The organism is Pseudomonas sp. 21LCFQ010, from assembly GCF_024129905.1.
Taxonomy (GTDB): domain Bacteria; phylum Pseudomonadota; class Gammaproteobacteria; order Pseudomonadales; family Pseudomonadaceae; genus Aquipseudomonas.
In genome coordinates, this window is record NZ_JAMYDZ010000031.1 from 1 (window position 1) to 55,165 (window position 55,165).

Consider the following 55,165-nt stretch of genomic DNA (forward strand, 5'->3'; position numbering starts at 1 on the left):
GCGGCGGTGCGCCGATTGAAATCCTGCGCCAATACATCGAAGAACAGCAGACTCCCAACCAGGACGCCTGCGGCGTCCGCGCTCTCGACCTCGGGCTAAACCCCGAGGCTTCTCGCGCATATGGTGAAGCCGCCGCCGTGCTGCGGCTGCCGCGCGCCCTGCTGATCCGCCGGCTGATCCTGCCTGCGGCCCTGCCCTCGTTCATGGCCGGCGTGCGTCTGGCGCTGTCGGCAGGCTGGTCGTCGCTGCTGGCCGTGGAGCTGCTGGCCTCCAGCGAAGGCATCGGCTACCTGATGGTCTGGGCCCGGCAGTTGTTCATGCTTGATATCGTCTTCGTCTGCATCGCGGTGATCGGTGTGGTCGGGGTGAGCATGGACCTGTTCATCGGCCGGGCCGACCGCAAGCTGGTGCACTGGCCGCACCCGCCCACCGCGCAACTGAATCGTGGCCGGGCCCAATCGGGCTGGGCCGCCTGGTACCTGCCCATCGCGTTGCTGCTGCTCTGGCAGGCCGCGTATCAGTTGCAATGGGTCGACCGGCAGATTCTGGTCTCGCCGCTGCTGGTGCTGCAAACCACCTGGGCCGGGCTGCTCGACGGCAGCCTGCCCGGCGCCATGCTGATGAGCCTGAGCCGCACCCTCGGCGGCCTGTTGCTCGGTGGCCTGGCCGGGTTCAGCATCGGCCTGCTGCTGGGCCTGTCGAAACCCGCCGAGCGGCTGTTCGGCCCGAGCCTGGGCGCGCTGCGGCAGATCGCGATCTTCGCCTGGGTGCCGCTGCTGACGGCATGGTTCGGCCTGGGTGAACCGGCCAAGTGGGTGTTCGTCTCGTTCGCAGCGTTTTTCCCGCTGTACATCGCCACCCAGCGCAGTGTCGCCAACCAGTCACCGCAACTGGCTGAAGCGGCGCGGGTGCTGCGCCTGAGCCCGTTGCAGCGTCTGGGCCGGTTGGTGTTGCCCGGTGCGGCGCCCGGTATCTTCGGCGGCCTGCGCCTGAGCCTGATCTACGCCTGGCTGGGCACCATCGGTTCGGAATACTTCATGCCCTCGAATGGCGGCATCGGCAGCCTGATGATCGGTGCCCAGCAACTGCTGCGCATGGACGTGATCATGGCCGGCATGTTGCTGGTCGGACTGACCGGCGCCTTGCTCAACTTCCTCGGACAACGCATCGAAGCGCGGGCCACGCGCTGGAGACACGCATGACTCAAGCTATCGTCAGTTTCAACCATGTCGGCAAGGTCTTCGAGGTCGATGGCGGCCAGATCGAGGCCATCAAAGAATTCAACCTGGAGATTGCCGAAGGAGAATTCGTCGCCATCGTCGGCTCCAGCGGCTGCGGCAAATCAACCCTGCTGCGCCTGCTGATCGGCCTGGACACCGAGTACCGTGGCGAGATTCGGGTCGACGGCAAGGTGGTCGAAGGCATCGGCAGCGAACGCGGCATCGTGTTCCAGGAGCACCGGCTGTTTCCCTGGCTGACCGTGCAGGACAACATCGGTCTGGGGCTGGTCAACGAGCCACTGAGCAACGAACAGAAACAACAGCGGGTCGCCGACTTCATCGACCTGGTGGGCCTCAAGGACTTTGCCCGTGCTTACCCGCACCAGTTGTCCGGCGGCATGGCACAACGGGTGGCCATCGCCCGTGGCCTGGTGGCCAGCCCGCGTATCCTGCTGCTCGACGAACCGTTTGGCGCCCTCGACGCGCTGACCCGCCAGCAGATGCAGAACGAACTGCTGGCAATCCGCGAAAGGGCAAAAATCACCACGGTGCTGGTGACCCATGACGTCGAAGAAGCGATCTTCCTCGCCGACCGGGTGGTGGTCATGGAGCCGCGGCCGGGGAGGATCAAGCGCGTGGTCGACATCAACCTGCCGCACCCGCGCCAGCGCAGCGGCTATGACTTTCACCTGCTGCGCGAAGAGCTGCTGCATGAACTGACCAGCGACGAGCAGTACATCGCGCCAAGACCTACGCATATTCATGACCTGCACCCGGCGTTGATTGCGCTGTAGGAGCGGCTTTAGCCGCAATACTGTTCTGTTAGACCGGTGGTAGCCAGCTTGCTGGCGAAGACGGCGGCACATTCGCAGTAGATGCTGTGACTTTACCGGCCCTTTCGCGACCAAGGTCGCTCCCACAAAGGCATGCGGCGCTTATTTGAACAGTATTGGCTTTAGCCGCAATACTGTTCAATTAGACCGGTGGGAGCAGCCGGCCGGCGCTCCGGTTGCTGTGGTCCGGCATCCCGGCGAAGACGGCGGCACATTCGCAGCAGATGTAGTGTTTTTACTGGCCTCTTCGTCGGAATTCCGCCCAGACCAAGGTCGCTCCCACAAAGGCACGCAGTGCTTATCTGAACAGTATTGGCTTTGGCCGCGAAGGCCCCAACTCACGAGCATCACCGCCCGCCCCTCGCCGTAGTTTGATTGCATCGCGCACCTCTCCCCCGGCAACTGTTGCCCAGCCAACAGTTGTTGGGCAGCAATCACCGCTGAGCAACAGCAACGCACTCATCCTTGGTGAAAAACCCCGTGAAAAGCCCCGGCCCGCCTGAGTCTGGGCTTGTGGCACAGGACTTGCGAACCCGCCTTGTCCAGCCTGTTAACGGGCTCACATTAAGGAAGCGATCATGAGCGCATTTGTGCATGGCGCTGCGGCCTGCCGCGGCGTCTGCTGTTCATTCACCGTCATTGATCAAGGTCACTCAGGGAGCCGCGCATGAATGTGTTCTGGTTTCTGCCGACCCACGGTGACGGTCATTACCTGGGCACCGCCAAGGGGGCCCGGCCGGTCACCCTCGGTTATCTCAAACAAGTGGCCCAGGCGGCTGATGGGCTGGGTTACCACGGCGTGTTGATTCCCACCGGACGCTCCTGCGAGGACTCCTGGATCGTGGCCTCGGCCCTGGCGCCGCTGACTGAAAAGCTGCGTTTTCTGGTGGCGATTCGGCCGGGCATCATTTCACCGACCGTCTCGGCGCGCATGGCCGCCACCCTGGATCGTTTGTCTGGCGGGCGGGTGCTGATCAACGTGGTGACCGGCGGCGATCCCGATGAAAACCGTGGCGACGGGATTCACCTGAGCCACAGCGAACGCTACGAAGTCACCGACGAGTTCCTGCATATCTGGCGCCGCGTGCTGCAAGGCGAGGCCGTGGATTACCAGGGCAAGCACTTGCATGTAAAAAATGCCAAGGCCCTCTACCCGCCGATTCAGCAGCCTTATCCACCGCTGTATTTCGGCGGTTCTTCCGACGCCGCCCACGACCTGGCAGGCGAGCAGATTGACGTGTACCTGACCTGGGGCGAGCCGCCAGCGGCAGTAGCTGCGAAGATTAGCGACGTGCGGGAGCGCGCGGCCAAACATGGCCGTACGGTGAAGTTCGGGATTCGCCTGCATGTGATCGTGCGCCAGAACGAAGAAGATGCCTGGCGCGCCGCTGATGAGCTGATCGCGCACATCGACGACGCCACCATCGCCGCCGCCCAGCAGTCGTTTGCCCGCTTTGACTCCGAAGGCCAGCGGCGCATGGCGCAGTTGCACGGTGGGCGCCGCGATAACCTGGTGGTTGCTCCCAACCTGTGGGCCGGGGTCGGCCTGGTGCGCGGCGGTGCGGGCACGGCGCTGGTGGGCAATCCTGAGCAGGTTGCCGAGCGCATCAAGGAGTATGCCGACCTGGGCATCGAGAGCTTTATTTTCTCTGGCTACCCGCACCTTGAAGAAGCCTACCGGTTTGCCGAACTGGTATTTGCGCTGCTGCCCGAACCCTACGCCAGCCTGGCCGGCCGTGGCCTGACCAACCTGACCGGCCCGTTTGGCGAAATGATCGCCAATGACGTGTTGCCCAGCGCCCGAAAGCAGCCGGCGTAAACCAGAAACGGCTTAATTTGAGGATTTTTTCGTGACGACGCCTGTGATTGCTCCTGTGAAGGCCCCTTTACCTGCCTCTTTCACCAGCCCCTTACACCTGGCCCGTAACCTGGCCTGCGAATTTGCCTCCAACGCCGCCGAGCGCGACGCCCAGGGCGGCACCCCCCAGGCCGAGCGCGATGCGTTGCGCCACAGCGGCCTGCTGGGCTTGAGCATTCCGACCCGTTTCGGTGGCCTGGGCGCCAGCTGGCGCGAGACTTTTGATGTGGTGCGCGAATTCGCCAAGGTCGACAGCTCGATCGCCCACGTGTTCGGCTTTCACCACCTGATGCTGGCCACCGTGCGGCTGTTTTCCCGCCCGGACCAATGGCAACCCTGGTTTGAACAGACCGCCCGGCAAAACTGGTTCTGGGGCAACGCCCTGAACCCGCTGGACACCCGCACGGTGCTGAAGACCTTCGACGGCTGGCGGGAATTTTCCGGGCGCAAGAGCTTTTGCTCCGGCGCCAGCGATTCGGAAATGCTCATCGCCTCGGCGGTGGATGAAAGCGCCGGCGGCAAACTGATCATTGCCGCCATCCCCAGCGGGCGCACCGGCATTACCCTGCACGACGACTGGGAAAACATGGGCCAGCGCCAGACCGACAGCGGCAGCGTGACCTTTGAGCGGGTACGGGTCGAAGAGTCGGAATTGCTGCTCGACCCAGGCCCGTTGAGCACCCCGTTTGCTTCACTGCGGCCGCTGATCGCCCAACTGCACTTCACCAATCTGTTTCTCGGCATCAGTGAAGGCGCGTTCGAAGAAGCGCGGCATTACACCCTCAAGGAAAGCCGCCCGTGGTTCACCTCCAAGGCTCAGGACATCAGCGAGGACCCTTACATTCTGCGCCACTACGGCGAGTTCTGGGCATCGCTGGAAGCGGTACGGGTGCTGGTCGAGCGCGCCTGTGTGCTGCTCGATGCCGCCTGGAACAAAGGTCCGGAGCTGGGCAGCGAAGAACGCGCACAACTGGCGCTGGCGATTGCCAGCGCCAAGGTCAACGCCAGCCGCACCGGCCTGGACCTGTCCAGCCGCCTGTTTGAAGTCACCGGTGCCCGCGCCACCCATGCCGCCCTGCGCCTGGACCGCTTCTGGCGCAACCTGCGCACCCAGACCCTGCACGACCCGCTGGATTACAAACTGCACGAGCTGGGTGACTGGGCCCTGAACGGTGCCCGCCCGACCCCGACTTTTTATTCTTGAGCGAGAGCCCTCATGCAACTGCTGACCCTGCCCCCTTCGCCGGCCCTGGCCACGTCCATTCGGGCCACAGCCCAAGTGTTCGAAGACCCTAAATCGCGCGCGTTGTTGGCCCACCTGCAACAGATCGCCCCCAGTGAGGCCAGTGTGCTGATCATCGGTGAAACCGGTACGGGCAAGGAGTTGGTGGCCAGGCACTTGCACAACCTCAGTGGCCGACGCAACGGGCCGTTCGTGGCGGTCAACTGCGGCGCGTTTTCCGAATCGCTGGTTGAGGCCGAGCTGTTCGGTCATGAAAAAGGCGCCTTCACCGGCGCGTTGAGTGCCAAGGCCGGCTGGTTCGAGGAGGCCAACGGCGGCACGTTGTTTCTCGATGAAATCGGCGATTTGCCGATGGCCATCCAGGTCAAGCTGCTGCGGGTACTGCAAGAGCGCGAAGTGGTCCGCCTGGGCTCGCGCAAAAGCCTGCCGATCAATGTCCGGGTGCTGGCAGCGACCAATGTGCATCTGGAAAAAGCCATCAACGCCGGGCACTTTCGCGAAGACCTGTATTACCGGCTGAACGTGGTGACCCTGTCGTTGCACGGCCTGCGCGAGCGGCCGGGCGATATCCTGCCGTTGAGCCGGCATTTCATCCGCACCTACAGCGAGCGCCTGGGTTACGGGCAGATGACCCTCAGCCCCGGCGCCGAAGCCAAGCTGGTGGGTTACAGCTGGCCGGGCAATATTCGTGAGCTGGAAAACGTCATTCACCACAGCCTGCTGACTTGCCGCGACGGTGAAGTACAAGCCGATGACCTGCGCTTGTCCAACCTGCGCCTGGAGCGCCAGGACGACGCCGGCTACTCGCGCACCGGCGCCGACGGCGACTCGCTGGAGCAACTGCTGCAACACACGTTCCGCCGGCTGTGCGAGGAGCAGCCCGGTGCATTGCACGAGCGGGTCGAAACCGCGCTGCTACGGGCGGCCTACCATTTCTGCCATCACAATCAGGTGCACACCGCCGAACTGCTGGGCCTGTCGCGCAACGTCACCCGTACGCGGCTGATCGCCATTGGCGAACTGGTGGTCAACAAACGCCGCAACCAGGATCACGAACTGGATAACCGCCTGTTGCGCCTGTCGATCTGAGCCGTTTCAGCCATCATCCTGCTTCAAGCGCAAGCGACCGACGACGGACTTGCCGCTTGTGGCCTGCAACAGGCCCAGCATCAACTGTTGCCTGAGCAACAGTGCCTCGACATTCTGCCGCACCACATACAGCAGCCCGCCGCCGGCAAACCGTCCCAAACGCCCGTACTACGTGGCCAGCAGCCTGATGGCATGCCCCGTGCAAACAGTCATGGTTACCCAACAGCTGATTCACAGCCCGTCCTCCATGCCTTGCGGAACCTACCCATGCGTCTGACTCTCCTGGCCTCATCGCTGACCCGTCTGCCCCGCTCCCTGAAAGTTCTGGCCGCTGCCTGCATCGCCGGCCTGGCCCTGAACAGCACCGCTTATGCCGAGACCGCGCCCAAGGAAGTGCGCCTGGATTACGCCTATTACTCGCCGGTGAGTCTGGTGCTCAAGCACTTCGGCTGGCTGGAAAAAGCCCTGCCGGACTCGAAAGTCAGTTGGGTGTTCAGCCAGGGCAGTAACCGCTCGCTGGAATACCTCAACAGTGGCGGCGCCGACTTCGGTTCGTCGGCCAGCCTGTCCGCCGTGTTGGCCCGCGCCAACGGCAGCCCGATCAAATCGGTGTACGTCTACAGCCGCGCCGAATGGACCGCGCTGGTGGTCAGCAAGGATTCACCGCTGAAAAGCATCAACGACCTCAAGGGCAAGAAAATCGCGGCCACCAAAGGCACCGACCCGTACCTGTTCACCCTGCGCGCCCTGGCCAGTGCCGGGCTGAACAAGAACGACGTGGAACTGCTGCACCTGCAACACCCCGATGGCCGCACCGCCCTGGAAAAAGGCGATGTCGATGCCTGGGCAGGCCTGGACCCGCACATGGCCGCCAGTGAACTGCAAGCCGGCTCGCGCCTGCTGTATCGCAACAAGGACTTCAACAGCTACGGGGTGATCAGCGTGACCGAGACCTTCGCCAAAGAGCATCCACAAACCATCAATACGGTGATCAAGGCCTATGAGCAGGCGCGGCGCTGGACACTCGAACACCCTGAAGAGTTCGCCAAACTGCTGGCCGATGAATCCAAATTGCCGCTCGACGTGGCCAAGCTGCAGCTGACCCGTACCGACCTGTCGGCGCCGCAACTGAGCGACAAAGACATCGCCGCCTCGCAGGCCGCAGCACCGATTCTGGTCTCTGAAGAACTGGTCAAACGTGGCGTGGACGTCAAGCAAGTGATCGACCAGTTGATCGAGCCGTCGTTCGGCAAAGCCAGTATCCAGCCATGAGCCAGACCAGCAAGGCGCTGAGCGCAGCGGCACCTGCCGAGCGCCCGACCAGCAACACCGGCCAGTGGCGGCGGCGGGCCAAGGGCCTGGCACTGCCGGTGCTGATCATTGTGGTTCTGGAAGCGGTGGTGCGCCTGGGCTGGATCGCCTCCTATCAGATGCCCGCGCCCAGCGAAGTGGCGCAAACCCTGGTGCAACTGGCCGACGGCGCGCTGTGGAAACATATCGGCGCCAGCCTGTCGCGAGTGCTGGCCGGTTTCGCAGTGGGCGCCAGTCTGGGGCTGCTGTTCGCCGCCTGGGTCGGCCTGAGCCGCGAAGCCGAAGCCTGGCTGGAGCCAACCTTCGCCAGCCTGCGCGCCATTCCCAGCCTGGCCTGGGTGCCGTTGCTATTGCTGTGGCTGGGCATCGGCGAAACCTCCAAGGTGGTGCTGATTGCCATCGGTGCGTTTTTTCCGGTGTACCTCAATGGCGTGGCGGCGATTCGCAATATCGACCGCAAACTGGTTGAAGTCGGGCGCATGTACGGCTTCAGCCGTGCGCGCCTGGCCCGGCGCATTCTTTTGCCTGCGGCGTTTCCCGGGGTGTTCACCGGCCTGCGCAGCGCCTTGAGCCTGAGCTGGATGTTTCTGGTGGCCGCCGAACTGATCGCCGCCACCCGCGGCCTGGGTTACCTGCTCAGCGATGGCCGCGAAACCTCACGGCCCGACCTGGTGCTGGCGGCCATTATCGTATTAGCCCTGCTGGGCAAAATCAGCGACGGCCTGCTGGCCAGCCTTGAGCGCCGCTGGCTGACCTGGCGCGACACCTTTGACGGCGCAGGCCCCGGAGCCCAACCATGAGTCTTGCCCAGGCGACCCCATCCAGCGCTGATCTTCTGCACTTGCGGGTCGAGCGCAAAGCCTTTGCCGACACGCCCGTACTGGGCCAGATCGACCTGCGGTTGCAACCCGGCGAAATCGTCAGCCTGCTCGGCCCCAGCGGTTGTGGCAAAAGCACCCTGCTGCGCCTGGTGGCGCAACTGGACAGCGACTTTGTCGGTGAGCTGCGCCAGCGGCCCGAACAGGTCGGGTTCGTGTTCCAGGAACCGCGGCTGATGCCCTGGCTGAGTGTGGCCGACAATATCGGCTTCAGCGACGACCGCCAGTACGACCGTGAGCGGGTTGCGGCGTTGATCGACGAAGTGGGCCTGAGCGGCTTTGCCGACGCCCTGCCCAAACAGCTGTCTGGCGGCATGGCGCAACGGGTGGCCATCGCCCGTGGCCTGTATGGCCAGCCCGAGTTGCTACTGCTCGACGAACCGTTCAGCGCGGTGGATGCCTTTACCCGCTACAAGCTGCAAGACCTGCTGCTGGAGCTGGCCCGCCGACACCATATCGGATTATTGGTGGTGACCCACGACATCGACGAAGCGCTGTACCTGAGCAATCGGGTACTGGTGATCGGCAACCGGCCCGGCACCGTGCGCCAGGAACTGCACGTGCCGCTGAGCTACCCCCGCGAACGCAGCGACGACACCCTGGCAAGGCTGCGCAGCCAGGCGTTGAGCGCATTGCATGATGCGCGGGTACTGTGAAGATGCGGATGTTGGTGTCCAGCATGAACTTGAGCATTAAAACGATTCCCGCTCTTGATCGGCGGGCTGTTCACGATCAGTCATGAAATCGGCAGTAACACCTTCACCATCAAACCAGCTGTCCCAGGACTCACCTGCGGGGGTCAGAATCCGGGTTCTACCCATGACGATCACATCGACACGTTTAACATCATCAGGGAATGCAGCGGCCTTGGGTAAGCGCACGGCCTGACTGCGATTACTGAGAAATACTGATCCTTGTTCCATGCTCACCTCTACGGATTTTTCATCTGTAATTCTGCGTGTTTCACAGATTTCTGGCAGCGCTACGCACTGCATTCGCCTGCAGAGCAGCCTCCCACTGGCTGCGGTGACTTTAGCTGATTGGCACTACCCCTTAATCAGCCAAGGTCAACACCGTCTTGTGGGAGGCAGCAACTGTCTTTGAGGATTTATTCAACTCTAATCCCATTCAGGCTCAGTAATACCCCGGCCATGCCTGACAGGCAGCTGGCGGCGGCCCACGTAACCGCAGTGACCCCGCAATACAACGTGGCAGGCAACGACACCGCAGCGCTGTGGCCCGGAGACGGCATCGGCGCTTATGTGGCAGTAGAGCTGAGGTATTGAAAAAAGCCCTGGGCTGGGCTATTCAGGCAGTTCAATGCGTCCTGAGCCTGGAGTGATGGCCAATGAAATGGCTGCGTTTGCTGTGTGTTGTAGCGCTGGGCGCGGGCCTGTCCGGTTGCCTGAATGGCGCCGCTATCGAGCTGCCCTGGCAGCCGCTGGAGCCATACCGGGCGGGCTATCGCGACGGCTGCGCAGACAAGCTCAAGCAAGACTATGACCGCAACCGGCAAGTACCCGCCACCGACGAGGCCGAGTACCTGCGCGGGTTGTCTGACGGTTTTGCGCTGTGTGATGCAGAGCGGGTGCGCCGCATCCCCAGCGGCAGCTACGGGCCGCCGCCCGCTTTCCCGGGCGAGGACAAGGACGCAGCACTCAAGACCAAGGACTGCCGGGAAAAGCGCCGGTTGTGCTACCCCGAAGTACGCAACAACTGACGCCGACCGTGCGGCTTACTCCTGGCCAAATACCGGATCGCCCAGGTTGAGCATCAACCGGTTGGCCCAGGCAAAGATCGCCACCGCCTGAATCAAGTCCAGAATCTCGCCATCCTCAAGCCCGGCTTCACGCAGCGGCAGGACCTGCTCCGGGCCGGTGGCGCCGGGGTGGCGACCAGACGCAGGCTGCGGTTTTCGTCGCGGGTCAGGTTCAGCGCGCGTTGATGCACATGCCGCACCCCTTGCAGGGCGCTCTCGACCTCGGCGGTCATCATGAAAGCTTTTTGGGTCGGGGTGACCTTGGGGCCGCTGCGTTCGAACAGAGCAAAGCCCAGTTCCTGCTCAAGTTCCTGGATCTGCCGGGTAATGGTCGGTTGCGAACGCCCGAGCATCTGCCCGGCACCGGTCACGCTACCGGCCGACATCACGGCGGCAAAGGCTTCGAGTTGACGCAGATCCACAAAAGCTCCTGATCGATGGGGAATCGAGAGACGAGGAGCCTACAGGTTTGTCGCGGATCTGGCACGTATCGATGTTTCGCGGCTGAAGCCGCTCCTACGGTTGTCGCAAACCCCGTAGGAGCGGCTTTAGCCGCGAAGACCGAATTACACCGCCAGGCTGCGCTCGCGCAGTTCGGTGTTGAGGATGCGGTCGTTCTCGCTGTAATCGACCGGGCAGTCGATCACGTGCACGCCTGGGGTGCTGATGCATTTCTCCAGCAGCGGCAGGAACTCGGCAGCGCTTTCGACGCGGTGGCCAAAGGCACCGTAGGCTTCGGCGTATTTGACGAAGTCAGGGTTGCCGTAGTCCAGGCCGAAATCGGTGAAGCCCATGTTGGCCTGCTTCCAGCGGATCATGCCGTAGCCGTCGTCACGCAGAATGACCACGGTCAGGTTCATGTTCAGGCGCACGGCTGTTTCCAGCTCCTGGCTGTTCATCATGAAACCGCCGTCACCGCACACCGAGATCACCGGACGCTGCGGATACACCAGGTGCGAGGCCATTGCCGATGGCAGGCCGGCACCCATGGTCGCCAGGGCGTTGTCGAGCAGCACGGTGTTGGGCTTGTGCGCCTTGTAGTTGCGGGCGAACCAGATTTTGTAGATGCCGTTGTCCAGCGCCACGATGCCTTCGGAAGGCAGCGCGCGACGGATGTCGGCCACCAGACGCTGTGGATACACCGGGAAGCGGTCGTCATCGGCGCCTTCGGCAATTTGCGCTTCGTTGGCTTCACGGATCGCCATCAGGCGGGTGAAGTCCCACTGCGCGCTGCCGTCGAATGCCGCAGCATCCAGCGCTTCGCCGATCTGCCAGATGGCGTTGGCGATGTCGCCGATCACTTCGATCTGCGGGAAGTACACCGCATCGACTTCGGCACTGCGGAAGCTGATGTGGATCACTTCAGTGCCGCCACGGACCATGAAGAACGGCGGCTTTTCGATCACGTCGTGGCCGATGTTGATGATCAGGTCGGCAGCTTCGACGGCGCGGTGTACGAAGTCACCGGACGACAGCGCGGCGTTGCCGAGGAAGCGCGGGTGGCGCTCGTCGACCACACCTTTACCCATTTGCGTGGTGACAAACGGGATGCCGGTCTTGTCGATCAGTTGCTTGAGGACCTTGGCGGTCATCTTGCGGTTGGCACCGGCACCGATCACCAGGATCGGGCTGCGCGCGGCCTTGAGTTTGGCCACGGCGGCTTCGATGGACTTGTGCTCGGCCAGCGGACGACGGTGCACGCTGCGCGGAATCGGCATCACGTCGGTCTGTTCAGCGGCGATGTCTTCAGGCAGTTCCAGGTGCACGGCGCCGGGCTTTTCTTCTTCGGCCAGGCGGAAAGCTTCACGCACCCGCGACGGGATGTTGTCCGCGCTCGCCAGCTGGTGGGTGTACTTGGTCAGCGGCTGCATCATGCCGACCACATCCAGAATCTGGAAACGACCTTGCTTGGATTTCTTGATCGGCTTTTGGCCGGTAATCATCAGCATTGGCATACCGCCCAGGTATGCATAGGCGCCCGCGGTGACCAGGTTGGTGGCACCGGGGCCCAGGGTCGACAGGCTCACGCCGGTCTTGCCGGTCAGGCGACCATAGGTAGCGGCCATGAAGCCGGCGGACTGCTCGTGGCGAGTCAGCACCAGCTTGATCTGCGACTTGCGCAGGGACTCGAGCAGGTCGAGGTTCTCTTCACCCGGAATACCGAATACGTACTCGACGCCTTCGTTTTCCAGACATTGCACTACCACATCGGCGGCCTTGGCCATGATGCTCCTCGTCATTTAATAGGTTAAGAACAGCAGACGGTTTGAAAACGTCGCGAGCGAAGGTCAGGCAAGGCGAAAGCAGGCGAGGAACGGTCGGAGTCGCGGGCGACTTGACTGGTTGTCAATGAGCATTCCGAGCCTGCTTTCAACGCAGCATCACCGAGCGCAGCAGTTTTCATGCGGTCTGAGCGTAGACGCGCTTGCATGTCAAAAGGTAACAGTGCTCAGGCCAACTGATAAGTGGTTTTGACCCGGGTAAAGAAATGCCGGGCATGGGTGCCCTGCTCCCGCGAGCCAAGGCTGGAGGCGCCGTTGCCGCCAAACGGCACGTGGTAATCGACGCCGGCGGTGGGCAGGTTGACCATCACCATGCCGGCCGAACTGTGGCGTTTGAAGTGCTCGGCGTACTTGAGCGAGGTGGTGACGATGCCGGCCGACAGCCCGAACGGCGTGTCTTCGGCGGCAGCGAAGGCCTGTTCATAGTTGTGCACCTTGAGCACGCTGAGCACCGGGCCGAAGATTTCTTCGCGGTAGATGCGCATCTCTGGATGCACCTCGGTGAACAGCGCCGGGGTGAAGTAGAACGCACCGGCCTGGTTGTCGATGCGCTCGCCGCCACACACCAGCCTGGCGCCTTCTTGCTGACCAATGGTCACGTACGACAGGTTCTGCTCCAGTTGCTTGCCATCCACCACCGGGCCGATGTCGGTGTCGGCGGCCAGCGCTTCGCCGACTTTCAGGGCACGGGTGCGCTCGGCCAGACGCGCGACAAACGCATCATGAATACCGGCGGTGACAATCACCCTGGAGCTGGCTGTGCAGCGCTGGCCGGTACTGAAGAACGAGCCGTTGAGCGCCACATCGACCGCCTGCTCCAGATCGGCGTCGTCGAGGACGATCAGCGGGTTCTTGCCGCCCATTTCCAGTTGCACGCGGGTCATGTTCTCGGCGGCCAGCCTGGCGATCTGTTTGCCAGTGCCTTCGGAACCGGTAAAGCTGATGGCGTCGATATCGGGTGAGCGAATAATGGTGTCACCCACGCTGCGACCGGGGCCGATCAGCATGTTGAACACACCCGCTGGCAGGCCGGCACGCGAGATAATCTCGGCCAGCGCCCAGGCCGAGGACGGCACCAGCTCGGCCGGCTTGAACACCACGCAGTTGCCGAAGCACAGCGCCGGGGCGATCTTCCACGCCGGGATGGCAATCGGGAAGTTCCATGGCGCGATGATACCGACCACGCCCACCGGCTGGGTGAACACATCAATACCCACCTCAGCACGCACCGACTGGTATTTCTCGCCTTCGGCGCGCAGCACTTCCTGGGCGTAGAACTTGAACGAGCGACCGGCGCGGTCCACCTCGCCCAGCGCTTCGCGGACGATCTTGCCTTCTTCGCGCGACAACAAACGCGCCAGCTCTTCGCGACGGGCGAGAATCTCGGTGCCGATAAAGTCCAGCGCATCGGCGCGCACTTGCGGGTTGCTGCGTGCCCAGCCGGGTGCTGCACGGCGGGCGGCGGCGATGGCCTGTTCGGTGAGGTCCCTGTCGGCGCGCACAAAGCGCTCGATCACTTCACCAGGGTTGGACGGGTTGCGGTTTTCCAGCAGTTCGTTGCTGCTTTGAAGGGCAACGAAAGCGCCGTCTACATAGCTGCTCTTGGTCACGATGGTCATGCGCTCTGGGTCCTTTTGACTGGCAGTTCAGCCTGGCCGTTGATGAAGTGGGTGATGTTGTCCACGGCGCTATCCATCAGCTGCTGCATGGCATCTTCACTGCTCCAGGCAATGTGCGGGTTGAGGATGAAGTCATCGCGGTCGAGCAACTGGAACAGCGGGTTGCTCGGGTGCAGCGGCTCGTGCTCGACCACGTCCAGGGCCACGCCACCAAGGCGGTTGCCCTTTAGCGCGTCGATCAGTGCGGCTTCGTTGACCACCCCGCCACGCCCGGTGTTGATCACCAGCGCATCAGGCTTCATCAGCGCCAACTGGTCGGCGTCGATCAGGTTGTAGGTTTGCGGGGTCAGCGGGCAGTTGATCGACAGCACGTCGCAGCTTTTCAGCAGCTCATTGAGCGGCCGCACATCAGCGCCCTGGCGCTTGCCGCCACGGTCTTCGAACAGCACCTGCATGCCCAGATGCCGGGCCAGTTCAGCCAGGCGGATGGCAATCGGGCCGCTGCCGATGATCGCCAGTTGTCGACCACGCACGTCACGAATGCGGTGGTCGAAATAGATGTTCTTGAACGGCGCCTGGCCGTCGCGCACCTGGCGCATCAGCCGGGTGAAGGCGGCCGGGCGGCGGAACAGTTCGAGGATCATCGCCAGGCTGTGCTCGGCCACGGTGTTGGCGGCATAACCGGGGACGCTCGACACCTGAATGCCATGCGCCTCGCAATAATCGACATCGACGATATCGCGGCCAGTCAGCGCCAGCGAGATCATCTTCAGCTTCGGCAACTGGCGCAGGTGCTCTTCACGCAATGGCACGCTGCAGGTCAGCGCCACCGTGGCGTCCTTGAGGTGCTCCAGCACCTGGTCAGGCTGGGTATAGGCGTACTGTTGCCACTGATGCTCAAAACCTGGGCGTTTGAGCTGCGTCGAGGCGGCCAGGCCGTCGTCGTCGAGGAATACGACTTTCTCGGTCATCGTCATCGTCCTTATTTTTTCTGCGCCGGCACGTAACCGGCCGGGGCCATGGCCACCAGCTGTTTGGTGATGAACCCGGCGTCCTGATCGACGTCTTCCAGGCTCTCTTTGCGCACCAGCGCGTCACGCACCATGTGTGCCCCGAAGAAGCGGAACGGCTCTGGCGGCAGCAGTTTCATTTTCTGGTTGACCAGGCCGCAGTTGGACCACTCGTCATTGGCATGGGTGGCCAGCGACTTGATGATGCGGCTGGCAAATACGGTGGTCGCCACGCCGTTACCGGAGAAGCCGATGCCATAGCTGATGGTGCCGTGGTGGTCGAGGTAACCGAAATTCGGCAGGCCTTTCATGGCCCGGTCAATCGGCCCGGTCCAACTGCTGACCACCGGCACGTCGGCCAGTTGCGGGTACAGCCGGCGCAGTTCGGCGGCGACGCGATCGGCGGCCGGCGAGGGTTTTTCGTACAGGTTGCCGATGCGCCCGGCATAGGCGAACTGGCCCAGCGGCTTGCCGAACACCACACGGCCATCCGGGGTGTTGCGCCAGTAGTTGAGCACGGTGCGCGAGTCGGTCATGCACTCGCCGCCGCTAAAACCGATGGCATCGAGTTTGGCTTTGACCGGCGCGGTGGCGACCATGTCGCTGGACATGATCGCGATCATGCGGCGCAGCTCAGGAAATTGTGCGCCCCAGGCGTTGAGTGCCAGCACCACATGATCGGCCTTCACATGGCCTTTGGCGGTATGCACCACCGGGTTCTTGCCGCGCTCAAGGTGAGTGAACGGCGATTTTTCGAAAATCTGCACACCGAGCTTGAGCGCGACACGGCGCAGGCCACGGGCGAGCATCGCTGGCTGTACCGTAGCGGCGTTGGGGTCAAAGATACCGCCGAGCACCAGTGGCGAGCCCATGCGGCCGGCAATGGTCTGGCGATCCAGTTCCCGGAACGGGTTGACACCCAGGTTCTGCAGGCCGTCGGTCAGGACCTTCCAGGAGTTCATCTGCCGCTGGTTGGTTGCGCTCCACAGCCAGCCATCCTTGCGGTACTGGGCGTCGATGCCATGTTCCTGGCAGAAGCTGCCGATCTCGTCGATGGCCGACTCGGCGGCCTCGCAGATACGCCGCGCTTCCACGTCGCCGCAGATGGTGCGTACCGACAGGTACTTGCCCCACCAGTTGGTCGCCACGCCGCCGTTACGGCCGCTGGCACCAGAGCCGCAACGGTCGCGCTCGACGATGACGATGTTCTTTTCCGGGTGTGTCTGCTTGAGACGGATGGCCGACCAGAGGCCGAGAAAGCCGCCGCCGACAATGCAGACGTCAGCCTGGATGGATTGTTCGAGGGCGGGAGCGAGATCGCTGTCCAGATCGAGGGCCTGCGCATACCAGAATCCACGGTACATAGGAGTGCTGCCTTGGTGAGTGGTTTTTTCAGCATGATGCGCAGCCACCCGGCAGAGCGGCTATTACAGCAATGACAATTGATCGTAGGTTGCGACCGATCGTCCTTCACGTCCTGTTTATGGGGCTAAATATGATATTCAGGACAACCCGGCAGGCCTAGAATCGACACCACGGCATCGATGCCGGACGCTTGGAGATTGCCGATCATGGCCCTTGTCGATGCCCCGGATGCCGTTGCGGATGCGCCCATGCCGACTCCGGTCAAACCGGACCTGCGGGTCGGTTTCATCCTGCTCAATCACTTCACTCTGGTGCCGGTGGCAGGCCTGGTGGACTCCTTGCGCTTTGCGGCCGACAAGTCGTTTCGCAGCCAGCAGGTGCATTGCCAGTGGGACTGGATGACCTGCCATGACCTGCCGGTGACCGCCAGTTGCGGCATGCCGATTTCGCCGACCAAGCCGCTCAATGTCTGGGCGCACTACGATTACATCGTGGTCGCCGGCGGGCTGATGGGCGAGACCCGCAACCCGCCGCAGTGGCTGCTCGATGCACTGTGCGACCTGCATGCCGCCAAGGTGCCGATCATCGCCCTGTGCTCGGCGTCGTTTGTGCTCGGTAAAGCCGGGTTGCTCAACGGCAAGCGCTGCGCGGTGCACTTCACCATTCTCGATGAGTTCAAGCAGCTGTACCCCGAAGCCGTTGCGGTACTGGACAAGAGTTATGTCGACGACGGCGGCATCATCACCTGCCCCGGCGGCACCGCCATCGACCTGGCGGCCAGCCTGATCAGCCGCCATTGCGGGGCGATCCGGGCGCAGAAGGGCCTGGAATATCTGCTGGTGGAAAAACAGGCCGACACCCATACCCAGGCCGAGCCGGCTGCCCAGTCAGCCATTTACGAGAACGACCGGGTCAGCCGCGCGATCAAGTTCATGCGCGAGAACCTCGACACGCCGCTGTCGCTCAAGGAGGTGGCGCTGGCGGTCGGCACCCAGCCGCGCCAGTTACACCGTGAATTTGTCGCCAACACCCAAGAGCCGCCGGCCAACTACTGGCGTAAACTGCGCCTGGACCATGCCCGGCGGCTGTTGGTCAACACCAGCCAGAACATCACCACCATCGCCCTGGCCTGCGGCTTCTCCGACGCTTCGCACTTCATTCTGTGGTTTCGCAAACAGTATGGTGAAACGCCGTATTCGTACCGCAAGCGCCGCCATGAGGTGGAGCGGTTCAAGACCGACTGGCAGGATGGACCGGTGGGGCTGGATCCGGAGTTGTAGGCGATCAGGCTCGGCGTCGCGCTGCAAACACGGAACATTGTAGGAGCCGCTTCAGCGGCGAAGCTTTAGCTGCAAAAGCTTCGCCGCTGAAGCGGCTCCTACGAGATCGGGTAGCATTTCGGCCCGTCTGCGGCCTGCAATTGCAAGATGCCTCTCTTTCTCTTGAAGGAAATTTCCGAGAAAATCCCGACCGCTTGCGCCCGTGAGTTTCGCTATCTACCCTCTGGCCGTCGCTGTAAATCCAGCGATCAGGTTTGGTAGACCTGATGCTTACAGGCGCAAGGCGCCACCTTTTGCGAGGCGCTTTTATTCGGCCTGCTGTTATGGTGGCCGTGCGCATGGCGTCTTCGGACGCACCGGGTGCCTGTAGCCGGTTCTACCAACTTGTGCACGGTCGCCACCCGGCGTTTGGTAGCAATGGGTGACGACTCCATCAGTTCTACAGGAGTTGTACTCATGAAAAAGATCGTTCCCGACCCACCCTCGCTCGAATCGTCCCTTACCCTTGTTGAAGGCCGCCTGGCCCATGCCGTGGAGTTGCTGCGCTGCGCCACTGCCACGGTTTATGAAAGCGCCGATGCGCTGCAAGGCCCGCCGCGTCACTTGGCGATGGCCGGTATGCACCTGATTACCCAGGCGCATCTGGTGCTGGACCAGGTGCTCGATCAGTGGCCGGTCATACACCGTGAAAGCCAGGAGCAAGCGCAACTGCCGGCCTGACAGCTTCCGGGGCGAAGCATGATTACAGCAGCCCGCGCTGTACCAGCAGATTGCGAATGGTACTGGCCGCGATGGCCTGGTTAGAGCCGTCGAGCGGCCCCCCGAGGAAATGCAGGCCGACAACCTCGCCGCTGTTGAGGTCGAGCAGCGGCGAGCCGGAGTTGCCGCGCAGGGTGCTGCAATCATGCAATACCGTGCCGGTGAAGCCGCTTACCATGCCAGGTGACAAGCACTTGTAGGTGTAGAGCTCCTGAAAAATCTGCTCCATCAGTTGCTGATCTTCAACTTCGGCGTCACGCACCGGGTAGCCAGCCGCTACGACGTGGGTGTTGGTCTGGGGAGGCTCTTTGGCAAGCAGCAGCGGTTCAATCCCGCTGTCCTGCGCCAGACGCAGAAACGCGATATCCGGTTTCCAGTCGCGGGCGATCCAGAGCACTTCGCTGATCGCTACCTTGCGGGTGAGCGCATTGCCGGCCTCTGCGAGAAAGTTGATGGCCGCGCTCTGCCGCCCGCTGCCCGATGTCGCTGAGCGAAAGCGGAAGCCATTGCCGTAGGGCATGGCGAACTTGTCGGCGACATGGGCGTTGGTCACCACGATGTCCTTGCTCACCAGCCAGCCCGTGCCGGCCAGCTCGTCGTCAGCATTACCCTGCAGCTCGATCCGGCCAATGGCAGGCAGGCATTGCTCAAGACGTGTACGCGCCTGCTCAAGCCGGTGCACGAGTGCACTGGCCGAACCGTCGTTGAGTGCATGGATATCGAAACTGCCTTGGCGTACCGCGAGGGCCGGCCGACCTTGGCGCAGGATGATAGACATAAATGTGAAATCCGTACTTGCGCGGTTTAATACCGGATCACGGCGCGCAGCCGGATCGACACGTGCCCCCCCTGGGCATGCGTGCGCCACGTTCAATTATGAAACCGTGGCGCAGCATGTCAGCCTCCTTTAGCCTCTATCGACGCAAGCCTCAGTGGGAATGGGCTGAGCCTGCGGCCTTCTCGTTGCGCTTTTCGATGCCGTCCAGCCCGCCCGGAATGCCGGGATCGAAAATCTCGACCAGGCGCATCATGCCGGCGTCTTCATGGGGCAGGATGTGGCAATGCAAGACGAAGCGTCCGACGTAGCGCTCGTAATGCGAGCGCACGACGACTTCGACATCCGACTCCACCATGATGGTGTCCTTGTAGACGTCCTTCATGCCGAAATACTGCGAGGTGGGGTCCTGGGTCAGATCCTTGCCATCCTTGCCTGTTACGCGCACCACCTGGAACGGGTTGATATGAATATGGAAGGGGTGAGCGAAATCGGCGGTCCGCAGGCGCCACTCATCAGTGTCGCCAAGCTGCAGGGCGATCAGTTCGTCCGGTCTGGTGCTGAAGCGCACATCCTCGACCTTGCCCCAAGGGGCTTGCGGATCGGGATCAGACGCCACTTCGAAATCGCTACGGGAAAAACGTGTATGTCCGATTCCCGGTCCAGGGGAAGGCGGGGACATACCTTCCTGCACCGAATTATTGAAATCGAATCGCAGCAAGCGGACATTGTCCACATGCAACCAGGCATCCTCCTGCTCACGCGTGGTCTGGCCTGTCAGCCTCTCGTGCGGCGAGAAATTCTCAAGCTTCAGGCCTGCGTCGAGATCGGCCAGGATCGCTGGCAGTTTCGAGACGTCGAGCCCCTGCCTTTGACGGTCTGCGGCCAGTCGCTTGGCGGCGCTGGAGAGGGTTTCATGAATCACGACTTTGGCCTCGGGAATCTGCGGCCGGGCATCGTTGCGCTCGACCCTGACAGAGAAGAGCAGGCGCCGGCTGTCCACCGAGCCTTCCACGCTGGCCTCGCCCTTGAGGGGTGAATCAATGACGCAGTAATCCTGATGGCGCAGGTTGCCGGCAGGCTGAGGGAAAGACACCAGCACGTCACTGCGGTAGCCCGGCTGCAGGACCCGCGCATCAGTTTCCAGTGCCTGGTATCGGGTCAGCCCATCGGCAGCGATCTCGAACACCTTCAGTGGCGGGCCATCGACGTCGCAGACGCGTGCGATTGTACGGTCGTTGTCAGTGGCGGAGGTTTTGCTGAACAGCGCCTTGAGCGAGCTTGCCTCGCCTTTTTCCGGGTTTGGTTTGGCAGGATAGATCTGCACCTTGATGCTGTCATTGAAGCCGGCATGGATAAACCGCCAGCGCTCAGGCTGGCCGGCGATGACTTTCTCCTGGCCAGGCTCACTGCCAATGCCCAGCATGTCAGCGACACGACCGTTGACGGTGGTGAAGCGCCCCGAATTTGTCCAGTTTTTCGGTCCGCCCAGATTGTTGTAGTTCACGATGGCGCCGATATCGCCCTCGGCGCAATTCCATTTGTCATCTTTGGGCGTGCCGTCGGGCTTGAAGCATTCGTACTGGATCTGCTGGAGCATGAAGACCCGGTCGGGAATCGGTTTGCCGTCGGGTTTGCTCAACAACACATCAATGTCGCCGCTGCGAAAACCTTGACCGTTCGCTCCCGGAACCGGCCACCGATCGCCGTTGACGATCAATGCGCCAGACAGGCCACTGGCGACCTGCAGAGCGGTGGAGCCGTGAATGTGCGGGTGATACCAGAAGGTGCCGGCAGGATGATCAGCCGGAATGTTGTATTCGTATTCGTGTGCAACACCTGCGCCGGGATACAGGCTGCGCAGTACGTTGTCACTGTTGCCGGCCGGATTCACCCAACTGCCATGAAAGTGGTTGTTGGTGACATTGAAGCAACCGGGGCGGCTGTTAGGCGTGTTCATTGAGCCGGCATCATGCGCCGGATCGCACTCCTGCGGCGGGATCAGCTTTTCGTAAACGTCCTTGCCAAGCCCGGCCCGGGTGTAGTCCTGGCGCAGGTTGTCTGGCAGATCGTCCCAAGGCAGCAAATGATTGTAGATATCGAAGCGTACCGTCTGGCCGGGAAGTGCCTTGATCAGCGGGGCCGCGACCAGATTGCCAGGGGCATTGCTGTTATTGGGATCCGCATAACCGCGTAGCCAGACCGTGTCCTTGGTGCCCTTCTGCGGGTCCTGGATCTGGGCCTGCTTCAGACGCAGTTCCAGTTGTGCACCAGGGTCGTTCTGGCGAACGGCGGTGCGTGAGGTAACACCGGGAGCCTCACGCACACCGGTTACCGCTGCCGGCGCGTTGCGGTCAATCCCCATCCTCAGTGTCGGTGGGTTGCTGATGCCCTCCTCCTGAGCAGACAGGGCGGTAGCGACCCAGAAAAGCGATGCCAGCGACACGCCGCATCGAACCAATCCTTTGGACTGCATAGTAAGGTTCCTTCCCGAGAGATCGCCGCAAGCTGGCAATATGATATTCAGGCAGGAAATTAGCCTTTCCTTGGAAAAACGCAAGCGAATTTGAAATGTCCATCACAAGACGCCCCCGCCCAGCACCCGATCGAGTCAGGCGCTGGGCGGCTGCAGGCAATGTGAGAAAGCTGAGAAGTGCACCTGCAACGCACAAAGGCATTGAATAGACGCCTGATTCAGAGCCTTTTCAAACGGAGAACAGCTGAAACTTACTTTCCGGGGAAGTATTTGGCGACCAGCGCATAAACAATGGCTGCAGTTTCAAGATCAACTACACCGTTATAGTTCTCAGGTCTGAAGTGCAACTGAAAGGCTCTGACCAATCCATGGTAGCCACTGTCACCGGCGGCAGTAGAGGTGTCGTAGCCGTAGGTTTTTAGTTTGGCTGTTATATCAGCACGCGATGGCAGACCAGCGCTGAACTGTTGCTTGAAAGCTTGTACCGTGGCTGCGTCGTACCAGGCGCCCACGCCTGCGTCGTAAAGCGCTTTCCATGGAAAAGCCGCACCGGGGTCGCTCTTGCGGCCGGGTGAAATATCCGAATGCCCGACCACATTGACCGGGCTGATGTCCGGGTAACGTTGCAGGATATCGCGGGCCAGTTGTTTGATGGCTTCGATCTGCTCAGGATGGTACGGCGGGAACTTGAATACGCCACCTTCGTCGGTGGCCACATTGACGATTTCGATGCCAATCGAGGTGTCGTTGAGGCTATTGCGGTTGCCCCATGTGCTGACCCCCGCATGCCAGGCCCGCTCGCTTTCATCGACCAGGTTGAAGATGCGCAAGGTATTGAAACCTGCCTCCTGATAGTCATTTTCCGACGGGTCGGGGATCAAGTAGTGGGCACTGACGGCAGGGCCGGTCAGGGCATTGACCGAGCCTCGAAAACCGATGGCCGTATAGTGCATGACAAGAAAACGAACACGACGATTGAAACCTTTTATAGAGCGATAAGTAGTGCGATCAACTTCGTACACATAGACCTCCGATGGATGGGCACAACATTAAAAGCCCGGCCAAACTAGCACCGAACAACGTTTGCCACCCCATCGACTAAGTTACTACTCACAACTAACCTACTCACAATATTTCATAGGCATCCTACCGATAATATTGCCCTGCTATTTCTGCCAGTTGGCCGTTACTGATATAGCCATCAAACTGGGTGACCAGAGAGCCAATTTGGACACCCCAATGCCCGCATCCGCCCAAACACCAGCCACTCGATGGCCCAGCCGCCCTGACCTTGAACCACTGCATCAGCTCGATGACTGGCGGTATTTGCCAGGTTTCAATGGCGAACTGCCTGATCTGCTGACCGGACATTATCTGCTGGGTAATGGATACCGGGCGTACAATCCGGTGCTTATGAGATTCAATAGCCCGGACAGTCTGAGCCCATTCGGTGAGGGCGGGATCAATGCTTATGGTTACTGCAGAGGGAACCCGGTAGGTCAGATGGATCCGACTGGACACTTGCCAGTATTCCAACGATTGGGCAAATGGCTGTCATTGATCGGAAAAAAACCCAAGGCAGCGACCAATATCAAGCAAGTTACCCGCGGTATCTTCAGTTTTGAAAAAACACCGGCCAAGACAAAAACGCTTACGCTACTCGGTCATGGCACAACCAAACCGCCCGAAGGTCTGGAACCCATGCATCTGGCCATGTCCGGTGGCAACGCCCTGACGCCAAAGGCATTGCACAACAGACTTATCGCTGCGGGTATCAACACTGAGCAATACGACAAAATAAAACTGATGATTTGCTGGTCCGGTTCAGGCGACGCCGGCTCGTTTGCGGCCGCCTTCTCCAGACTCACGAATACTCCAGTCAAAGGCTACAAGGGACTGACGTTTACCAATCTGAGCCCACAGGACATTGAGGATCTGATCGCGCTTCAGTCACATGAAATACGCAAATTATCGTCAGGTAACTATGAGCGTGCGAAAGGCATATACATTTACAAGAAAAATATCAGTGCAAAGACCAGGAAAATATTCAACTACCAGCCTGTCAACTTTACACCGCTATAAAAGTCAGGCCATGTTTCCAGATGGCATACCTGATAGGCAAGGGATATACGACGCCCTTGCCCACTGCTCGACTTACTGAAACCCCGGCACTACAGATACCCGCTGGCCTGAATCTCGATCAGGTACTGCGGCGTCACCAGTTGCGCCCCCACACATGCGCGAGTCGGCGGTGCTTCGGCGGCCCAGGCGTCGTAGATCAGGTTCATGGCGTCGAAATCGGCCATGTCACTGAGCCAGATCTGCACCCGAGTCACACGTTCCTTGCCGACGCCGATCCGCGCCAGCATCGCCTCCAGCTGCCTCAGTACACACTGGGTTTGGGCGGTGATATCGGTATCGGACTCAGGCTTGAGCGCCACCATGCCGGAGGTTTCGAAGCGGTCACCGGCAATGATGATCTGGCTGGCACGGGGGCCTGCGTTGATGCGTTCGATAGGTGTCATCGCCCGCTCCTAGAACAGTACGTAAGTTTTGCGGAAGTTCTCGCGGATGTCCCACACGCCTTCGCAGTTCTCCGGGAACAGCACCGCATCACCAGCGCTGAGTTTCACCGGCTCGCCACCGTCGGGAGTGAAGATGCACCAGCCGCTGATGATGTGGCTGAATTCACGGCTCTTCAGGTGCCGACGGAACACACCGGGGCTGCTTTCCCAAACGCCGATACTGGCGCCGACGGCTTCGTTGGTCTGGTCCTGGGCGGTGCGCGCCTGGGCGATAATGTCGCCGATCGGCAGCTTGGCCGGGGCCGGCTCGCCCAGTTCGGCGTGGTCAGCGTTGCGTACGACAGTCAGTACATTGCTCATGGGTATCGGGGCCTCGTTGGCAGGGTTGAATCAGGCCCGCTCCTGCTGGCCTGCCAGCAAGAAGTCGAAGCCCGGTGCAGGTAAAAACGGGTGGCTCAGTGGCCGGCAGAACGGCTCAGCAGGGCATCGAGCACCACTTCACAAGCGGCTTTCCATTGCGCGCCGGCCTGGGAGTGGTTGAGCAGCGCCAGCCCGTCGGCGGTGTAGGTGCCCGGTGTGGCGATGCGCTCGCCGAGGGCCTTGAGGCTCTCGTGCTGTTGTTCTTCAGAACAGGCCAGGCAGTCCTTGAGGCTGCTGAGCACCAGTTGCCGGGCCTGCTGCTGCGGCAAGCCTTTATCGGCCAGCCACTCTTGCAAGTCGTGCAGCAGGAAATAGAACCAGCCGTTCATGCAGGCGGCCACGGTGCCCAGCTCGAACTGCGTGTCATCGGCCAGCACCACCAGACGCCCCAGCAACCCCAACAGCGGTTCCAGCTCAGGGGTCGGTGGGGTCAGGGCAACCGTCGACTGGCCGAACTCGGCAGCGTACGACAGCATGACGCGCACGCAACGAGCGCCCGGAAACAACTCGGCAAGCCGGCTCAGACTTTCGCCGGCCACCACCGACACCAGCCATTGACCGGGCCTGACCTGAACCTCAGCGGCCAGGCTGGCCAGGTCGGCCGGGCGCACGCCAACGACTAACAGCTGCGCCTGTTCGGCCACTGCCGCGTTGCTTTGCAGCGTGCTACAGCCGTAGTCGGCGACCAGTGCCGCAGCCCGTTCGCGATTGCGCGGCGAGAGCAGGATCGGCCCGTCAAAACCGCCGTTACGCAGCCCGCGAACGAGTTTTTCGGTCAGTTCGCCAACGCCCAGAATGCCGATGCTGTGCATATGTTGCTCTCCTTGGCGGCTCAGCTTTCCTGACCCGCACGGTGTTGGCCCAGGCGCAGGTTGAAGTTCACTCCCAGGCTCAGGAACGGCTCCGGCGGGTTGGCATTCGGCCCTTTGGAAGAGAGCAGAAAATCAATCAGTTCATCGCGCTCACCGGCCAGCCAGTCGGCCAGCAGAGTGCCGGTGATGGTGCCGCGCGTGATGCCCAGGCCGTTGCAGCACAATGCACCGTGAATGCGCGGCGCCAGTGTGCCGAAGAACGATTCATGGTTGCGCGACAGGCACATCGAGCCACCCCAGGTGTAATCGAATGGCGTGCCGGCGAGCATCGGAAAACGTCGTTCGAACGACTCGCGCTGCTGGCGTTCGGCACGCTCCAGGTATTTCTTGTGGCTGCGCCCGTCGGGGTTGAAACTGAAGCTGTTGCGCACCAGCAGGCGCTGGTCCGGGGTACGGCGCAAGGTGCTGCCGAACGGGTCCGCCGGGATAATGCCCCAAGTGCTCTTGCCACCCAGACGCGCCTGTTCTTGTTCGGTCAGGGGCCGGGTCATGCTGGCGTAGGTGAACACCGGCAGCAGGCGGCCCTTGAGGAAGCCGAAGTGCGAGGCGAAAGCGTTGTTGGTCAGCAGCAACTGGTCGGCGATCAACCGGCCGTTGTCGTGGATCAGGGTGACCTTGTCGGCGCCCTGCTCGATGCTGTGAATGCGGGTGTTCTCGAACAGCGTGACGTTGGCCGGCAGGCTCTCGGCCAGCCCTTTGACCAGTGCCGCAGGCTGCAGCAGGTAAGTGCCGGGGGTGTACAACCCGCGCTTGTAGAAGTGCGTGCCGACATGCTCGGGCATGTCTTGGCCATCGATCATCTGATAGGCCTGGCCGAGTTTTTCAAGACCGCTGCGATAGGCTTCCAGCACCGCAATGCCCTTGGGCTCGATGGCCGCCTGGTACTTGCCGGCGGCCTGCAACTGGCAATCAATGCCGTGCTCGGCAATCAATTTTTTCAGCAACGCTTGCGCGCGCAGGTTGAGCTTGAGGCTCATGCGCGCGGTGGCCAGGTCGCCGATGTAGTCAGGGGCGCCGATGTCGTGGGGCAAATCGATGGCGAAGCCGGAGTTGCGGCCCGACGCACCGAAGCCAACCTGTTGGGCTTCGACCAGCACAATCTGGTCATGGGGGTAATGCAGGGCCAGTTGCCGGGCAGCGGCCACACCGGTAAAGCCTGCGCCCAGCACCACCCAGCGTGCCGAGGTGCTACCCGAATGCGCCGGACGCACTTTGCGCCCCAGGCTGAGGTGGAACCAGCCACAACCGTTGTCGTCTGCCGGGGTTACAGTGCGCTCGAACATGCTCGAATCCTTTTATTTTGGCCACTATCGCATCGGCTGCGGGGTGAGCCATATAACAAACGGGACGAGTCATAGGAGATGTGGGTGGCGGTCAGCCTCACAGTTCTGCCAGTCGCCGGATTGCCTGTTCGCAGTGAAACTTCAGCCTGAGCATGATTGGCTGAGGCTTTCACATATGCCTGCACACAACTGGCTTTGCCGCTATCAATACGACGCCCTGGATCGCCTGGCAGGTCGGCTGCCCGGTGAAACAAGCAACGAGCAGTGTTTCTATCAGACCGAGCGTCTGAGCACAGTCGTTGAGGGACAGTGCAGCACTTCATGGCTACACACAACGCACCTGAGCCTGGCGAAACAGCAACGAGAACGTAATAAAAACAGGTACATGCTGATCGCAACTGATAAGCCGGGTTCGGCGATTCATGGCATTGCTGAGTCAGGGCCGTACACCTGTGTCTACACACCTTACGGTTATCGAAAAGCCGTACCGGGTCACTTGCAGCTGCCGGGGTTCAACCGCGAGCGGCCTGATATGCTCACCGGTCATTACTTGCTGGGCAACGGTTACCGGGCGTTCAATCCGGTGTTGATGAGATTCAATAGTCCAGACAACCTGAGTCCGTTTGGTAAAGGCGGGCCGAATGCCTATATGTATTGTGCAGGCGATCCGGTCAACCGGAGCGACCCTGATGGTCATCTGTTTCAAAAGGTACGCAAACTATGGGGATGGCTGGTAGACCCGCCCCCTGCCACAACGCTGACCAAGCTGGGCGAAGACATTTTCAGCTTTGAAAAGCTCAGCAAGAACGGCAAGACGCTCAAGATTCTGGGTCACGGAACGCCCCAGCCAGTGGCCGGTTATCACCCGATGAACAGCATCGACGGGACATTACATACGCCCCATCAACTCTATTGGAAGGCGCGCGATTCAGGCATTGATTTTTCCAGCTATGACAAGATCCACCTGATCATGTGCAATTCGGCAGTGGCGGGCGATAATTCTTTTGCCGCGCGCTTTTCAGCACTGACTCATAAACCCGTGAAGGGTTATGTCGGAACCGTCCAGACCAATCGCTGGCCAGAAGAACTCAGCACGTTCATCAGGGACAAATCCCATCTTATTAGTCAGGTGGGTGACAATCGTTATATCTATACGGGCGATATCCGTATTAATAAGCAAAACCCGTATTTTTCCTTCCACCCCGAATACACCAGCTTTACTTACCAACCCCGTCGATTTCAACGTTATCGGTATGAGCTCGATCAGGTCTGACCTGTCGACTCCGATGCCTGCTTTCATAGGCGGGGCGTGCTGCGCACGTCAATGCGGGCACGCTCGCTCGTCTCATGGTTAGCCGGTCACAGAACCCGCCGGTTTCTTGCCAGCAAAGGTATCCACCAGGCTGGCAATCACCATCTCGCCCATACGGGTACGGGTCTGCACTGTGGCGCTGGCGCGGTGGGGTTGCAGCACCACGTGCTCGTTGTCGAACAGCGCATCAGGCACGCGGGGCTCATCGACGAACACATCCAGTGCCGCACCGGCGATGCTGCCGGCCTTGAGTGCGGCGACCAGCGCGTCTTCGTCGACCAGCTTGCCGCGTGCGACGTTGACCAGGTAGCCGTACGGGCCCAGCGCTTCGAGCACGTTGGCATCGATGATCGCTTTGCCGCCGTCGGCGGCGGCGGCGAGGATCAGGGCGTCGCTGTTGCGGGCCAGTTCGCTCAGGTCGGCGACGTAGCTGTAGTTGACGTCGCTGATCGGTTGCAGGTCGGTGTAGCTGATCGGGCAGCCGAAGGCGGCGGCGCGGGTGGCCACGGCGCGCCCTACCCGGCCCAGGCCGACGATACCAACGCGCATGCCGCTGAACTGACGGGCCAGCGGTAGCGGCGCCAGCGGGGTCGGGCTGTGCTGCCACTGACCGCTGCGCACATAGCGGTCGCTGGTGCACAGGCCACGGCAGGCCGCGATCAACAGACCGATGGCCAGATCGGCAACATCGTCGGTCAGCGCGCCGATGGTGGCGGTGACATGGATGCCCAAGTCGCGGCAGTAAGCCAGGTCTACCGCATCGGTGCCGACCCCGTTGACCGCGACCACTTCGACGCGGGGCAGTTTCGACAGGACTTCACGGGTGATACCGGTGTGGCCGCCGGTGATCACGCCCCGGATGTTCGGGCCGTGTTCGGCCAGGTAGGCAGCTTTGTCGGTTTGCTGGAAGTACGGGCGAATGGTGAAGAGCTCGGCGAGGCGTTCGCGGATTTCAGGGATGAGGATCGGGCTCAGTTGCAGGACTTCGGGTTTCATGGGGTACCTCGTTTGATTCGGATAATGGGGGCGAGCGCTACGCGCTCGGTCGCGAGCAGAGCGCCCTCCCACAAATGTGGTGCGTCAAGCGTCAGCCACGGCCTACGAACGGCATTTTGGTGGCCATGACGGTCATGTTCAGAACGTTGGCCGACAGCGGCAGTGCAGCGATGTAGCGCACCGCGTCGGCAACGTGCTGGACGTCGACCATCGGTTCTACGGCGATTTCGCCGTTGGCCTGGCGCACGCCACGGGTCATGCGTTCGGAGAGTTCGGTCAGGGCGTTGCCAATGTCGATCTGGCTGCAGGCGATGTCAAATTCACGGCCGTCCAGGGCCAGGGCTTTGGTCAGGCCGAGTACCGCGTGTTTGCTGGCGGTGTAGGGCGCGGTAAAGGGGCGCGGGGTATGCGCGGAAATCGAACCGTTGTTGATGATCCGCCCGCCTTGCGGTTGCTGGCGGCGCATCAGGCCGAAGGCTTCGCGACAGCACAGGAACACGCCGTTGACGTTGGTGGCGATGACGTTGTCCCAGGTGTCGAGCGGCAGTTCGTCCATGGGCACGGCCGGGGCGTTGACGCCGGCGTTGTTGAAGATCACATCCAGGCGGCCGTAGCGTTCTTCGACGGTGGCAAACAGTGCTTTGACACTGGCCGGGTCACGTACGTCGGTCACCACCGGCGTGGCTTCCCAACCTTGCGCTGCGGCCTGTTCGGCCACATTCAGTAGCGGCTCCAGACGCCGCCCGGCGAGGACCACGCGGTAGCCGTCTTGCAGCAGGCCCAGCGCCACGGCTTTGCCGATGCCGCTGCCAGCCCCGGTGACCAGGGCGATTTTCGAGGAGGATTTATTGGACATTGTGACGCTCCTGTTGATGTTCGCTGAATTCAGGCGGCGCGCTGGCCGACCCGGACGTCGATCTGCCCGACCCCTTCTACGCCGGCGCTGATCCGGTCGCCGGGTTCTAGCGCTGCGACGCCTTCCGGGGTGCCGGTCATGATCAGGTCGCCGGGCAACAAGGTGATGCTGCGCGACAGGTGGCTGATGATCTCCGCCACCGACCAGAGCTGGCTCTCCAGGCGCGAACGCTGACGTTCGGTGTCGTTGACCATCAACCAGACTGCACCCTGTTGGGCATGGCCCTGACGGCTCACCGGCTGGATCGCGGTGACCGGTGCCGAACCATCAAAGGCCTTGGCGCCCTCCCATGGCATGCCGGCCTGTTTGGCGCTGCGCTGCTGGTCACGGCGGGTCAGGTCCAGACCTGCCGCATAGCCCCAGACATGCTCCAACGCCTGGCTTTCCGGGATGTCTGCCCCGCCGCTGCCGATGGCCACGACCAGTTCGATTTCATGGCAGAACTCTTCGGTCTGCGGCGGGTAGGCGATCTCGCTGCGGGCTTCGATCACCGCCGAGGCGGGCTTCATGAAAAACAGCGGCACACTACGACCCTGGCCGTCGCTCCAGGGGTAGTTGCGGCCGACGCAGAACACCCGGCTGACCGGAAAGCGCTGGTCGCTGCCTACCACTGGCAGGCTGGGTTGCGGAACGGGGCTGAAGACAAAATCGCTCATGGTGGTTTGACTCGGTAGGTACGGTCGACAGGTCCAGCCTAAAGCGGCTTTGCCCGGCAAAGTTGGACGAAAGCCGCTTCGTTTTGGAGTTAACAGCCTTATTGAGTCTTCAACTCGATGCGGTACAGGCGACCCAGCAGCAGCGAGTACGACAACGTGCCCATCAGCGCTACGCCGCCGATGAACCAGAACGCCAGGGCGAACGAGCCGGTGGCCTGGACGATGGCGCCGATCACAATCGGGCAGACAATCCCGCCGATATTGGCCGCCAGGCTGGTGACCCCGCCGGTCAGGCCAATCAGCTCTTTGGGCGCGACCTCCGAGACCGCCGCCCACGACGACGAAGCAATGCCCTGAGCGAAAAAGGCGATGGTCAGGATCGCAATGCAGACCAGGTTCGAGTCAGTGAAATTGACCAGCACGATGGACATGCCGAGCATCGAACCGACCACCAGCGGCAGCTTGCGGGCAAACGACATGCTGTAGCCGCGGCGGATCAACAGGTCCGAGACGATCCCGGCGAGCAGAATGCCGATGGTGGCGCCGATGAACGGCAGTACGGCGAAGATGCCCACCTTGATGGTGGTCAACTGGCGTTCTTCGATCAGGTAGGTCGGGAACCAGGTGAGGAAGAAGTACAGCGCCGAGGTGCTGGCGAACTTGCCGATGCAGATCGCCCAGATCTGCCGGTAGCGAAACAGCTCGGCAATCTGCCGCCAATTGAATTTGGTACGTTCCTGGCTGCTTTTGACCAGGCCACCACCGTCTTCGATGTACTTGAGTTCTTCCTTGCTGACCTTCTTGCAGCTCAGCGGGTCGCGATACAGAAACAGCCACACCACGCCGAACAGGATGCCGACCAGGCCGGTGCTGTAGAACACGTGGCGCCAGTCATAGGTGGTGGCCAGCCAGAGCAACGCGCCGGTGAACAGCGCGGTGCCCAGGTACTGGCCGCACACATACACGCTGCTGGCCATGCCGCGCTCGCGGGCCGGGAACCAGACCGTCACCGCCCGGCTATTGGCCGGGAATGCCGGCGCTTCCATGGCCCCGACCGCCAGACGCAGGCCGAACAGTGCCGCAAAGCCGCTGGCCAGGCCCTGGCATACGGTCACCGCCGACCAACTGATCAGCGACACGCCGTAGGTCACCCGTGAGCCGAATCGGTCAGCGATGAACCCGGCTGGCACCAGAGCGAGGGCGTAGGTCCAGGCGAAGGCGGAAAAGATCAGGCCCATCTGGATCTTGTCCAGCCCCAGGTCCTTGGCCATGAAGGGCGCGGCGATGGAGATATTCACCCGGTCGACGTAGTTGATGATGGTCGCGATCAGCAGCAGGCTGAGCATGAACCAGCGTCGGCGAGTGGGCAGCCGGGTGGTGCCGGCGGCTTCAAGGGGGGCGGCGCTGGTGGCGACAGACGCAGCCTGGGAATTGGGAAGGCTCGACATGGGTTGACCTCATTGTTGTTGGGATATCGAGGTTTTCAGGCAAGACAGCGCCGTCCCTGCGTGGCGCGCAAGGCATGGACTGTGTGTGTGGGCGATATGGGTCAGGCGCGGCGCAGCGGCCTGTCATTCAGAGGCGGCGGCGGTGGCCACCAGCGAAGCGTGGTTTTCATTGGGCGAGCACCTTGTGATTATTGTTGATAGATGTCTGCGGCAACGCTTATCAAGGTGGTCGTACGACCAAAAAAAATCAACGCAAGGGTTAGATCGTTTTTTCACCAGAGGCCGGTGTAATTCCCGAACGTCCAAAAACTCCCGCCACTGCCGGGATCCTGAACGAAAACTTAATTCTTGCTGAAAACACCGTAATAGAGCCTTTCAACAGCGAGCCGTAGCGACTATGGTGATTCACCAGTGCCTCGCGATTGTCCAAACGGAGCCGGCGAGATGAGCACCACAGTCATCGTACAATCGCTTGTCAGCTTGACCTGCGACTGTACAAAATCAGCTCTGCAACCCTGGCTGCGACATCGGGCAGCCGTCGAACAAGAAGGGAGATGAACATGCAGTCAGTCAGCCGGGTACCGACCTACGGCATGCAGCAACGCAGTGAGCGGGCGGACTTTTATATCCGCGATGAGCAGGCGCGGATCGCCGAAACCGCCCTGCACCGCCATGAATACTTCCAGATTCAGGTCAATCTCGGTGGCGATACGGTGCAGCATATCGGCTCTGTGCAGCGGCCATTTCCGCGTAACGCCCTGGCGTTTATCCTGCCGCATCGCATGCACATGATCCCGCACCCGGCCGACAGCCATTTCGTGGTGATCAATTTTTCCCAGACCTTTCTGCTGCCGCACCTGGAGTGCGACCCGATGGATCTTGAAGAGGTGTCGATCCTGCTGGCACCGGAGTTGTCGCCGTTTCGCTTTCAGGAGCATCTGGACTTTATCCTCGACCCGGATGACTTCGAGGTGATCTGCACGCTGGTACAGCAGATGCGCGACCTCGACCCGCAGCGCCAGTTCGGCAGCCGGGAAATCATCAAGGGCCTGTTACTGCAACTGATCGGCAAGGTGTGCCTGAGGTTTGCCGAGCCGCTCAAGCAACTGGCCCAGGACAACGCCGCACAGACCAGCCGCCGCGATGCGCTGACGCGCATGTCGGAGTATGTGCGCAAGAACCTCGCCGACCCGGACCTGAGCCTGACCAAGGCCGCCGCCGCGACCTACCTGTCGCCCACCTACCTGACCCACTGGTTGCGCAAGGAGATCGGCAAGACCTTCAGTGAACTGGTCCTGGAGCGGCGCATGCATGCTGCACGCAGTTATCTGCTGGGTGGCTCCAAGCCGGTGGGCGAAGTGGCGCGGCTATGTGGCTTTGCCGATGAAGCCTATTTCTCGCGGCGCTTCCGGCAGATTCATGGGTTACCGCCGGGCCAGTTCCGCCGCCAGCAGCTGGATATGGCGGTGATGCCGTAGCAGCGTAGGACCTGCTTTAGCAGGGAACTCCCCCATTCGCGACTCAAGCCGCTCCTACCGGGTTAATGCCGATCAAAGGGGAGCGGCGGTTTGCTGTTCGCTGAAATGCCCACGGGCCATGTTGATGAAGCGTGGCAGCGCCGGGTTGTCGTTGTCGTCACGGTAGACCATGTACATGTCGGCCGACAGTTGCGCATCGGCCAAGGGGCGAAACTGCAGGTGGCCGATGTACAGCTCCCGCGCCGAGGCCGGGACGATACCGATGCCCAGCCCGGCGCGCACCAGACCCAGAATCGAGTGGGTCTGTTTGAGGTAGTACAGGTAGCGCGGCAGCACCCCGGCGCTGGCGAACAGGCCGACGATGCAGTCGTAGAAATAGCGGCCCTCTTTGGGCGAATACATCACGAACGGCTGGTGCGCCAGGTCTGTGATGGCAAGCGTTTGCCGCCCGGCCAGCGGATGACCGTCAGGCATCACCACCACCAGCGGCTCGCGGCTGGCCAGTTGGTAGCTCCAGCCCGGACGCGGCTCGGCGTGGCGCACAAAACCGATGTCGATCATGTTGGCGGCCAGCGCTTCGGTCTGGTCGCTGGAGACCATTTCATGCAGCTCAAAGCCGATATCCGGCAGTGACTGGCCCGCCGCCCGAAGCAGTTCGGGAACCATGTTGTAACCACTGACCGCCGTGAAACCGATCACCAATTGCCCCGCCTCGCCGCTGGCCAACCGCCGGGCACTGTCGCTGGCCTGTTCGGTGTAGGCCAGCAGATGCTGGGCATCACGCAAGAACTGCCGACCGGCCACCGTCAGGCGTACCTGACGGTTACTGCGGTCAAGCAATTGCACACCCAGCGAGCGCTCCAGCAACTGGATCTGGCGGCTCAGCGGTGGCTGGGTCATGAACAAACGCTGGGCCGCGCGACCGAAGTGCAGCTCTTCGGCGACCATCACAAAACAACGAAGTTGGTGGAGTTCCACGATTCAATTCTTGTATCGAAACATTCAGGATGAATGTTAGACGTGAATCGATGCTTTTCCTAGGCTGTCGTCCAGTCCTCTACAACGACAACTCACAGGAAGACGATGATGACCCACGACATCCTGCTTACCCAGCCGGTCCCGGCACCGATCGATGCGCAGTTGCTACAGAGCTACAACGTGCATCGCCTGTATCAGGCCGATGATCAGGACGCGCTGCTCAATGCCGTCGGCGCGCGCATTCGCGGCGTGGTGACCGGCGGCGCCAAGGGCCTGTCCAACGCGCTGATGGACCGCTTGCTTAACCTGCAGATCATCGCCATCAGCGGTATCGGCACTGATGCGGTGGATCTCGATCACGCCGCCCAACGCGGGGTAAGGGTCACCACGACCCCCGGCGTACTCACCGATGATGTAGCCGACATGGCCATGGGGCTATTGATCATGAGCCTGCGTGAGCTGGGCGTGGGTGAACGTATCGTGCGCAGCGGCCAGTGGGGCACGATCAACCAGCCGCTGGCGCGCAAGGTCAGCGGCACCCGGCTGGGTATTGTCGGCCTGGGCCAGGTCGGCCATGCCATCGCCCGCCGTGCCCAGGCGTTCGGCATGAGCATTCAGTACAACGACCTGCGCGAACAGCCGCAGACCGGTTATCGGTTCTTTGCCGACCTGCTGGACCTGGCCCGTAACAGCGATGTGCTGGTGCTGGCGGCTTCCGCTGATCTGGGCAGGGCGATCATCACCGCAGCGGTGCTCGAGGCGCTCGGGCCGCAGGGTTATTTCATCAACGTGGCGCGCGGCAAGCTGGTCGACGAACAGGCGCTGATCACCGCCCTGCAGACCCGCACTATCGCCGGGGCCGGGCTGGATGTGTTTGTCGATGAGCCCAACGTACCGCAAGCCCTGCGCGAGCTGGACAACGTCGTGCTGCAACCGCACCGCGCCAGTGCCACCGAACAGACCCGCCTGGCCATGGGTGAAATCGTGCTGTCGCACTTGCAGGCCTGCTTCGCCGAACCGCAACTGCGGGCAGCCGTTCCGGCCTGATGCCCGCTTCTCCAGCCAATAACAACACAGCCCCTTGAGGGCATCGGAGAACACCATGAATAGCAAGACTGCGCCCATTGAGGCTGCGGTGGCAGAGACTCGCGTCGGCCGCCAGCGCTTTGTGATTCTCGCGCTGATTTTTGTCGTCACCGTACTCAACTACGCCGACCGCGCGACCATGTCGATTGCCGGCACTGAAGTGGTCAAGGAACTGGGGCTGGACCCGATCATGCTCGGCATGATCTTTTCGGCCTTCGCCTGGGCCTACGCGCTGGGGCAGATCCCCGGTGGCTGGCTGCTGGACCGCTTCGGCGCACGCCGGGTGTACGGCTGGAGCCTGTTTCTGTGGTCGCTGTTTACCATGCTGCAAGGCACGGTGGGCTGGATCGGCCTGGTCGGTTCGACAGCGGCTATTACCTTGTTCGGCATGCGTTTCATGCTGGGTCTGGTCGAGTCGCCGGCCTTCCCGGCCAATAACCGCATCGTCGCCAGCTGGTTCCCGACCCGCGAACGTGGCACGGCTTCGGCGCTGTTCAACTCGGCGCAGTACATGGCCGTGGTGGTGTTTGCGCCGTTGATGGCCTGGCTGACCCACAGCATGGGCTGGGAGCATGTGTTCCTGTGGATGGGCGGCCTGGGTATTGTCGCGACCTTCTTCTGGTTCGCCCTGTACCACGACCCGGCCAGCCACCCGCGCCTGCAAAAGGCCGAACTGGATTACATGCGTGAAGGCGGCGCACTGGTCAGCCTGGAAACCACGCGCAAAACCGAAAAACCCAAACTGAAATGGGCCGAGGTCAAACAGCTGTTCACCAGCCGTACCCTGTGGGGCATCTATCTGGGCCAGTACTGCATTACTGCCCTGACCTACTTCTTCATCACCTGGTTTCCGATCTACCTGATCAAGGGTCGCGGCATGACCATCATGGAGGCCGGCTGGGTTGCGGCACTGCCCGCGATCTGCGGTTTTTCCGGCGGGGTGTTGGGCGGCGTGGTCTCTGACTGGCTGATCCGCCGCGGCGTCCACCCTTCGCGCGCGCGCAAGACGCCGTTCGTGATCGGCATGGCGTTATCGGCCACGCTGGTGTCGGCCAATTATGTAGACGCCAACTGGATGGTCATCGCCCTGATGGCAATGGCGTTTTTCGGCAAGGGGCTGGCCGCCGTCGGCTGGGCAGTGCTCTCCGATACCGCACCGAAAAACATGGTGGGCCTCAGTGGCGGCGTGTTCAACGGCATCGGCAACACGGCGGGGATCATCACCCCGGTGGTGATCGGCTATTTCGTCGCGACCACCGGTTCGTTCAACGCCGCACTGTGGTTCGTCGCCGCCCACGGGCTGGTCGCAATCCTGGCCTATACCGTGATTGCCGGGCGCTTCGAGCGGGTGGAGATAGCCAAATAACCCGCACTGCCGGGGTCAGGCATCCGACGCAGCCTCGCCAATATGGATGGCCAGCCATACGGTGGGCTGCGCCGGGTCGGTAAAGGTGACGCGGTGTTGCCTGCCTGCCGGAATGAACAGATGATCGCCAGGCGCCAGGGCGGTTTCGACATCGTCCATCAGCACCCTGGCCGAACCGCTCAACACCACGACCCATTCATCATGGGCCTGCTGATACGGACGCTCAGGCGGCGTGACCTGCCCTTGGGAGACGATCCGCTCGACCCGACAGCCTGGCCTGACCAGCAGATCGGTGAAAACCTCTGCCTGACGGGCATCGGGAAGCGGGGTGAACAGGTTGGTGGGGGTCGGCATGGGGGCTGGCTCGTGCGTGAAAGGCTGGCGCCCAACCTTACCGCAGGAGCGGCCGGGCGGCGATCCGCTTTAGCTGCAATACTGTTCAGTTAAGTACTGCATGCCTTTGTAGGAGCGACCTTGGTCGCGAAGAGGGCGGCACATTCGCAGCAGATGTAGTGTTTTTACTGGCCTCTTCGCGAGCAGAGCTCGCTCCCACTGTGGGCATACCGTGCTTAAGTGACCAGTATTGGCTTTAGCTGCGATGATGCCTTCGCGGCTAAAGCGGATCGCCGCCCGGCCGCTCCTACAGTTACCGGTCCAAGCACCATCAGCTCAGATGAAAGCGTGCGGTGTTGTCGTTCAGTGCCCGGCTGCCTTTGCTCAGGGTATCGGCGGCCTGGTTGACTGCACGGGCGCCGTCGAGCAATCGACCGGCAGCCTGGTCGACCTGCTGGATACTGCCACTGACCTGGTCAGCCGTGGAGGCTTGCTCTTCCACCGCCGTGAGGATTTGCGCCAGGGTGTCGGTCACGCTCTGTACTGCGCTGGCGATTTCGCCCAGCCGCACACCCAGGCCGGTCACTGACTGCGCATCGTCCACGGCCTGGCCACACGCGGCTTCCATCAACTGGACAGCCTGGGTCACGGTGCTGCGCAGGCTGTCGACGGTGTTGGCAATCTGTGCAGTAGAGGCCTGGGTTCGCTGCGACAGGCTGCGTACTTCATCGGCCACCACGGCAAAGCCGCGCCCCTGTTCGCCCGCCCGCGCCGCCTCGATGGCCGCATTGAGCGCCAGCAGGTTGGTCTGTTCGGCGATGCCGCGAATGGCATCGACCACCGACTGGATCTGCTGACCTTGCTCGCTGACCCGCCCCAATGCCGCCGCAGTGTCGGTCAAACGGCGATTGAGTTGCTGGATACTGTCGGTGGTGCGCTGGCTGTCGCGGCTGCTCTCTTCGGCAATCTTGCGGGTCTGCCGGGCACTGTCGGAAGCCTGCTCGCAGCTCTTGGCCACGCCCTGGGAAGTGGCGGCCAGCTGTGTGGCGGCTGCCGCAATCTGGCTGATCTGTTGCTGCTGGTCCTCAACCTCGCCCAAGGTGTCGTTGGACTGCGCATTGAGGGTCTGCACGGCCGAGCCCAGTTGCAGGGTCTCGTGATTGACGCCCAGCAGGCTGGTCCGCAATTGCACCACCGCGACGTTTAGCGCCTGGCTGATGACAGCCAGTTCGTCGCGGCCCTGTACCGAAACCTCGACGCACAGGTCGCCGTCGCGCAGCGACTCGGCCAGGGTGGTGATACCGCTGGCACTGCGGCGGATCGACGCTTGCAGGCAGGCAAACAGATAGAGCGCAGCGATCAGCAACACGCCGAAGGTCACCCCGACCGGGATAAATTCCCGATTGGACTTGTTGTGGTAGTAGCCCAGGCGCTCGTTGAGCGACACCAGAGACTGATTTCGCAGCCCGGCCATCTCGTCCAGCAGGCGGTCGGCACTGCGCTCGAACTCCGCCGGTTTGAGCTTGATCGTGCCGCCAAACACACCATCATCGAGCACCTTCAGTTCTTCCGCTAGCACCTGCATGCTCGCGGCGTAGCGGTTGGCCCAGGGTTGCAGCTCTGGCGGCAGCCGGGTTTGCAGAATGTTTGCAGTCTTGACCATCTGGTCGCGGGCATCGTCAATGCGGCTGCGCAGGTCACGCATCTGCAGCCGGCTTTGCAGGCTGAACTGGCCGCTGACCACGGACGTCTGGCCAACACTGGCCATGCGCCCGATGCGCTCGATCAGGTCGGGGGTCTGCTGGGTGGAGAGCTGCATCAGCAGGTAGGTTTCCAGCCACGGATCCAGGATCAGGCCGGTGTCGATCGCGACCTGTTCGCGCACACCTTGCACATGACTGATCGCGGCGGTGAAGCGCTCATAGCCATCCGGCCACCAGCCCACACTGCGCAGCGATTGCGTATCCATACCGGCAACAGAAGCCTCCAGCACCTTGTAACGGGCAAAGGTGTCGGCACTGGCCTGTTCCGCCTTCAGCGAAGCGCCGAGGCGTTCCAGCGCCTGCTTGATGCGCGGCACCGCAGCGTCGATCTGCTCCATGATCTGCCGCGCTTCGGGGGTCGGCTCACGCAGGATGTCCACGGCCTTCCAGCGCGCCGCACGGTCGCGCTGGGCAACCAGTTCACGATCCAGATCTTCGAGCACCAGCAACTGGCGCACGCCCGATTGCTCGCCAGCGATCACTGCCAGCTTGGCGCGATATTCACTGCCGATCATCCACAGGCTGCCCACCAGAGGCAGCATGAACAAGAGAAATAACAGCTGAAACTTGCGAGCAAACCCAAAGCGCCCCAGCAGGCGCATACCCGGCGACAACAAGCTGTCCATGGACTTCCCCCAACACGTGGATACCTTTGCGGCACAGCCTGCTCAGGTATCTTTCTTATAAATTAGAAGCAAAATGCCATGCTTATGTTTCCGATTCAGGTCGACATCTGTCCAATGCTACGGACACGACACCGACCCGCCTGAAAACGTCATGGCAATTCGATAGCAAGATCCGGACCGAAGCGCATCGGGTAATGATCAATGGCACCCGCCTGACGCCCACGACCAAAAACGCACCATTTGTGTGCGCAGTTACACAGCAGACGTCACTGGAAGAAACAACCGGTGGGAAGGCAACGACAGGGACCACAGCGCAAATCGCTAAGCGATTGATCGTATGGAAATATTTTTAAGATATTCGCTTGACACCTATCTGATATCGGCGAATAATGCGCGCCACTTGGCTACATAGCTCAGTTGGTTAGAGCATAGCATTCATAATGCTGGGGTCCGGGGTTCAAGTCCCTGTGTAGCCACCAAATAGCTGTTTTGGGTTGTCTCAGACAGTCTCAAAACAACCGGAAAAGCCCGCCCTGTGCGGGCTTTTCTGTTTCTGGGCGTCTTATCCAGTATCACTCTATACCGCAGCGTCTTGTATGCCCCTGTGTATGCTTTGCCAGAAATTGAACTGGAGGCATACAAGGAATGAAGCGCTCGGCTATCAAGCGTCGCCCCCTCTCTGATACCACCCTTGCGGGCCTTGAGCCTGAAGCTGGCGTGTACCGCGAGCTGGACAGTCCTGGCTTATATTTCAGGGTCAAACCCGGTGGTCAGAAGTCATGGGAACTGCGCTACAAGAAACCTGACGGCAAATGGTCATGGCTTGGCTTGGGTGGCTACCCCGAAGTCAGTGGTGCACTCGCCCGCCGCAAAGCATCCGAACTACGAACGGATGCATCAGAAGGCAAGAACCCCATCACATCGAAAAAAGCCCGGCAGGCTGCTGACCTGGCAATCGCCAATGAGACATTCGAAGTATTAGCGCGGGAGTGGCATCGCTCTCGTTTACCTGGATGGGATGCAGGTACTGCCAAACGGATCATCGGCGCATTGGAGCGTCACGTCTTTCCGTCATTTGGAAGACGTGACTACACCGGCATCACCTCCATGGAATGGATGGACCTGCTCAAGGGTATGGAGCGCACCGGCATCCTTGAGCAGATGAGTCGAGTGCGTGCCTACTGCAAAGATGTCTACGATCTGGCCAGGGTAACCGGCAGAGCAGTGAACAACCCCCTCGAAGGTGTTCATAAATTCCTCGCCGCAGGTAAAGCCGAGAACTATGCGCACGTACCCATTGGCGAACTGCCCGGCCTGCTACGAGCCATACGCTCATACCCACATGCCAAAGATGTATGTCTGGGGCTTCGTCTACTGACACTGCTTGCGGTACGACCCAGCGAACTCAGAGAGGCACATTGGTGTGAGTTCAACCTGAGCAAACGTCTGTGGACGGTGCCGATCGAACGCAAAGGACGCAAGAAAGGCCGGGAGCATGTCGTGCCCCTGAGCAAGCAAGCCATCGATGCATTGAAAGAACTGCACTCCCTTACCGGCGGCCACACATTGCTCTTTCCAGGCAGAAGCGACCGCACCCAACCCCGCAGCGACACTGTATTCCTGATGGCCCTACGGCGCCTCGGCTATGAAGGCCGACAGACCGGTCACGGGTTTCGCCATATCGCCAGCACCATTCTCAATGAGCATGGTTTTCCTGCTGACCATATCGAAGCTCAACTTAGCCACAAGGCACAGGGGGTACGCGGTATCTACAACAAGGCTCAGTACCTGGAGCAACGCATGTCGATGATGCAGTGGTATGCGGATTACCTGGATTCGATCGAACAAGGCAACGTCGTTCAAGCCAGATTCGGCAAGGTGGCTCAGGGATGATTACACCTATACCCCAAAAATGCGGTGTTCCTGGTGTTCTTGGTGTTCCAAAAACGCTGCACGCCACGTTTTTAAAGGTCTCCAGCCATGGAACACCTTTGCGAAACTCAAAGAACACCAACTATCCAGAACACAATTGGTGTTCCAGCCACTGTGCCCTTTTAGCTGAAGGCCAACACCGAAGATCAAGGTCAAACGCCAGCGCGATGGGGCGACTCGGCTACAGGGGCGTGGGGCTATGAGCAGCGGAACATTTTTCAAAGACTGCATCATCGAAGCGGAAATCCTTCTGGATTCGTCTGAGATAGAACACCTGATTGAAGTGCTGCGTGAGGACACCAAGCTGTTGCATGGCGATTACCTCGACGAAAGCGACAAGACAAGAATGGCACGCTTTGGGCCAGCGGCGATGGTTGCGGAACGGTTGCGACAAGCCATTCGCAACTGCTTCTGGGCAACGGAGCATGAGCCAATGGATACCTTGGACACTATCCAAGTGGTTGCCGACAGATACTGCCGATTCAGCCATGCTGAATGCCTGACTGACGCCCTGAGACTGGCATACATGGCTTCCACCCAGGGGTTATGCAACGAAGAGTTCTGGCGGTTACGCGCTCGACTTGAGCAGATCACCAGTACAGCGCTGTTTGGCGTTTCCGGTGCACCTTCGGCTTCTGAACTGAACAAGGCAAAGGAAATCGGGGCCGCAGAGCGAAACACGGAGGTCGCACGCTCAGGCGGGAAGATGAGAGCGGAAAAGCTGTTCGGCCACTTCAAGAAAGAGGCACTGAAATCTCTCGCTGAACGAGCTTATGACCTCGCTGGACGTCGCCTGAAAAAGGCCGCCGTCGCACGTGCGATCCTCAAGAACGACTTGGAAAAAATGGCCGAAGCGCTCAAGCAGCAGAATGCCGATCTGAACAAGGCCCTACCCACACTTGCCACCATCGAAAAATGGATTGATGCCCCCTACAAGAAACTGCCGATGAACCATGCGCCTGCTAAGCAAACACCCGATGCCTGCCCAGCAGACAAGTATTTTCGATAAGGGATGAATCCTAATGTGTGCCCCGTGGATCACTAGAGAACGCGGAGGCACCAAATGCAATACCCATCCCCCTCGTCAACCTGGGCGACGCTGCCCCCCGAAGAGCTGCTGACACCTGAGGCCGTCGCATCACTCATGGGGATTTCGGTCAAAACCCTCGCCACCTGGCGCAGCACAGGCCGGCACAACCTGCCTTACATTCGCTGTGGCTCGCGCATTCGCTATCGCATTTCCGACGTTAACGATTGGCTCCTTGAGCGGGAACACTTCGGCCCGCCTCATCAGCAGGAGGCCTGACCATGAATCGCCACGCGACCAATTCTGGCGCACCTCAGACCGCATCCGACTCTGCAACCCTGTGCAGGATTCGCCCGACACGCGGCTCACTCAATAATCCAGAAACCACACTGATACGCATCACTGACGTTATGGCAATGGTCGGCCTGTCGCGCCCCACCATCTACAAGCTGATGCAGCGCAGAGACAGTGGTTTCCCGCTGCCGGTCAAGCTAAGCGATAGCACGGCGAGAGGCGCACCCGTTGCCTGGGTGTTGAGTGAAGTTCAAGCATGGGTACGCGCACGCATCGCAGCGCGCAAGGAAGTAGCAGCATGAAGACCGACAAGCAATTGAAAGCCCGCATACAGCCTTTTGAAATCCTATACGAAATCGGCTTTTCAAAAACGCGCACCACATGGCTGGAAAAGCTGGCGCTGAAACATCGAAAAGCTGGCCGGTGGATCGGCGTCATCAGTTGGCCTGACGGCGTCTTTTCAGTGCTGGCAGCAGACGGTGGTCCCGTGCGCGCGGCTGACCTCTCACAGGCTGAACAGCAACACATCCATGACATGGCGGAACTCATGACCGAAGAAGAGCTGTTCCCCTTCCAGCACCTGCGTCCTGCGAACCACGCCTAAAAAACAAAACGCCTCTGGCTGCAACCAGAGGCGTTTGAGGTAGATCGTCATGCCGACCCAATTTACATCCAATCGTCTTGCGTCTCAAACCGGCAGCACGTCTCACAAGGTTGCGATACGTGCGTCATCCGGTTACCCTTCTGCCTTGGTTGAAAAACCAGAAAACGGACTTGGCGGTCCGAAATCGAAAGGCGCAACAGCGCCCCAAAACCCATTGCAGGCGCTTTTTTTGTGCCCGCAATATCGTGTTATGGCGGGTTGCGCAGGGACTCCTTCGGGGGTGCCGGGTTCCTTTCGTCCCGGTCCGCCAACCTTGTGCAACCCGTCACCCTCAATCTGCTTGGCGGCAGACGGTGACGGTTACTTACGAAGGAACCGCACCAATGCACTACCTCGCTATAAATCCGTCCAAAAAACGCGCGGCAGCTCATCGCAAGATGGCTCTGAACGCCCTCCACGCCGATTCCTCGCTTTCCGTACGTCTCGCCCGCTACAACGCCCACATGCAAAAAGCACGCGCCCTGGAAACTTCTGGAGGTGCGCAATGAACACCTGCCAGTTCGCCCTGCCTGAACACCTGCTGCGCGTGGCCAACGACGTAGAGCCCGGCATACCGATTGACGCCATTACCTGTGCAATTGATCGTGCGGACGCCGTACTATGCCTGCTGGAAGACCACTTCGACGGTGACAAACCGCCCCTCTCAAGCCACATCATTTCATCGGTCCTGTGGGATGTACGCGGCACCCTTGGACTTATCAAGACCCTGGCACTGCACGGTGACGCCACCTCACATCACCACAAGCCTGCGGAGGTTCGGCCATGATCCCGACCACCGTAGGCAGCACCTCATTTTTTCCATGCAACCATCAGGGCCAGCACCTGTTTCGAGTCAACGCTGATATCCCTATTGCTGACGCGCTGCTGTACGCCTCCAACTTGCAAACCTGTGTTAACCAGCTCTCTCTACACGTCGCCATGAACGGTGACAGCGAGCACTTCACTTGGGCGCTTCATCACCTGGGCGAAATGGCCAAAGCGCTCACCGATGAGGCCATCACCGTTGTTACGGAGGCGCGCTCATGAAACCCACTGGCAAACCAGCAAGGCCGCGTTTCGCAGACGTCAAAGCAGCAGCCTTACGCGCCATAGATCAGGTATTGAACCACTGGCTGCCCAGCGGCCAACGAGTCGATGGCGGCAAGGAATACACCGCCCCCAATCCGACTCGCACCGACAAACACGCAGGCTCACTCAAAATCAATCTGGCAAAAGGCACTTGGGCTGACTTCGCAACAGGTGACAAAGGCGGCGACCTGATTGACCTGGTGCGCTATCTGGACGGCTGCACCGATATCGAAGCCTGTAACAAGCTTGCGGTCTTCCTGCATGTGCAACCTCAAACACCGAATACGCCTACAGCGTCGAACAAACCAAAAACCGGAGAGTGGCAACCTGTACAGCCCATACCCGACGACGCCATGAGCAAGATCCCGAAAGCGCATCGTCAGCACGGCTCCCCCTCGAAGGTCTGGCTTTACCGTAATGCCGAAGCTCGCCCCCTGCTGGCCCTGTACCGCTTTGACGTGCAAGCAGATGGCAACGGTCAATCGGGGAAGGTGTTCGCGCCGTTGACCTGGTGCAGGAACACCGCCACAGGCGTGCATCAATGGCGCTGGCAGGGATTACCAGAGCCTCGCCCGCTACTGCGCCTTGATGAACTGCATCGGCGCTCTACAGACCCTGTGGTCATCTGCGAAGGTGAAAAATCATCTGACGCCGCCGCCACGCTTCTGCCGGGCCACGTCGCTACATGCTGGCTCAACGGCACGAATTCATGGCGCAAAGCTGACTTCACACCGCTCGCCGGGCGTGACGTGCTGCTATGGCCCGATAACGACGCGCCGGGCCTGAACTGCATGGATGGCCTCGCTGAACACTTGCGCAAACTCGGCGCAGCATCGGTGAGGATGCTGGCGCTAACGATGATGAGCCAGCGCCCAGGTGCTGACGGCGATAAGCCAACCCTCAGCCCTGGCGGCTCGTGGTGCGAAGGCGATGACGCCGCTGATGCTCTGCACAAAGGCTGGACCGCCGACCACTTTGCCGAACTGTTGCGTACCGGGGAGCTGTTCACCCTGTCGCCCGCTACAAGCGACCGCCCTGCCGTTAAACCCACACCCGCCAAGCCATCTCGTAAGCAGCAAGCCACCATACTACCCAACGGATTCCGCCTCACCGCCGATGGCGTGTTCTATGCGACCGACGACGGCGAGGCCCGCCATGTGTGTTCAAGGCTTGAAATCCTGGCTCGCACACGCGACGACAAGGGCCATAACTGGGGGCTTCTGGTCGAATTCGACGACCCGGACAACCAGAAGAAGCGCTGGAACATCCCTCAACGGTGCATGGCCGGTGACTTCGGCAAAGACGTGCTTGGCCCCTTGGTTGACATGGGGCTACGTCTAGCTGGCACCCGCTCCGGCCGCAACGCCCGAAACGACCTGCAGAGTTACCTGCAAGGCTACGACAGCACAGAACGCGCCCGGCTGGTCACTCGGCTCGGGTGGCACGGCAACGCCTACCTGTTGCCAGACAGGCAAGTAGGCACCAGCGCCGAACATCTGCACTTCTACGAAGCGGGCGCGCAGATGCCACCCATCGAGCAGTCAGGCACGCTGGAACAATGGCAACAGAACATAAGCGCCCTATGCGCCGGTAACCCTCGATTGGCTTTCGTGGTGTGTGTAGCGCTTGCTGGTCCACTACTGCACATGCTGGGTCAGGAGTCAGGTGGCTTTCACTTGTACGGCGACAGCTCAGGGGGCAAGACCACGCATTTGCAGGTAGCCGCATCCGTTTATGGCGGGCCGCGTCTGGTGCGCTCATGGCGCTCAACAGACAACGCCCTGGAGTCCATTGCCGCAGCGCACTCCGATGGGTTGCTGGTCCTGGATGAAATCGGCATGTGCGATCCACGCATCATCGGTGAAACCATATACATGCTTGGCAACGGCACCGGCAAAGCACGGGCCAATGATCGAGGACAAGCGGGCCGACAGGTGCAGGAATGGCGCTTGCTGTTTCTCTCAACAGGAGAAAAGACCCTCGCCCAGCACATGGCCGAAGCCAACAAGGAACTCAAGGCGGGTATGGAAGTACGCATGCTGGCCGTGCCTGCCGATGCAGGGAAGGGGCTGGGCATGTTTGAAAACCTGCATGGCTTCGACGACGCCGCGCTGCTTTCTGACTCGCTCAAGACCAAAGTGGCCAAATACTACGGGACTCCACTTGCCACCTTCCTGTCGGCCCTCTGTGAACCCGGCAAACTCGACGCCTACCGCGTAATGCTACGCAGAACACAAGAGCGCTTCGTGGCAGACACCCTTCCAGCCAACGCCAGCGGCCAAGCCCAACGCGCCGCCGCTCGCTTCGGCCTGGCTGGCGCGGCAGGAGAACTGGCGACCGGGCTGGGCATAACCGGCTGGCCCGACGGAGAAGCCCTGAACGCCGCCAAGACCTGTCTCAATGCATGGCTGGCCGAGCGTGGCGGCGCGGGCAATATGGAGGCAGAAGCGATTGTGGCGCGGCTACGCGGGATCATCGAGCGGTATGGGGAAAGCCGGTTTACACGATGGGATTCAGTTGCTGCCAAAACGGATGACCATGCACCGCGCACAGCAGATCGGCTGGGGTTTCGGCGGACCATTCAGCATGGGGTGGGAGATATGCTGCATACGACGGTGACTTACTTTTTCTTGCCAACTGCTTGGAGAGATGAAGTCTTTAAAGGTATGAACTTACGAAGCGTCAATAGAGAACTGGTTACACGAGGTATATTGGAGCCTGGCACCGATGGAAAAGCAGCACAATTGTTGACTCTGCCAGGAATGCCCAAAGGCCGCACATACTTAGTGAGCGGCCAAGCCTTTGCAACAGAAAAATAGAGATATTACTTCAACCAAAAAAGATGACTCAGCCTGAAGGCGTCAACAAGAAACCAGCCTACGTCGTGAAACTTTCAGGCGTCATCTCCTACCGCGTGCAATTTTATCCTGCCCCTACCTTGCTAAAAAACTTACGAGCACTCAGAGATACCCTATGAGCCTGACCCAATTCGGTGACTCTAACGACCGTAGAATTATCGCCCCGCCTCTCAAGCAAGCCATAGAAAAGATAGTAACGACCTCGTTCACGCCCCTGCCACTCTTTGCCCATAACGACCTCACGGTCACAATAAATCGCAAATTTGTGCCCAGGCGAAGCGAAATTGTAAAAATACTTAAATTTTCCGCTCTCAATGCTTGTTGGCACTCCATATATCAGCCAGCTTTTCCCAATGTATCTTTCGCTATTTTTCTGCAATTTTTCCACAGAGATAATCAGATCACCAATACGAGTCGCTTCATGGCCTGGGAACTGCACGTTTATGTCAAGGGATTTTCGAGCTACCTGCAAGAGTCTAGACACGGTACTAAAATTACCAGCCTTTAATAAAGATCCATCCTCACCAAACGTCAGTTCACCACCAGTTCTGTTACCAGTAGATCCCCGAGCAACCTCACGCTTGCCTTTTTTGTCTTGATCACCATCTTCATCCTCATCACCACCGTCATCATCCTCTACACTTTTCCACCCATTGAAGTTAATGAGATTGATCGCTTTTTTCGCTTTTCCATCCCCGTCACCAGCCTTAGTCCCTCCAGCTTTACGGTACTCACATTTGATGTGTTCAAAGTCTTTCAAGTGAAAGAAAAACCCATCAACATTGTCTTTGCGCTTAGCCTTCTTTCGCGGTTGCCGACTGCACATCACTCCACATTTTGGGCAGTAAATTGCACCATGATGCAGCTCATCTATGTAGCTTTCTGGAGACACCTGATGCTCATGGACGAGCAGTGTTATATCAACCATTTTAGGTTGGTCTTCTACAACATAGAACACGACGAGGGGGATCGATATTTGCGGCATAAGTCCCTTGCCTTACTGAGGGGCGAATGATGAGCATACAATGACAAGTAGCCACTAGCCACCATCCAAACCTTTTCTCGATATCAACAAACGACCGTTTTATGACACCACCCAAAAGCCGCCCCATTCTGGTATCAACAAATGTCATTTACAGGTTTATGACACCAACCTATAATGATCCCACGTTTTAAGACACCAAAGGGATCAGGTGATGAACCGAGTCTTCGCATACGGACGCGTCTCCACCTTGGAGCAGTCCACCGACAACCAGCTGATGGCCCTCCAGCAAAAGGGCTTTGAGATTCAATCACACAGGTGGTTTGCCGAGCAGGTATCGGGAGGCACGCCAGCCATGCAGCGTCCCGAGTTCTCCAGGATGACGGATCGGATGGAAGCTGGAGACATGCTCGTGGTCCTCAAACTGGATCGCTTGGGTCGAGACGTACAGGACGTGCTGGCCACCATCGAGATACTGGCCGAAAGGGGCATTCATGTACGCAGTGTTGACCTGGATGGTGTGGACCTCACCAGCGCAGCCGGAAAGCTGCAACTTACCGTTCTCGCCGCTGTGGCCGCATTTGAACGGGATCGCATCAGAGAACGGACAAAAGAAGGCTTGGCACGCTCAGATAAAAAAGGAGGCCGGCCCGAAGCGACCGGGACAACCAAGCTTGTTCAGGCTTGCAAGAGTCGCGGTTTGAGCCAGAGCCAAAGCGTCTCAGAGCTTGGCCTGAGCCTGCCCACGATCAAAAGACACTGGAACAAGTGAACCTGTAGCTATCCCGCACAGACTGGGCGAGCGGTCAGCACGACTGCTCGCCAGACCAACTCGCCCACCCCTCCCTCCTGTTGGCCAGCTCAACTGGCCGTTCGCAAACTCTGTGTTAGCCACCCGATGACTCAGGAACACCTTTGTTGCTTTTGAGGCTTGGTGTTCTCTGCTTTTATCAAAGGTGTTCCATGGCTGAAAGCCCCGGCCTATAAGGCTTAGCGCATTATCGGAACACCAAGAACACCAAGAACACCAGCTTTTCCGAGGGTAGATCAAAACAGCCCCACGCCCCAGCACCAGAAGCCAGCCAGCAGCGGCGTAAGTCTCCGGGGTGCAACTGGGCGGATGGCCAACATGTCAGCCGCGTCCGTACCCTAGGGGGTGCAAATGTTTTTTGAGCCCTTACAGTTAGACCGAGTCCTCCACTCTCCTTGCAAAATGCGGGAAAAATAGGGGTGGCCCCCTTGCGTAAGGCGGATGGTAATTACGTGTATGCCTCTATGTATGCCTCTATGTATGCCTACACCCTTGACCCATAAGAAATACTCAATAAAATCAGTCAAATACCGCTCAGGTTCAATTTACTGTGTACCACCAAGTTCACAGTAAAGCCCGCCTAGTGCGGGCTTTGTTGTTTCTGGGGATCTGCAATCGCTCTTCCCCGCGCCCGCCCTGCCGTTTACGCTCATTCAAATAACGCCCTGCTCCATCGCTCAGGTAAAGGAATCCCTATGCGCTGTGCTTTAGCTCTGACCTTGTTCTGCCTGCCCGCTGTCGCTTCTGCCGATTGCACCGCACAACTGGCCGGTTGGGCGAAAAAGCTGCATCCCGATCTGGCGTTCTCTGCCCAACATTCGGTGTGCAAGGCCTCTCCTGTCGATGCCAAGCGAACCCTGGCAGCCTTGGCGTTTGTTGAAAGCGGCGATGAGGAGGACGGCGCGACCTACGGGCTGGAGGTTCTCAGCGCTGTAGGTGGTCAGATCGAGCAGCATGTCTATGAAAGTGCGGCGATCAGTTCCGATGCAGTGCGCTTCGAAAGTCTGAGCCTGGACACCGCACGCTATCACCTGACACCTGAGCTGCGCGCATTTGGGGTGCGTGCCAGCTATGTCGGCTCATCACGCGTGAACCCATTCTCCTCCACCGACCTGAGCCTGTATGTGCTCGACGGCGCCAAGCCGCGCAAGGTTCTGGACAAGCTGGAAGTACAACGTTCAGGCGGAGAGTGGGATGGCAACTGCCAGGGCGAGTTCTATGACATCACCAGCAGCCTGGCGATCGACAACACGCTTAGCCATGGTTATGCGGGCCTGGCGGTGACGGAAAAGACGGTAGAGTCGCGCTCGTTCGCGAAGCACGACGATTGCAGTAACAGCGAGAGCAAGCCGGTGACCAAGAGGTACCTGGTGACCTACGATGGCACCCACTATGTAGTGCCAGGCCAGGGCAAGCATCAGTGATGCCGAATGGGCCTGGGTGAAATCGGCAGCGCATCACATTTCTGACGTGTTGCCCGCAAACAGCCAGGGATGCGGGACGACATATCGACAGACTTGGACTAGATTAGTGAACGCTCTCCTATTTCCAAGCGCCCGGCACCCGCAGTGCCAAGGATGCCCAGATGCTGCTTTCCCATGCCGATCTGCGCCACATCATGGAAACCGCGTTCGTCCCGTCACTGTGCAAGTGCACCATCACTGCCGACGGGCTGATGAGTCTCGAACTGAGTCATCCCAGAACCCAGGCTGAGGAATTCAGCCTGAGCGGCATTCCGGTCGCTCAGCTGGACACCGGACGCGCCATTGCATCGCTGGTGCTGGGTATCCGCGAAGAGGTCAGGTTGCGTCAGGTGGCCCGGCCGCTGCGAGCCATGCATCAGGCCTGAGTTCGTTCAACCGACGCTGCCTTTCAATCAAACAACGGGCGCATAAAACTGCGCTCGTAACTGATGATGAATTTTTTCTCGGTTGCCAGTTGCACGGCCTCGATGCATTCAGGGTCAGTGGCGGCCTGTTCGCGATAACGTTCGTAGTCGGCCAGGCTGGGGAAGCTGAACAGGCAGTAGGCGACGTTATTGGCGCCTTCTGACGGCAGGAAGTAGCCGTGGTGCTGCCCTCCCATGCGCCCGACCAGATGAATCCAGCGACGGCAATAGGCTTCGAAATCGACCAGTTGATAAGGGTCAATGATGTAGCGGACGTGGCAGGTGATCACTGGATCATTCCTTTGAAAAAACCGGGACGCCATTCTAACCCGGCGTTCAGCCTACTCTTCTTGAGTTACTCAGAAGACAAACTGATTGAGCGCTACAAGCCCACCGACTACCCAGACCGCCGCGCCCAACGCGGTGACCCATTCCGAGCTCGGCTTGCCTGATAACCATGACTCACGAGGTGACCATTGACCCAGCGTTATCAGTTTGAGCAACAGCCAGCCAACGGGATAGAAAAGACAACGCAGGACAAACTCAACAATGAGTTCCAGCAATGCGTCCAGCATCAAAATTACTCCCTGATAGAGGCCATCGAAAATGGCCGCATGATCTTATCAGGTCACAGACCGTCATAAATCACCTGCAATTACCCTAGTGGCCAGTATCGCCTTGCAAGGTGCGCGGCTGGCAAAGTGAAGGCCTTTTTTCAGGCACCAAGGAACACACCCAATGCTGACCCTGAACATCGGCCCTCTGGCACTGGCCATGCAGCATGTCCTGATCATTGGCAGCCTGTTGCTGGCGAGCCTGACCGGCTGGCGCGTGGGCCGCCGTCAAGGGCTTAATCCGGAGAAGCAACTGTTTGGCCTGCTGATTACGGCATTGCTGGCGGCTCGTGTTGCCTTCGTGGCGGTGTATTTCCAGCATTACCGAGACCAGCTCTGGGGAATTGTCGATATCCGTGACGGCGGCTTTATCGCTGAGGCGGGGCTGTTGGCTGCGCTGCTTATGGGCGCCTGGAAGCTGTATAAAAACCCGCCGCTGCGCAAGCCGTTGGGCATAGCGATGATGGTCGGTTTATTCGCCTGGGGTGCGGGTAATCTTGTCTTGCACTGGCAGGAACGAGAATCACGCCTGCCTGATCTGCCGTTGGTCGAGCTGGACGGCAAGCCGGTCAACCTGCAGGCGTATCGTGGCAAGCCGCTGGTCATCAATCTGTGGGCAACCTGGTGCCCACCGTGCAGGCGCGAGATGCCGGTGCTGATGAAAGCCCAGGCCGAACATCCGCAGGTGACCTTCCTGTTCGTCAATCAGGGTGAAACAACGGATGAGATCCAGCACTTCATGCAGTCCCAAGGGCTGGAACTGAGCAATGTACTGCTAGACCGACACAACCAACTCGGCAAGCTGGCCGGCTCCATGGCCTTGCCAACCACCTTGTACTTCGACAGTGAGGGTCGGCAGGTCGGCAATCACTTGGGTGAGCTGTCGCAGGCCAGCCTGGCGCGGGCCTTGAAAAGCCTGCAAAACAGTGAGGAGTCAGGCCAGTGAAGCGGTTGCCATCCTCTTACGGATTGACTAGTCTCGCCCCCATGATCATTTTCGCGCTGACCTCGACCACCACTACCACGACCGCCCATGGCGGGTCGCGTGTGGTGTCGTGAGTAACTGAAGCTCGATCCCCCAAGGCCCCGCCAGCGATGGACGGGGCCTTTTTATTGCCCGTGTCGCTGGTTTTTCAAGCAAGGAGAAGCGACATGCACGCACTATTGGTTCTGGATATGCAGGTCGGGCTGTTCCATGGCCCGGACACGCCTTGGCAAGCCGAGCGGCTGCTCAATACGGTCAATGAATTGCTGGGCAAGGCCCAGGCAGCGGGAGCACCGGTGTTCCTGGCCCGTCACGTCGGCCCGTCTGGCTCGCCCATCGAACCGGGCAGCAACCTGACCCGCCTGATCGATGAACTGCATCTGAGCGGCAACGAGCATATTTTCGAGAAAACCCGCCCCAGCGCGTTTGCCGGCACTGATCTGGTTGAACGCCTGCACGCGGCAGGCACAAAAAGCCTGGTGATCGTCGGCCTGAAGACTCAGTACTGCGTGGACAGCACCTGCCGCGCCGCACGCGAGCTGGGCTTCGATGCGGTGCTTATCGAAGACGGCCATAGCTGCTCTGACACGCCAGCTCTCAAGGCCGAACATATTGTTGCCCACCATAATGCGACCCTCGCCGGGCCGTTTTGCCGGGTGGTGCATTCACAGGACTGGCAGTTCGATTGAGCTTAGATTGTCTCCTTCAAGGTGACAGTAAAACGCTTTTCAGCCGATTTATCCCGTCCAGGTAAATCCTTAATCTGTGTCCAAGTTGAACGCAACGCCACTTACCCCACAACTTCTCAGATAAAGGATCTACCCCATGGCCAACTTCACTTACAACCGCCTGAACAAAGACGACGCCGTAGTACTGCTGATCGACCACCAGACCGGCCTGATCTCGCTGGTGCAGGACTTCTCGCCCAACGAGTTCAAGAACAACGTGCTGGCGCTGGGTGACCTGGCCAAATTTTTCGAACTGCCAACCATCCTCACCACCAGCTTCGAGCAAGGCCCCAACGGCCCGCTGGTGCCGGAGCTCAAAGAGCAGTTCCCGGATGCGCCGTACATCGCCCGCCCTGGCCAGATCAACGCTTGGGACAACGAAGACTTCGTCAAGGCGATCAAGGCCACCGGCCGCAAGCAACTGATCATCGCCGGTGTCGTCACCGACGTGTGCGTGACCTTCCCGGTGCTGTCGGCCCTGGAAGAAGGTTTTGAAGTGTTCGTGGTGACCGATGCTTCCGGCACCTTCAATGAAACCGTGCAACAGGCCGCGTGGAACCGCATGAGCCAGGCCGGCGCCCAACTGATGAACTGGTTCTCGGTGGCGTGTGAGCTGCACCGCGACTGGCGCAACGATATCGAAGGTTTGGGTAATCTGCTGAGCCAGCGTATTCCCAACTACCGCAACCTGATGAACAGCTATGCAGCGCTGGCTTCGCACTGATTGATGCAATACCCGGTAGGAGCGGCTTCAGCCGCGAACGCTTCAGCAGCGAAGCTTTAACCACGAAAGATTCGCGGCTGAAGCCGCTCCTACGAGGTTGCGTGCTTAGCGCGGGATACGACCGGTTACTCGTTGAGCAGTTTTTTCACGCTCTCGACCATGACTTCGATTTCGAACGGTTTTTCGAAGACCTTGGTGAACAGCTCAGGCCTGGCCGAGCCCAGGTGTGCCTGGGCGCCGCTCATCAAGACAATGGGAATGGTGGCAAACTGCGGGTTTTCCCGCACGGCAGTGGCGAACTCCATGCCGTTCATGCCCGGCATCATGTAGTCGGTGATGATCAGGCCCGGTCTTTCCCGGTCCAGGATCGTCAGCGCCTTTTGCGCAGTGCCCGCGGTGACAGTCAGAAAGCCCTCATCCTCCAGCGCAAAGCTCAGGATCTCAGCGATCAGGTACTCATCATCGACAATCAGAATCGTGGTCATAGCGCGCCCACCCTGCTCAATGAGTCATGGGCGAGATGACGGTTGTGAATCTGCACCGTTGTCGTCGTCGAATACATGAGAAAAAGCCTTGCGAACGTCTATGCCCTGATTACCTATCACCAGTTCGAGAAGCGCAGGATCATAAGCACTGTCCCTAACTTTAAGGATGGACAGGTGCCGTTTAAGTTCAGCGTCTGATTCTGCGAATCTGACCAGCAGCAGGTTATCGACAATTCCGGACAGATCCGAAGCCGGGGCATCGACCACTTCACCCAGGATACTGCGCACCT

The 55,165-nt window shown here is 60.2% G+C and carries 56 protein-coding genes, 1 tRNA gene and 3 pseudogenes (1 of these 60 cut by a window edge); 33 read left to right on the plus strand and 27 right to left on the minus strand.

All coding sequences use genetic code 11. The annotated features are described in order from the left end of the window. From NJC38_RS25205 to NJC38_RS25225, 5 genes are all read left to right on the plus strand, one after another. A partial coding sequence (locus NJC38_RS25205; protein ID WP_253117589.1) for an ABC transporter permease subunit occupies positions 1-1,202 on the plus strand: 1,202 nt, incomplete at its 5' end. Further along, complete coding sequence (locus NJC38_RS25210; protein WP_253117591.1) at positions 1,199-2,014, plus strand: ABC transporter ATP-binding protein; 816 nt, start codon at positions 1,199-1,201, stop codon at positions 2,012-2,014. The genes NJC38_RS25205 and NJC38_RS25210, both read left to right, overlap by 4 nt. 706 nt (positions 2,015-2,720) lie before the next feature. Beyond that, positions 2,721-3,872 carry an FMNH2-dependent alkanesulfonate monooxygenase gene (gene ssuD / locus NJC38_RS25215; RefSeq protein WP_253117592.1) on the plus strand — a complete coding sequence of 384 codons (1,152 nt, stop codon included), beginning with the start codon at positions 2,721-2,723 and terminating at the stop codon, positions 3,870-3,872. 55 nt (positions 3,873-3,927) lie between these two features. Then, positions 3,928-5,115 (plus strand): acyl-CoA dehydrogenase family protein, encoded by a 1,188-nt coding sequence (locus NJC38_RS25220; protein ID WP_253117710.1) that lies wholly within the window; start codon positions 3,928-3,930, stop codon positions 5,113-5,115. A 12-nt stretch (positions 5,116-5,127) separates the two neighbouring features. Next, positions 5,128-6,243, plus strand: a complete 1,116-nt coding sequence (locus NJC38_RS25225; protein WP_045483310.1) for a sigma-54 dependent transcriptional regulator — start codon at positions 5,128-5,130, stop codon at positions 6,241-6,243. Between the two features lie 6 nt (positions 6,244-6,249). Here the strand turns inward: NJC38_RS25225 and NJC38_RS25230 are convergent, their stop codons facing one another. Next, positions 6,250-6,402, minus strand: a complete 153-nt coding sequence (locus NJC38_RS25230) for a hypothetical protein (RefSeq protein ID WP_253117594.1) — start codon at positions 6,400-6,402, stop codon at positions 6,250-6,252. Positions 6,403-6,510: 108 nt separating this feature from the next. Between NJC38_RS25230 and NJC38_RS25235 the strand changes: the two genes are divergently transcribed. The 3 genes from NJC38_RS25235 to NJC38_RS25245 are packed head-to-tail and all read left to right on the plus strand — an operon-like array spanning position 6,511 to position 9,088. After that, complete coding sequence (locus NJC38_RS25235; protein WP_253117595.1) at positions 6,511-7,515, plus strand: aliphatic sulfonate ABC transporter substrate-binding protein; 1,005 nt, start codon at positions 6,511-6,513, stop codon at positions 7,513-7,515. Next, entirely contained in the window at positions 7,512-8,354 is an 843-nt protein-coding gene (locus tag NJC38_RS25240; RefSeq protein WP_045483316.1) for an ABC transporter permease, read from the plus strand. The genes NJC38_RS25235 and NJC38_RS25240 overlap by 4 nt, the downstream gene beginning before the upstream one ends. Further along, complete coding sequence (locus tag NJC38_RS25245; protein ID WP_253117596.1) at positions 8,351-9,088, plus strand: ABC transporter ATP-binding protein; 738 nt, start codon at positions 8,351-8,353, stop codon at positions 9,086-9,088. Before NJC38_RS25240 ends, NJC38_RS25245 begins: the two co-directional genes overlap by 4 nt. A 36-nt stretch (positions 9,089-9,124) precedes the next feature. On the opposite strand, the gene vapB is transcribed toward NJC38_RS25245, so the two are convergent. Further along, on the minus strand, positions 9,125-9,355 hold the full coding sequence (gene vapB, locus NJC38_RS25250; RefSeq protein WP_253117598.1) for a type II toxin-antitoxin system VapB family antitoxin: 231 nt from the start codon (positions 9,353-9,355) through the stop codon (positions 9,125-9,127). A 228-nt stretch (positions 9,356-9,583) separates the two neighbouring features. On the opposite strand from vapB, the gene NJC38_RS29085 reads away from it, so the two are divergent. Further along, complete coding sequence (locus NJC38_RS29085; RefSeq protein ID WP_290447394.1) at positions 9,584-9,718, plus strand: hypothetical protein; 135 nt, start codon at positions 9,584-9,586, stop codon at positions 9,716-9,718. Positions 9,719-9,780: 62 nt separating this feature from the next. Beyond that, on the plus strand, positions 9,781-10,152 hold the full coding sequence (locus NJC38_RS25255) for a hypothetical protein (RefSeq protein ID WP_253117601.1): 372 nt from the start codon (positions 9,781-9,783) through the stop codon (positions 10,150-10,152). Positions 10,153-10,167: 15 nt separating this feature from the next. On the opposite strand, the pseudogene NJC38_RS25260 reads toward NJC38_RS25255, so the two are convergent. The 6 genes and pseudogenes from NJC38_RS25260 to NJC38_RS25285 form a co-directional block, all read right to left on the minus strand. Continuing rightward, positions 10,168-10,287: pseudogene (locus NJC38_RS25260) on the minus strand (alkylhydroperoxidase); the annotation flags it as partial. A 35-nt stretch (positions 10,288-10,322) separates the two neighbouring features. Next, positions 10,323-10,613 (minus strand): annotated as a pseudogene (locus NJC38_RS25265) (LysR family transcriptional regulator); the annotation flags it as partial. Positions 10,614-10,757: 144 nt separating this feature from the next. Continuing rightward, complete coding sequence (locus NJC38_RS25270) at positions 10,758-12,416, minus strand: acetolactate synthase large subunit (RefSeq protein WP_045483382.1); 1,659 nt, start codon at positions 12,414-12,416, stop codon at positions 10,758-10,760. Positions 12,417-12,640: 224 nt separating this feature from the next. Further along, positions 12,641-14,092 (minus strand): aldehyde dehydrogenase family protein, encoded by a 1,452-nt coding sequence (locus tag NJC38_RS25275; protein ID WP_253117602.1) that lies wholly within the window; start codon positions 14,090-14,092, stop codon positions 12,641-12,643. Beyond that, a complete protein-coding gene (locus NJC38_RS25280) occupies positions 14,089-15,063 on the minus strand; it encodes an NAD(P)-dependent oxidoreductase (RefSeq protein ID WP_253117604.1) in 975 nt (324 codons plus the stop codon). The genes NJC38_RS25275 and NJC38_RS25280 overlap by 4 nt, the downstream gene beginning before the upstream one ends. Positions 15,064-15,074: 11 nt before the next feature. Further along, positions 15,075-16,466 (minus strand): FAD-binding oxidoreductase, encoded by a 1,392-nt coding sequence (locus NJC38_RS25285; protein WP_253117606.1) that lies wholly within the window; start codon positions 16,464-16,466, stop codon positions 15,075-15,077. Between the two features lie 207 nt (positions 16,467-16,673). On the opposite strand from NJC38_RS25285, the gene NJC38_RS25290 reads away from it, so the two are divergent. After that, on the plus strand, positions 16,674-17,747 hold the full coding sequence (locus NJC38_RS25290; protein WP_253117608.1) for a GlxA family transcriptional regulator: 1,074 nt from the start codon (positions 16,674-16,676) through the stop codon (positions 17,745-17,747). Positions 17,748-18,203: 456 nt separating this feature from the next. Beyond that, entirely contained in the window at positions 18,204-18,467 is a 264-nt protein-coding gene (locus NJC38_RS25295) for a hypothetical protein (RefSeq protein WP_045483397.1), read from the plus strand. A gap of 22 nt (positions 18,468-18,489) precedes the next feature. Here NJC38_RS25295 and NJC38_RS25300 read toward each other — a convergent pair whose 3' ends face one another. From NJC38_RS25300 to NJC38_RS25310, 3 genes are all read right to left on the minus strand, one after another. Continuing rightward, positions 18,490-19,284 carry a serine protease gene (locus NJC38_RS25300; protein WP_253117609.1) on the minus strand — a complete coding sequence of 265 codons (795 nt, stop codon included), beginning with the start codon at positions 19,282-19,284 and terminating at the stop codon, positions 18,490-18,492. Between the two features lie 151 nt (positions 19,285-19,435). Further along, entirely contained in the window at positions 19,436-21,757 is a 2,322-nt protein-coding gene (locus NJC38_RS25305; protein WP_253117611.1) for a multicopper oxidase domain-containing protein, read from the minus strand. 251 nt (positions 21,758-22,008) lie between these two features. Beyond that, positions 22,009-22,779, minus strand: coding sequence for an N-acetylmuramoyl-L-alanine amidase (locus NJC38_RS25310; RefSeq protein ID WP_253117612.1), 771 nt, complete (start codon positions 22,777-22,779; stop codon positions 22,009-22,011). A 304-nt stretch (positions 22,780-23,083) separates the two neighbouring features. On the opposite strand from NJC38_RS25310, the pseudogene NJC38_RS25315 reads away from it, so the two are divergent. Continuing rightward, positions 23,084-23,278, plus strand: a pseudogene (locus tag NJC38_RS25315) (RHS repeat-associated core domain-containing protein); the annotation flags it as partial. A gap of 650 nt (positions 23,279-23,928) precedes the next feature. Here NJC38_RS25315 and NJC38_RS25320 read toward each other — a convergent pair. The 4 genes from NJC38_RS25320 to NJC38_RS25335 form a co-directional block, all read right to left on the minus strand. After that, on the minus strand, positions 23,929-24,282 hold the full coding sequence (locus tag NJC38_RS25320; RefSeq protein WP_045483406.1) for a RidA family protein: 354 nt from the start codon (positions 24,280-24,282) through the stop codon (positions 23,929-23,931). Positions 24,283-24,291: 9 nt separating this feature from the next. Beyond that, a complete protein-coding gene (locus NJC38_RS25325; protein WP_253117614.1) occupies positions 24,292-24,642 on the minus strand; it encodes a cupin domain-containing protein in 351 nt (116 codons plus the stop codon). 95 nt (positions 24,643-24,737) lie between these two features. Then, entirely contained in the window at positions 24,738-25,514 is a 777-nt protein-coding gene (locus NJC38_RS25330; RefSeq protein ID WP_253117616.1) for an NAD(P)-binding domain-containing protein, read from the minus strand. Positions 25,515-25,534: 20 nt separating this feature from the next. Then, entirely contained in the window at positions 25,535-26,857 is a 1,323-nt protein-coding gene (locus NJC38_RS25335; protein ID WP_253117618.1) for an FAD-binding oxidoreductase, read from the minus strand. A 175-nt stretch (positions 26,858-27,032) separates the two neighbouring features. Between NJC38_RS25335 and NJC38_RS25340 the strand changes: the two genes are divergently transcribed. After that, positions 27,033-28,130: an RHS repeat-associated core domain-containing protein gene (locus NJC38_RS25340; RefSeq protein ID WP_253117619.1), complete on the plus strand. Its 1,098-nt coding sequence runs from the start codon at positions 27,033-27,035 to the stop codon at positions 28,128-28,130. 78 nt (positions 28,131-28,208) lie between these two features. On the opposite strand, the gene NJC38_RS25345 is transcribed toward NJC38_RS25340, so the two are convergent. From NJC38_RS25345 to NJC38_RS25360, 4 genes are all read right to left on the minus strand, one after another. Then, positions 28,209-29,165, minus strand: a complete 957-nt coding sequence (locus tag NJC38_RS25345; RefSeq protein WP_253117621.1) for a 2-hydroxyacid dehydrogenase — start codon at positions 29,163-29,165, stop codon at positions 28,209-28,211. Positions 29,166-29,256: 91 nt separating this feature from the next. After that, positions 29,257-30,021 carry an SDR family oxidoreductase gene (locus NJC38_RS25350; RefSeq protein ID WP_045483420.1) on the minus strand — a complete coding sequence of 255 codons (765 nt, stop codon included), beginning with the start codon at positions 30,019-30,021 and terminating at the stop codon, positions 29,257-29,259. A gap of 29 nt (positions 30,022-30,050) precedes the next feature. Further along, complete coding sequence (locus NJC38_RS25355; protein WP_253117623.1) at positions 30,051-30,737, minus strand: fumarylacetoacetate hydrolase family protein; 687 nt, start codon at positions 30,735-30,737, stop codon at positions 30,051-30,053. Positions 30,738-30,835: 98 nt separating this feature from the next. Further along, on the minus strand, positions 30,836-32,185 hold the full coding sequence (locus NJC38_RS25360; RefSeq protein WP_253117626.1) for an MFS transporter: 1,350 nt from the start codon (positions 32,183-32,185) through the stop codon (positions 30,836-30,838). 560 nt (positions 32,186-32,745) lie between these two features. Here NJC38_RS25360 and NJC38_RS25365 point away from each other — a divergent pair. Next, positions 32,746-33,663, plus strand: a complete 918-nt coding sequence (locus tag NJC38_RS25365; RefSeq protein WP_253117627.1) for an AraC family transcriptional regulator — start codon at positions 32,746-32,748, stop codon at positions 33,661-33,663. Positions 33,664-33,735: 72 nt separating this feature from the next. Here the strand turns inward: NJC38_RS25365 and NJC38_RS25370 are convergent, their stop codons facing one another. After that, positions 33,736-34,641, minus strand: a complete 906-nt coding sequence (locus tag NJC38_RS25370) for a LysR family transcriptional regulator (protein ID WP_253117629.1) — start codon at positions 34,639-34,641, stop codon at positions 33,736-33,738. Between the two features lie 108 nt (positions 34,642-34,749). Here NJC38_RS25370 and NJC38_RS25375 point away from each other — a divergent pair, with 108 nt between their 5' ends. Together NJC38_RS25375 and NJC38_RS25380 are read left to right on the plus strand one after the other, a co-directional pair. After that, positions 34,750-35,688, plus strand: coding sequence for a 2-hydroxyacid dehydrogenase (locus NJC38_RS25375; RefSeq protein ID WP_253117631.1), 939 nt, complete (start codon positions 34,750-34,752; stop codon positions 35,686-35,688). Between the two features lie 55 nt (positions 35,689-35,743). Then, positions 35,744-37,093: an MFS transporter gene (locus tag NJC38_RS25380; RefSeq protein WP_253117634.1), complete on the plus strand. Its 1,350-nt coding sequence runs from the start codon at positions 35,744-35,746 to the stop codon at positions 37,091-37,093. A 15-nt stretch (positions 37,094-37,108) separates the two neighbouring features. Here the strand turns inward: NJC38_RS25380 and NJC38_RS25385 are convergent, their stop codons facing one another. Together NJC38_RS25385 and NJC38_RS25390 are read right to left on the minus strand one after the other, a co-directional pair. Beyond that, positions 37,109-37,447, minus strand: coding sequence for a cupin domain-containing protein (locus tag NJC38_RS25385; protein WP_253117637.1), 339 nt, complete (start codon positions 37,445-37,447; stop codon positions 37,109-37,111). 310 nt (positions 37,448-37,757) lie between these two features. Continuing rightward, positions 37,758-39,815, minus strand: coding sequence for a methyl-accepting chemotaxis protein (locus tag NJC38_RS25390; RefSeq protein ID WP_253117639.1), 2,058 nt, complete (start codon positions 39,813-39,815; stop codon positions 37,758-37,760). Positions 39,816-40,217: 402 nt separating this feature from the next. Here NJC38_RS25390 and NJC38_RS25395 point away from each other — a divergent pair. The 10 genes from NJC38_RS25395 (at position 40,218) to NJC38_RS25440 (ending at position 47,619) form a co-directional block, all read left to right on the plus strand. After that, a tRNA-Met gene (locus tag NJC38_RS25395) sits at positions 40,218-40,294 on the plus strand. Between the two features lie 166 nt (positions 40,295-40,460). Continuing rightward, complete coding sequence (locus tag NJC38_RS25400) at positions 40,461-41,708, plus strand: tyrosine-type recombinase/integrase (RefSeq protein WP_253117641.1); 1,248 nt, start codon at positions 40,461-40,463, stop codon at positions 41,706-41,708. Between the two features lie 238 nt (positions 41,709-41,946). Next, positions 41,947-42,756 (plus strand): hypothetical protein, encoded by an 810-nt coding sequence (locus NJC38_RS25405; RefSeq protein ID WP_253117643.1) that lies wholly within the window; start codon positions 41,947-41,949, stop codon positions 42,754-42,756. A gap of 54 nt (positions 42,757-42,810) precedes the next feature. Further along, the gene (locus NJC38_RS25410) at positions 42,811-43,053 is read left to right on the plus strand and encodes a helix-turn-helix domain-containing protein (RefSeq protein ID WP_253117645.1); all 243 of its coding nucleotides are present in this window, start codon (positions 42,811-42,813) and stop codon (positions 43,051-43,053) included. A gap of 2 nt (positions 43,054-43,055) precedes the next feature. Next, entirely contained in the window at positions 43,056-43,370 is a 315-nt protein-coding gene (locus tag NJC38_RS25415; protein WP_253117647.1) for an AlpA family phage regulatory protein, read from the plus strand. Beyond that, positions 43,367-43,672 carry a hypothetical protein gene (locus tag NJC38_RS25420; protein WP_253117649.1) on the plus strand — a complete coding sequence of 102 codons (306 nt, stop codon included), beginning with the start codon at positions 43,367-43,369 and terminating at the stop codon, positions 43,670-43,672. Before NJC38_RS25415 ends, NJC38_RS25420 begins: the two co-directional genes overlap by 4 nt. 383 nt (positions 43,673-44,055) lie before the next feature. Beyond that, a complete protein-coding gene (locus NJC38_RS25425; RefSeq protein WP_253117652.1) occupies positions 44,056-44,220 on the plus strand; it encodes a hypothetical protein in 165 nt (54 codons plus the stop codon). Continuing rightward, positions 44,217-44,498 (plus strand): hypothetical protein, encoded by a 282-nt coding sequence (locus tag NJC38_RS25430; protein ID WP_253117653.1) that lies wholly within the window; start codon positions 44,217-44,219, stop codon positions 44,496-44,498. Before NJC38_RS25425 ends, NJC38_RS25430 begins: the two co-directional genes overlap by 4 nt. Next, positions 44,495-44,758, plus strand: a complete 264-nt coding sequence (locus NJC38_RS25435) for a DUF3077 domain-containing protein (protein WP_253117654.1) — start codon at positions 44,495-44,497, stop codon at positions 44,756-44,758. The genes NJC38_RS25430 and NJC38_RS25435 overlap by 4 nt, the downstream gene beginning before the upstream one ends. Further along, positions 44,755-47,619, plus strand: coding sequence for a DUF927 domain-containing protein (locus NJC38_RS25440; protein ID WP_253117656.1), 2,865 nt, complete (start codon positions 44,755-44,757; stop codon positions 47,617-47,619). The genes NJC38_RS25435 and NJC38_RS25440 overlap by 4 nt, the downstream gene beginning before the upstream one ends. A 103-nt stretch (positions 47,620-47,722) precedes the next feature. On the opposite strand, the gene NJC38_RS25445 is transcribed toward NJC38_RS25440, so the two are convergent. Then, the gene (locus tag NJC38_RS25445) at positions 47,723-48,643 is read right to left on the minus strand and encodes a hypothetical protein (RefSeq protein WP_253117658.1); all 921 of its coding nucleotides are present in this window, start codon (positions 48,641-48,643) and stop codon (positions 47,723-47,725) included. Between the two features lie 211 nt (positions 48,644-48,854). On the opposite strand from NJC38_RS25445, the gene NJC38_RS25450 reads away from it, so the two are divergent. The 3 genes from NJC38_RS25450 to NJC38_RS25460 all read left to right on the plus strand — a co-directional run bounded on the left by NJC38_RS25450 (position 48,855) and on the right by NJC38_RS25460 (position 51,300). Continuing rightward, positions 48,855-49,412, plus strand: a complete 558-nt coding sequence (locus NJC38_RS25450) for a recombinase family protein (protein ID WP_253117659.1) — start codon at positions 48,855-48,857, stop codon at positions 49,410-49,412. A 734-nt stretch (positions 49,413-50,146) separates the two neighbouring features. Further along, a complete protein-coding gene (locus NJC38_RS25455) occupies positions 50,147-50,875 on the plus strand; it encodes a hypothetical protein (RefSeq protein WP_253117662.1) in 729 nt (242 codons plus the stop codon). Between the two features lie 161 nt (positions 50,876-51,036). Continuing rightward, positions 51,037-51,300 carry a DUF1652 domain-containing protein gene (locus tag NJC38_RS25460; protein WP_052483352.1) on the plus strand — a complete coding sequence of 88 codons (264 nt, stop codon included), beginning with the start codon at positions 51,037-51,039 and terminating at the stop codon, positions 51,298-51,300. Positions 51,301-51,323: 23 nt separating this feature from the next. Here NJC38_RS25460 and NJC38_RS25465 read toward each other — a convergent pair whose 3' ends face one another. Continuing rightward, a complete protein-coding gene (locus tag NJC38_RS25465; protein WP_253117665.1) occupies positions 51,324-51,629 on the minus strand; it encodes an NIPSNAP family protein in 306 nt (101 codons plus the stop codon). A gap of 69 nt (positions 51,630-51,698) precedes the next feature. Beyond that, complete coding sequence (locus NJC38_RS25470) at positions 51,699-51,914, minus strand: hypothetical protein (protein WP_253117668.1); 216 nt, start codon at positions 51,912-51,914, stop codon at positions 51,699-51,701. A gap of 163 nt (positions 51,915-52,077) precedes the next feature. On the opposite strand from NJC38_RS25470, the gene NJC38_RS25475 reads away from it, so the two are divergent. From NJC38_RS25475 to ycaC, 3 genes are all read left to right on the plus strand, one after another. Continuing rightward, positions 52,078-52,899 carry a TlpA disulfide reductase family protein gene (locus NJC38_RS25475; protein WP_253117671.1) on the plus strand — a complete coding sequence of 274 codons (822 nt, stop codon included), beginning with the start codon at positions 52,078-52,080 and terminating at the stop codon, positions 52,897-52,899. A gap of 206 nt (positions 52,900-53,105) precedes the next feature. Then, positions 53,106-53,627, plus strand: a complete 522-nt coding sequence (locus tag NJC38_RS25480; protein ID WP_045483446.1) for a cysteine hydrolase family protein — start codon at positions 53,106-53,108, stop codon at positions 53,625-53,627. A gap of 136 nt (positions 53,628-53,763) precedes the next feature. Continuing rightward, positions 53,764-54,390 (plus strand): isochorismate family cysteine hydrolase YcaC, encoded by a 627-nt coding sequence (gene ycaC / locus NJC38_RS25485; protein WP_253117674.1) that lies wholly within the window; start codon positions 53,764-53,766, stop codon positions 54,388-54,390. Positions 54,391-54,515: 125 nt separating this feature from the next. Here ycaC and NJC38_RS25490 read toward each other — a convergent pair whose 3' ends face one another. Beyond that, a complete protein-coding gene (locus tag NJC38_RS25490) occupies positions 54,516-54,875 on the minus strand; it encodes a response regulator (protein WP_253117677.1) in 360 nt (119 codons plus the stop codon). Between the two features lie 24 nt (positions 54,876-54,899). Further along, positions 54,900-55,165: the 3' portion of an ATPase domain-containing protein gene (locus NJC38_RS25495; RefSeq protein WP_253117680.1), read on the minus strand. It continues 1,180 nt past the right edge of the window; the window shows 266 of its 1,446 coding nt (coding positions 1,181-1,446); its start codon lies off the right edge, out of view; its stop codon occupies positions 54,900-54,902.

Excerpts from the sequence above, each read along its gene's own strand:
- NJC38_RS25210 (WP_253117591.1), top strand. The coding sequence starts at position 1,199 with ATGACTCAAGCTATCGTCAGTTTCAACCATGTCGGCAAGGTCTTCGAG.
- ssuD (WP_253117592.1), top strand. The coding sequence starts at position 2,721 with ATGAATGTGTTCTGGTTTCTGCCGACCCACGGTGACGGTCATTACCTG.
- NJC38_RS25225 (WP_045483310.1), top strand. The coding sequence starts at position 5,128 with ATGCAACTGCTGACCCTGCCCCCTTCGCCGGCCCTGGCCACGTCCATT.
- NJC38_RS25235 (WP_253117595.1), top strand. The coding sequence starts at position 6,511 with ATGCGTCTGACTCTCCTGGCCTCATCGCTGACCCGTCTGCCCCGCTCC.
- NJC38_RS25240 (WP_045483316.1), top strand. The coding sequence starts at position 7,512 with ATGAGCCAGACCAGCAAGGCGCTGAGCGCAGCGGCACCTGCCGAGCGC.
- NJC38_RS25245 (WP_253117596.1), top strand. The coding sequence starts at position 8,351 with ATGAGTCTTGCCCAGGCGACCCCATCCAGCGCTGATCTTCTGCACTTG.
- vapB (WP_253117598.1), bottom strand. The coding sequence starts at position 9,355 with ATGGAACAAGGATCAGTATTTCTCAGTAATCGCAGTCAGGCCGTGCGC.
- NJC38_RS29085 (WP_290447394.1), top strand. The coding sequence starts at position 9,584 with ATGCCTGACAGGCAGCTGGCGGCGGCCCACGTAACCGCAGTGACCCCG.
- NJC38_RS25255 (WP_253117601.1), top strand. The coding sequence starts at position 9,781 with ATGAAATGGCTGCGTTTGCTGTGTGTTGTAGCGCTGGGCGCGGGCCTG.
- NJC38_RS25270 (WP_045483382.1), bottom strand. The coding sequence starts at position 12,416 with ATGGCCAAGGCCGCCGATGTGGTAGTGCAATGTCTGGAAAACGAAGGC.
- NJC38_RS25275 (WP_253117602.1), bottom strand. The coding sequence starts at position 14,092 with ATGACCATCGTGACCAAGAGCAGCTATGTAGACGGCGCTTTCGTTGCC.
- NJC38_RS25280 (WP_253117604.1), bottom strand. The coding sequence starts at position 15,063 with ATGACCGAGAAAGTCGTATTCCTCGACGACGACGGCCTGGCCGCCTCG.
- NJC38_RS25285 (WP_253117606.1), bottom strand. The coding sequence starts at position 16,466 with ATGTACCGTGGATTCTGGTATGCGCAGGCCCTCGATCTGGACAGCGAT.
- NJC38_RS25290 (WP_253117608.1), top strand. The coding sequence starts at position 16,674 with ATGGCCCTTGTCGATGCCCCGGATGCCGTTGCGGATGCGCCCATGCCG.
- NJC38_RS25295 (WP_045483397.1), top strand. The coding sequence starts at position 18,204 with ATGAAAAAGATCGTTCCCGACCCACCCTCGCTCGAATCGTCCCTTACC.
- NJC38_RS25300 (WP_253117609.1), bottom strand. The coding sequence starts at position 19,284 with ATGTCTATCATCCTGCGCCAAGGTCGGCCGGCCCTCGCGGTACGCCAA.
- NJC38_RS25305 (WP_253117611.1), bottom strand. The coding sequence starts at position 21,757 with ATGCAGTCCAAAGGATTGGTTCGATGCGGCGTGTCGCTGGCATCGCTT.
- NJC38_RS25320 (WP_045483406.1), bottom strand. The coding sequence starts at position 24,282 with ATGACACCTATCGAACGCATCAACGCAGGCCCCCGTGCCAGCCAGATC.
- NJC38_RS25325 (WP_253117614.1), bottom strand. The coding sequence starts at position 24,642 with ATGAGCAATGTACTGACTGTCGTACGCAACGCTGACCACGCCGAACTG.
- NJC38_RS25330 (WP_253117616.1), bottom strand. The coding sequence starts at position 25,514 with ATGCACAGCATCGGCATTCTGGGCGTTGGCGAACTGACCGAAAAACTC.
- NJC38_RS25335 (WP_253117618.1), bottom strand. The coding sequence starts at position 26,857 with ATGTTCGAGCGCACTGTAACCCCGGCAGACGACAACGGTTGTGGCTGG.
- NJC38_RS25340 (WP_253117619.1), top strand. The coding sequence starts at position 27,033 with ATGCCTGCACACAACTGGCTTTGCCGCTATCAATACGACGCCCTGGAT.
- NJC38_RS25345 (WP_253117621.1), bottom strand. The coding sequence starts at position 29,165 with ATGAAACCCGAAGTCCTGCAACTGAGCCCGATCCTCATCCCTGAAATC.
- NJC38_RS25350 (WP_045483420.1), bottom strand. The coding sequence starts at position 30,021 with ATGTCCAATAAATCCTCCTCGAAAATCGCCCTGGTCACCGGGGCTGGC.
- NJC38_RS25355 (WP_253117623.1), bottom strand. The coding sequence starts at position 30,737 with ATGAGCGATTTTGTCTTCAGCCCCGTTCCGCAACCCAGCCTGCCAGTG.
- NJC38_RS25360 (WP_253117626.1), bottom strand. The coding sequence starts at position 32,185 with ATGTCGAGCCTTCCCAATTCCCAGGCTGCGTCTGTCGCCACCAGCGCC.
- NJC38_RS25365 (WP_253117627.1), top strand. The coding sequence starts at position 32,746 with ATGCAGTCAGTCAGCCGGGTACCGACCTACGGCATGCAGCAACGCAGT.
- NJC38_RS25375 (WP_253117631.1), top strand. The coding sequence starts at position 34,750 with ATGACCCACGACATCCTGCTTACCCAGCCGGTCCCGGCACCGATCGAT.
- NJC38_RS25380 (WP_253117634.1), top strand. The coding sequence starts at position 35,744 with ATGAATAGCAAGACTGCGCCCATTGAGGCTGCGGTGGCAGAGACTCGC.
- NJC38_RS25385 (WP_253117637.1), bottom strand. The coding sequence starts at position 37,447 with ATGCCGACCCCCACCAACCTGTTCACCCCGCTTCCCGATGCCCGTCAG.
- NJC38_RS25390 (WP_253117639.1), bottom strand. The coding sequence starts at position 39,815 with ATGGACAGCTTGTTGTCGCCGGGTATGCGCCTGCTGGGGCGCTTTGGG.
- NJC38_RS25400 (WP_253117641.1), top strand. The coding sequence starts at position 40,461 with ATGAAGCGCTCGGCTATCAAGCGTCGCCCCCTCTCTGATACCACCCTT.
- NJC38_RS25405 (WP_253117643.1), top strand. The coding sequence starts at position 41,947 with ATGAGCAGCGGAACATTTTTCAAAGACTGCATCATCGAAGCGGAAATC.
- NJC38_RS25410 (WP_253117645.1), top strand. The coding sequence starts at position 42,811 with ATGCAATACCCATCCCCCTCGTCAACCTGGGCGACGCTGCCCCCCGAA.
- NJC38_RS25415 (WP_253117647.1), top strand. The coding sequence starts at position 43,056 with ATGAATCGCCACGCGACCAATTCTGGCGCACCTCAGACCGCATCCGAC.
- NJC38_RS25420 (WP_253117649.1), top strand. The coding sequence starts at position 43,367 with ATGAAGACCGACAAGCAATTGAAAGCCCGCATACAGCCTTTTGAAATC.
- NJC38_RS25425 (WP_253117652.1), top strand. The coding sequence starts at position 44,056 with ATGCACTACCTCGCTATAAATCCGTCCAAAAAACGCGCGGCAGCTCAT.
- NJC38_RS25430 (WP_253117653.1), top strand. The coding sequence starts at position 44,217 with ATGAACACCTGCCAGTTCGCCCTGCCTGAACACCTGCTGCGCGTGGCC.
- NJC38_RS25435 (WP_253117654.1), top strand. The coding sequence starts at position 44,495 with ATGATCCCGACCACCGTAGGCAGCACCTCATTTTTTCCATGCAACCAT.
- NJC38_RS25440 (WP_253117656.1), top strand. The coding sequence starts at position 44,755 with ATGAAACCCACTGGCAAACCAGCAAGGCCGCGTTTCGCAGACGTCAAA.
- NJC38_RS25445 (WP_253117658.1), bottom strand. The coding sequence starts at position 48,643 with ATGCCGCAAATATCGATCCCCCTCGTCGTGTTCTATGTTGTAGAAGAC.
- NJC38_RS25450 (WP_253117659.1), top strand. The coding sequence starts at position 48,855 with ATGAACCGAGTCTTCGCATACGGACGCGTCTCCACCTTGGAGCAGTCC.
- NJC38_RS25455 (WP_253117662.1), top strand. The coding sequence starts at position 50,147 with ATGCGCTGTGCTTTAGCTCTGACCTTGTTCTGCCTGCCCGCTGTCGCT.
- NJC38_RS25460 (WP_052483352.1), top strand. The coding sequence starts at position 51,037 with ATGCTGCTTTCCCATGCCGATCTGCGCCACATCATGGAAACCGCGTTC.
- NJC38_RS25470 (WP_253117668.1), bottom strand. The coding sequence starts at position 51,914 with ATGCTGGACGCATTGCTGGAACTCATTGTTGAGTTTGTCCTGCGTTGT.
- NJC38_RS25475 (WP_253117671.1), top strand. The coding sequence starts at position 52,078 with ATGCTGACCCTGAACATCGGCCCTCTGGCACTGGCCATGCAGCATGTC.
- NJC38_RS25480 (WP_045483446.1), top strand. The coding sequence starts at position 53,106 with ATGCACGCACTATTGGTTCTGGATATGCAGGTCGGGCTGTTCCATGGC.
- ycaC (WP_253117674.1), top strand. The coding sequence starts at position 53,764 with ATGGCCAACTTCACTTACAACCGCCTGAACAAAGACGACGCCGTAGTA.
- NJC38_RS25490 (WP_253117677.1), bottom strand. The coding sequence starts at position 54,875 with ATGACCACGATTCTGATTGTCGATGATGAGTACCTGATCGCTGAGATC.